Below are 57,671 nucleotides of genomic sequence, written 5' to 3'. Positions count from 1 at the left end.
AAAGAGAGAATCTTTATTTAATCTAGTTAATACAGCAATTAGAGATTCCTTGGACTATGATAATATGCTGCAAAAAATAGTCCATACTATTGGAGAAAATTTTACAGCTAATTATTATTTATTACAGTCTGTAGAAAATAATTTCATACTTAAAAAACAGTTTTTTTATCAGAAAAATAATCCAGAATTATTAAATAATGATTTTGATGCCAACTTATTAATTGAAAGTGTTTTGCAAAATAGACATTACCAAATAAGTCAAACTATTTCTGATCGGACTACTTGCAGTTATTTAGTTGTTCCCTTAATATACCAACAAGATTTATTAGCTATTTTGGCTATTGGCAAATATAGTGATAATACTAATAATTGGTCACCAGAAGATATTGATTTAATTATCAGTATCTCAGAACAAGCAGCTTTAGCTCTTTCCCAAGCTAAACTTTATCAAAGTTTACAAGAAAAACAGGAACAAATTCGCTCAGAATTAGAAGTAGCTCGACAAATTCAATATAATTTATTAAGACAAAGTTTACCAGAAATTTCCGGGGTGAAAATTCAAGCTCGTTGTTATCCTGCGCGGGAAGTAGGAGGTGATTTTTTTGAGGTTTTAGTTGATCCTCAAGGTTATTTATGGTTAGCAGTTGGAGATGTTTCAGGAAAAGGTGTACCCGCAGCTTTATTTATGGCCAGCACTATTTCCTTATTGCGTCGGGAATTATCCCAAGAAACACCATCAGAACCTCATATCATCATGCAAAATCTCAATCACGCTTTGTTAGATGATTTAATGATTAATAATTCCTTTATTACTTTGATTTTATCACGATATCACCCAAAAACCAAAGAACTTATTTATGCTAATGCTGGACATATTTATCCTTTAGTATGGTTAAAAAAATCTATCATGAATGATGATCCTAAATATTTAAAACTAAGAAGTGTTCCTTTGGGAATTTTACCAAAATGGCCAGGAAAATCTGGATCTTTAATCATGTCTTCAGGAAAGACTTTACTACTAGCTAGTGATGGTATTACGGAAGCAACTATATCCTCAAATTTGAAAATGTCAATCAGTAATCACAATAAAGATAAACATTCTGGAACCAATGATTTCATCCTCAAACAAGAAGGGTTATGGTATTTAGTTAAATCTCAACCTAGTCCTTTGATATTGGATAATATTTTGAATTGTATTCAAGCTAATAATCATATTCAAGAAGATGATCAAACTATACTTTCTCTGGAGGTTTTATAGATTATGAAAAGCGAACTTCGTGTTCCTAGTGATTTATGTTTTATGAAGATCGTAGAAAATTGGTTACTAGGATGCTTAGAATTGACATTAGCCAATTCTATAGATTATTTATATCAATCAGCCTGTATTAGATTAGTTTTAATTGAAGCATACTCTAATGCTGTACGTCATGCCCACAAAAATCAAAAGGATATACCAATTTTACTACGTTTAGAAGTGAAAGATCGCAACGTTACCTTAGAAATTTGGGATCATGGAGAAGGTTTTGACTTGTCTAATTATTCTCCTCCCAACCCAGAAGAAAAAAAAGAATGTGGTTATGGTTGGTTAATTATGACTCGTTTAATGGATAAGGTAGAATATCGTTTAAAGTTAAATGGAGGAAACTGTCTCACACTGGAAACAACGTTACCACAATGATTTAGTAGGGAATAGGTTAATCCAACAGTATTACAATTTAGACGATAGTTGTTATATCTTAAAAATAAGCTTATTTGATTGATTTATGAACCTGACTATATTGAGAATAGATATTGATGATCACTCTGTTTCATGATAAAAACAACGATAGAATCAGGTCTATAGGATATAGTATTTTTGAGAAACCAATATTGCTGAGATAAATATATGTTTAAGACAGTTTTGTTTCCAATTGATCAAAGTCGAGAAGCACGGGAAGCTGCTGAAGTAGTTGTAAACATTGTGCAAAAGTATGGTAGTCGGTTAGTATTACTATCTGTGCTTCAAGAACCATCCGATACTCCTAGTAGTTCTCCTATGGGATCACCCCAAGTAGTGGCAAACCTGCTCAAAAATGCTCAAGCATTATTTTCTCAACAAGGTATTCAGTCAGAAGTGATTGAAAAACAAGGTAAACCTGCTTTTACTATTTGTGATGTAGCTGATGAGGTAGGAGCTAGTTTAATTGTTATGGGTTGTCGTGGATTAGGACTAACTGATGAAGGTATAAATGATAGTGTTACCAATCGAGTCATTAATCTTTCGCCCTGTCCAGTATTAATTGTACCCTAAACTACGGATTAATTTCCAGGTTTAGGCTATCAATTTCAGGGTATCTGCTGTAGTACATCCATCCTGTGGTCACGTCCATGTTAAACTAGGTGCTTCTAAGAAGTTAAAATGCCCAAATTGTGGACGTTTTCTTCCTAGAGATTGGAACGGTGCTTTGGGGATTTTCCTCAAAGCATTGCCAGATATTGCCGAGTTAGGGACTAGATATCCTGGCTTGAAGTATCTGAAATAGTCAAAATAGCGCAATATCATTAATACTAACTAATGAGTAATAATTTAGAAGCACAACTTTTACAATTACAACAACAAGGAGAAACAGCGATCGCTGCTGCTGACTCCCTAGAACGCCTAGAAGACCTGAGAATTAACTATTTGGGCAAAAAAGGTGAATTGGGTGCTTTGCTGCGGAATATGGGCAAATTAACGGCGGAAGAACGACCCAAAATTGGTGCGATCGCTAACACTGTTAAGGAAGTATTACAAGAACGTTTAGACAAACAAAAACAAATCCTAGAATCTGCCCAAATACAAGCACAACTAGCAGCAGAAACTATAGATGTGACAATGCCAGGAATTTATCGTCCTCAAGGTCGCATTCATCCACTTAACGGCATAATTGATCAAGCAATGGATATCTTTGTAGGTATGGGTTATACCGTTGCCCAAGGTACAGAGATGGAAACAGATTACTACAATTTTGAGGCATTAAATACACCTCAAGATCATCCAGCACGGGATATGCAGGATACCTTTTATTTACCCGATGGTAACTTATTAAGAACTCATACTTCTGCTGTGCAAATTCGCTATATGGAAAAGGAAGAACCCCCCATTAGAATTATTGCTCCAGGAAGAGTGTATCGCAGAGATGATGTGGATGCAACTCATTCGGCGGTTTTCCATCAAATTGAATTGTTAGCAGTAGATGAAGGATTAACCTTTACAGATTTAAAAGGTACGGTTAAAGTATTCCTACAAGCAATGTTTGGAGACTTACCAATTCGTTTCCGCGCTAGTTATTTCCCTTTTACTGAACCTTCGGCAGAAGTAGACTTACAGTGGAATGGTAAATGGTTAGAAGTGATGGGTTGTGGTATGGTTGACCCAAATGTACTCAAATCTGTAGGTTATGATGCAGAAGTATATAGTGGTTTTGCCGCAGGTTTTGGTGTAGAAAGGTTTGCGATGGTATTACATCAAATGGATGATATTCGTCGTTTATACAATAGTGATTTACGCTTTTTACAGCAGTTTTAAGTTAAGATATTATTAGTGGTTAATTATACTTAATTAACCACTGGTTTATGACATCATACATATCACTCCAGTATAACTACTGACAACATGACCATCTCCACACATTTGATATTTATATGTTACCAAACCTTCTAAACCCAAATACTCAATTAAGGAAATATTTGAAAATAATGACAATGCTTAGGTCTAATTATGCTAAAATCACGCCGATCTAAAGTTAAAACCTTAGTAATATTCATTCTTTCTGCGATCGCTGTAATTGTAGCATCAACAAAATCTAATTGACTATCAGAATATTGAGTTAAAATTTCAGTAGTTCGTTGTAAGTCTTCCTTAGTAATAACCTCAATCATCATATTACTAACAACTAAATCTGCTAAAAATTGCCTCATAATATGATGTCCTAAACGTGAAGCAATTAAATAACTAACCTCTGGTAAAACAGTCATTGGTAAAATTAAAGGTTCTTTTAAATTAACAATAATATCAAGCACTAAATTATGATTTTTGTCCTTGCGGTTAACAGTTGCTAGTAAAAAACTAGTATCTAAAATTTTATCTAAAATTGCACTCATCTAACTAATTTTTTAAACTCCATCCAGAAATATTATTGATTTCTTGAGACAAAATTTCCTCATCTGTTTCTGATAAATCAGTTTCAGTTGATTCAGCTATTCCAGCTATTTTTAGTAAAAAATCTACACCTTCAGGTTGAGAATTAGCCTTAATATTATTAGCATTATAACTTGTTTTAAACTGTAAATAATTAATAAAATTAGGTAATTCAGCTAAAGCCTCAGTAGGTAGTTGTTCAATAGATTGAACTATTTGCTGACGATTAAGAATAGTCATATTAACAATAAAAATAGAATCAACTTAATTGTAACCTATAACAATTCTAGTGATATTTGTCAACTAGTTGGCAAATATGATCATCAAACTGAGGAGTTAGACTAAAAAAGTCAGGTAAATTAATCAATTAAATCTCGATGAGTAAAAGATTTAGCATTTACTCCAGTATAACTACTGACAACATGACCATCTCCACACATTTGATATTTATATGTTACCAAACCTTCCAAACCCACAGGACCACGGGGGGGCATTTGTTGGGTACTAATACCAACTTCCGCGCCAAAACCATAACGGAAACCATCGGCAAAACGAGTGGAACAATTATGATAAACTCCAGCCGCATTAACTAACATCTGAAACGTTTTTACTGCTTCCATATCTTCCGTAATTATTGCTTCTGTATGCCGAGAACCATAATTATTAATATGATGAATAGCATCGTTTAAAGAATCAACAATTTTAATGGAGATAATTAAATCACTATATTCTGTTTGCCAATCTATCTCTGTAGCAGGTTGAATATTTGGTACTATTTGTAAAGTGGCTTCGTCTCCTCGTAATTCCACATTTTTCTCAACTAAAGATGCTGCAACTTTCGGTAAAAATTCTGCTGCTATACTCCTATGAATTAATAAAGTTTCCACCGCGTTACAAGCCGCAGGATATTGAATTTTTGAATCTACAGTAACATTAATTGCTTTATTAATATCTGCCTTTTCATCTACATAAATATGACAAATTCCATCAGCATGGCCTAATACTGGAATGCGAGTATTATCTTGGACAAATTTCACAAATTGATTAGAACCTCTAGGAATAATTAAATCAACATATTTATCTAATTTTAAAAGTTCTAATATTTCTTCTCTAGTAGTTAATAATTGTACAACTTGAGGATTTACAGCAGTTTTTTCTAAACCTTTTTTAATAGCTTTGACTATAGCTGTACAAGAATTTAAGGCTTCTTTTCCACCTTTGAGAATCACACCATTTCCTGATTTAATGGCTAAAGAAACTATTTGAATTGCTGCTTCTGGCCTAGCTTCAAAAATAATCCCTAAAACGCCTAAAGGACAACTAATACGTTTGAGAATTAAACCTGTGTCAATTTCTCGATGAATGGAAATTTGTCCCACAGGATCAGGTAATTTTGCTACATCACGCACACCAGCGATCGCATCTCTTAATTTATGTTCATCTAATTGTAACCTTTTGTAAAGAGGTTTAGCAATACCTGCATTTACCGCTTCTTGACAATCAATAGTATTAGCATTAATAATTTCTTCTTGGGCAGATTCTAAAGCAGCAGCGATCGCTAAAATCGCCTGATTTTTCTCTGTAGTTGACAATAAAGCCAACTTACTAGCCGCTTCACGAGTTTCTTGGGCAATATTTACTAAAGAACTAATCATGGTTAAGAATACTTTACAGTTTGTTAAAAATATATCTAAAAATATATCAGATTAATAACTTTTGCGAAATTCTCATGACAAAACATGAAAGATTAATTATCCATAGATAACATGGCGGAAAAGTCAAAAGTCAAAGTTTAGCAATTACCCATGACCAATTACCTATTACCAATTGTCAATTATTAATTGTCAATTATATCAGGGAGATGCCAATGTCACTACAATCAGGTTTAGATGCCTTTCAGCAAGGACGTTATGAAGATGCGATATATCTGTTAGAACAAGTTGCACAGATGTCCTTAGAACTTAATTCTCCAGATTATCTCACTTCGCAAATGTGGCTAATGAAAGCCTATCAAGCCACTGGGGACATAGACAGCGCCAAAATTATTTGGCAAAAACTCATCAACAGTGATAACCCAGAAGTGCGGAAATGGGCGCAGCAAAACCGTGTTATTGAAAACCAACAATCTAGCAATAACAGCAATAATATAGTTAAAGCTGGCCGGGCTGCCACTGCAGGGGTAAAATTAGCAATGGGTGGAGTGGGAGGAAGTTTAGCCCTAGCATCCACAGTCACCATCAGCTTACTATTTGGTATGGTATTTGTCTTAGGATTGGCCATAGTCCTGATATTAGATAGCAATAATTCAGCTATGAGTTTGGCGATCGCTGTAGCCATTACAATTATCTTTAATACTGCCGCCTTTTTCCTATCACCCTACCTAATGGATTTAACCCAAAGTTGGTTATATCATACCCAATGGGTAGATATTGCTGATCTTGAAAACCTTAGTCCAGAAACCGGCAGAATTATCCGCCAAGTTTGTCAAGAAAAAAATATCACCACTCCCAGGTTAGGTATTATAGATGACCAAAACCCCACCGCTTTTACTTATGGTTCATTACCCAACAGTGCGCGGTTAGTGGTAAGTCAAGGGTTATTTACCTATCTTGATGATGATGAAGTCGCTACAGTTTACGCCCATGAACTTGGCCATATTGTTCATTGGGACTTTGCTGTAATGACCCTAGCATCTACCTTAGTACAAATCTGCTATTTAGTATATGTTACAATCAAAAGATTTACTAGAGGTGGCGGAGACAGCAAAGTTAAGGACGCTTTACAAACAGCTAGTTTAGTGGCCTATATTTTCTATGTTGTGGGTACATATTTATTATTGTACCTATCTCGCACTAGAGAATATTTTGCCGATCACTTTGCGGCTGAAACCACTGGTAACCCTAATGGACTATCTCGCGCCCTTGTCAAAATTGCCTATGGTATCTTAGAAGAAGGTTCAAGATCAGCAGAACCTAGTCGTTTAATAGAGGGTACACGATCCCTGGGTATCTATGATCCTAAAGCCGCCGCTTCCACAGGTACAGCCTATCGTATTTCCTCTGACACCAGCAAAATAGGATCAGTATTCCTTTGGGATATGTTTAACCCTTGGGGTTGGTGGATGGAATTAAACTCTACCCATCCCCTCACAGGTAAACGAGTTCGCGCTTTAAGTACCTACGCTGAACAATTAGGCCTACCAATGGAATTTGATATGGGTAGAGTCATTGGAGAAGGTAAACATTTAGACAAAACCAAACTTTATGGTAACTTCTTTGTAGATGTGATTCTCTATGGTGCAGAAACCATTGGTTTTGTAGGAGGTTTAATTATTGGTTCAATTCTGGCCAGTAGTTCTGGAAACTCAAGTATGATACTCGCTGGAATATTTGTAGGTTTGGGAGTTGGTATTTTAGTTAAAGCCTTTGTGATGTTTCCAGACTACGGTAATGCCATACCTACTGACATTCTCACTCTCATGTCTGATCCCTATGCTAGTCCGTTACGGGGTAAACCTGCAAGATTGGAAGGTGAACTTATTGGTAGAGGAGACGCAGGGTATAAATTTGGTTCTGATTTGAAATTACAAGATCCTAGTGGAATGCTATATCTACATTATGCTTCTCGCTTTGGACCTATCGGTAATTTCTTATTTGGAATGTCCAGAGTACAGAGTTTAATAGGTCAACAAGTGGGAACTATTGGTTGGTTTCGTCGTGGTATTATGCCCTGGATGGATTTGGTACAATTGGAAGGGGAAAATGGTACAATAGTCAATAGTTATCATCGTTTTTGGTCTATTGTTTTAGGTAGCATTTCCATTATTTTTGGAATTGTGTTAACTGTGGTTTTAAGTAAATAGTATTTGTAGGTAAGCTAATGTGCAGTACTCACTGTATAATTAAAAAACCTGAAGTTACAGTAGCACAAGCATCTTGCTTGTATTAATTCAGGACTTACGCAACTGACACATTCTTAGGGTGTGGTTCGACAAGCTCACCAACCACGTCAGACAGTATAAATCCTGCAAATAAACAGATTTTTGATATCTGACGCACCCACTCAACAGATTTTTTGGTGTGACGCTTGCGTAAGTCCTAAGTTTACTAAAGTAAACTTTACTTATTAGCCATGAAATTTATTTCATGGCGGGTTTAGAAGCTATAGCGTAGCCTGGCGTATACCTACGGCAGCTACGCTATAGCTATAGTATTTGTAGCTTAAGTTGACACTTGGAAGCAACGCTAAACCCTTAAACTTCACCACTACCAGTTTTCTGAATTGGAGTATGATATTTATTTTGCGCATTAGCGAAGCGAAGCACTTTCAATGCGTTAGATGCAAATTTTCAAATTTTGAATTTCTCAATTTCATATCTAAGTTCAGCAACAGCTAAAGTCAAGTGATTTTTACCCAGTTGATATCAATACCTACTCACTACGATCCACTAAAAAAGTGCTGTGAGGAGGAATTATCCCTTGTTCATTGATTGTCTTAGCTGCTTCTAGGAGATAATCGTAATAAGTACGAGCAATAATAGATAATTGCTTTCCTGATGGATGTACCATATACCAAGTACGTTTGATCGGAAAATTCTCTACATCTAATATACTAAATTCTGCCGCATCTGTTAATAGTGTATGTTTAGATAATACTGATATTCCTAAACCTCCAGCGATCGCTTGTTTAATTGCTTCATTACTTCCTAATTCCAGCTTAACTTTAACCTTTACACCATATTCATCAAATAAACTTTGCACAGCACTACGAGTACCCGAACCAGGTTCACGCATAATAAAGGGTTCTTCTCCTAATTGTCCTATAGGTATATTTTTTACATTTGCTAAGGGATGATGAAGAGGTGCAAATACCACTAAAGGATTTTCTAAAAAAGGCTCATAGGTCACTTCCATATTATCTGGAATTTGACTCATAATATAGATATCATCCATATTATTCATCATTCTATCCATAATTAACTCATGATTTGTCACTTGTAAAGAAATATCAATTCCTGGATACATTTGACAAAAAGGACCTAATAATCTAGGAATAATATATTTTGCCGTTGTAATTACCGCTAACTTTAATTGACCTTGTTTTAGACCTTTTAAATTAGCTACAGTCATTTCAAATTGAGAAATCGTCTCAAATATTTGTCGACAAGTATTAAATAACTCCCTACCTGCTTCTGTCAAATAAAGACGTTTTCCCACTTGTTCAAATAATGGTAAGCCCACAGATTTGGTCAACTGCTTAATTTGCATAGATATGGTAGGCTGAGTTAAAAATAACTCTTCAGCAGCACGGGTAAAGCTACCATGACGTGCGGCTGCTTCAAACACCTTCAACTGGTGCAATGTCGCTTGGTTCAAGGTGATTCTCCTCTTTATAGTAATTTACAGAACATTTAATTTACTGTGATGTGACGCTTATTTTACCATTATTGGTGATAAAAATATTAGATTGAATTATTGTAACATCAAATTTGCGTAGTGTAGTTATACAACTGTCCTAGAAATATTAATATTGTTGCCAGTAATATGAGGTAGTTCCTTCTTTTTAAATTTGGGATATTCAGATAGTCCTTTAAAGAATCTTTAAAATGCTTCACTTAAATACTCAAAAGTATATTGAGTGATTTTCTGACAAATATCTTTTTCTTTAATCCATATTAATTCAGGTTTTACATGATTATTAAAGAACTTTTTAAGTAGATATTTGTTTTGCTTTAATCTATTTTTATACAAATATTGCCAAGTTGCTAAACCCCAATTATAGGTAAACGTGGTTATAGCAGCGTGTTTAGCCATTAATATTTCTTGGGTTTTGTTTTTAAGGATAAAAGCATTGTTAAAGGGGGAATACACTCATTGTTTCCTTGTGTAATTTTATTAGAAAACGATGCACGGATAAAACAGTTTTTGCAATTATTTTAAGGTAAATATTGCTAATATTAGGCAGTTTTTATAGATATGACTAATTTTGTAGCAAATTTACTCTTGTTTACTCCTAAATATCTTGTGAAGGTTTGTCTATGTGTGTTTAGTTTTGTATATAAGATTGTTAACTAGGAAATAGCTCATATTTTATGTAAACTATGGGTGCGTTACGAAGACAGCTAACGCACTTTACGTATTTTATGTAAATTATTGGTGCGTTACGAAGACAGCTAACGCACCCTACGTATCTATTTTACAGTAGCTAATTCTTTTTTAAAAAATGCTTGTAAAATATTATCGGCTATTTGTTCACTAGTTAAACCTAATGTAGCGTAAGATTGATCTGGAGTAGCATGATCTACTAAAACATCCGGTACACCAAGACGTTTCACTGGTACAACTACATTAGCATCAAGCAACGCTTCCGCCACTGCAGAACCAAAACCTCCCATTAAACAACCTTCTTCTAAAGTCACAACTTTGCCAATTTGTTGGGCTAAAGGTAATATCAACTCAGTATCTAAAGGCTTGACAAATCTCGCATTAATTACACTAGCTTCAATACCATGTTCACTAAGAATTTCTGCGGCTTGCATTCCTGGATATACCATCGTACCATAACCGATAATTAACACATCATCGCCCTGACGCAATATTTCCCCTTTACCAATTTCCAAAGTTTCCCAGCCTTCTTCCATCAAAGGTACTCCATGTCCATTACCACGAGGAAAACGCATCGCTATAGGTCCATCAGTGTATTCGATACCTGTAACTACCATTTGCTGTAATTCAGCTTCATCCTTGGGTGCCATTAATACCATGTTGGGAATACAGCGTAAATAGGCAATATCATACATTCCTTGATGAGTTGGACCATCAGCACCAACAATACCTGCTCTATCCAAGCAGAAAAATACAGGTAAGTTTTGAATACAGACATCATGTACTATTTGATCGTAACCACGTTGTAGAAAAGTAGAATAAATAGCTACAACAGGGCGCATACCTTCACAAGCTAAACCTGCGGACAATGTAACCGCGTGTTGTTCAGCTATGCCCACATCAATATATTGATTCGGCAGTTTAGACTGAAGTTTATCTAAACCTGTACCAGTGGCCATTGCGGCGGTAATACCTATAATTTTGGGGTTCTGCTCCGCTAATTTCACTAAAGTGTGTGAAAAAACTTTGGCATAAGATGGAGGTTTAGGTTTGTTAGAAGGAATGGCTTTACCAGTGGCTAAATTAAAGGGTGTTTGGGCATGATAACCTACTTGGTCTTTTTCTGCCATTTCATAGCCTTTACCCTTAACAGTGGCGACATGAACCAGCACTGGACCAATAATTTGATGTGCCTGTTGGAAAGTAGCAATAAGTTCTTCTAAGTTATGGCCATCCACTGGACCCATGTAGGTAAAACCGAGTTCTTCAAATACAGCGCCAACCTTAGAAACGGCTAAACGCTTCATGCCTTCTTTGATACGTTCCAGTTCATCACCAACAAAGGGGATATGTTTAAATTGTTCTTCAAAATTATCAGAGATAAATTGTACAGGTGGACTGAGACGCATTTTGTTAAGGTAACGGGGAATAGCTCCAACATTAGGAGAAATAGACATTTCATTATCGTTGAGAACTACCAATAGGTTAGTTTTAGGCAAATGTCCAGCATGGTTAATAGCTTCTAAAGCCATACCTCCTGTTAATGCACCATCACCAATAACAGCAACGGTTTTAAACTTTTCACCTTTAGCATCACGGGCTAAAGCCATACCCAGGGCGGCAGATATGCTGGTAGATGCGTGTCCTGCACCAAAATGGTCAAATTTGTTTTCACAGCGTTTAAGATAACCAGCAACTCCATCTTTTTGGCGAAGGGTGTGGAAGTTGTGGTAACGTCCCGTAATTAATTTGTGGGGATATGCTTGATGTCCTACATCCCAAATTACTTTGTCCCGATCTAAGTCCAATGTCTGATAAAGTCCTAGAGTTAATTCTACAACTCCTAAACCTGGTCCCAAATGTCCGCCAGTTGCGGCTACGGTTTCTAGGTGTTTTTCTCGAATTTGTCTAGCAATTTGCTGTAATTGGCGAATTGATAAACCGTGCAACTGGTTGGGATGGGCAATATCACTCAGGTGCATATTATAAGGGATTCCTCTCTAACTTTATTTGTGGCATTATCTAATTTTTACACTTTTTTACACTGATTTGCCCAAGTTAGCTATCAGAAGTCAACAGTCACCTAGTCAGTAGGGGTTTAGCACTGCTAAACCCAAAACTCCGCACTCCCCACTCGGCAATTAAGAGGATAGTAAAGGCATTTGTGGATATTGTTGCCTTCTGAGTAAATACCTGCTCAAAACATAAGCTATATCAGCCCTTGTCATCGGTTCTAAGGGTTTAATATTGCCTTGGCTATCTGTTTTAATAAAATCTTCGGCAATGATAGTAGCAATACCTTTTCTTGCCCATTGTGGTATATTATTAGCATCAGGATAAGATGATAAAATCTCATACACTGTTTTTGAAGGAAATTGAAACACTCCATAAGCCTGAGCAAAAATAGCTAAACCTTCTGCTTTGGTGATTCTTTGGTTAGGAAAAAACATACTGTCTCGATAACCTTTCATCACTCCAGTTTTTAAGACAGTCTGAATATCTTGATATGCCCAATAATTAACAGGTACATCTGCTATAAATATATCTTTCTTGGTTTTATTAATTTGCCTTTTATCTAAGGCGAAAGTTTTAACTAATATCTCCGCTAATTCTCCACGAGTTATCAACATTTCCTCATAAAAATTTCCATCAGGAAAGTTATTCATTAAATTAGCTTCAATCACTGCTTGAATGTAATCTGATTGGTTTACAGGTGTTACTTCTGCTGCCATTGCTGGATAATTTTGCAGAACAACAGTAAATAATGTAATTATACTGATGATTAATTTTTTCATATTCAATATTATTATCTGCTGGCTTAATTGCTCACCTCCACATTCTATCACAATCAAACTTGATCGGCATCACTATTGAGATATATTAGGCAAATAAATCATTAAAAATATCAATAATATCCATCAAAGATCGAAAATATTAATTAATAGATATAAAAGTAAATATATAAATAAATATAAATATTTGGGTTGTGAGTTAGTATCTAATAAAAATGATCTCATCGAGTTCATCAACTTCTGCAAAAATCAGGGATCTTTTTGTTCACTAATGATTTACGATGTCTATAGAGATTAATAATTACTAAGGAAATAAAAAAATGTCCGATCCGGTAACATTGATGAAACAAGAAGTTGGCAAAGCAGCGGCCGCAATGGTACAATCTGGTTCAATTGTCGGATTGGGTACAGGTTCAACCACAGCTTACACTATCCAATATTTAGGTGAAAGACTGCAATCTGGTGAACTCAAGGATATTGTGGGTATTCCCACATCTTTTCAATCAGAAGTTTTAGCTAAAAAATATGGTGTACCTCTGACTACTTTGGATGCTGTAGACCATATTGATATTGCTATAGATGGTGCTGATGAAGTTGATCCTCATAAAAATCTGATTAAAGGTGGTGGTGCTGCCCATACCCGGGAAAAGGTGGTAGACTACTTAGCTGCACAGTTTATTGTTGTGGTTGATAGTGGTAAGCTAGTAGATAGACTGGGCGCTGTTTTTGCTGTACCTGTGGAAGTGATTCCTATGGCACTTACTCCTGTAACTAATGCAATTAAGGAGTTAGGAGGTAAACCAGAATTGCGTATGGGCGTGAAAAAGGCAGGTCCAGTAATTACGGATCAGGGTAATATGGTTTTAGATGTGCGATTTGATAGCATTCCTGACCCTGTAAATTTAGAAAAGATTCTCAATAATATTCCTGGAGTGTTGGAAAATGGCATCTTTGTCAATTGTGCTGATGTGGTTTTAATTGGTGAAGTGATTGATGGTAAACCAGTAGTACGTCGTATGTAGCTATCAGCTTTCAGTAGTCAGTAGTCAGTAAGGGTTTAGCATTGCTAAACCCTGTTAAGAATCAGATTCCCGACTTGTTCAAAAAGTCGTGAATCTGAATTTACCATAAGTGTGATATAATATTCGTGTTTATTTTGTGTTCAAGACACAACCAATAACAGAACTTACACAACTGGCACATTAGTAGCCTGCGTCAGATATCAAGAATCTGTTTATTTACATAACTTATGCTGTCTGACTTGGTTGGTGAGTTTGCCAAACCACACCCTACATCAGATTTTTGGTGTGACACTTGCGTAAGTCCTAAATAACATACATTAAAAATACATTATTACCTAAAATACTATTATGTTATATAGAAGATTTGGCCGTACAGAATTACAAATGCCAGTATTCAGTTGTGGAGGAATGAGATATCAATACAAATGGCAAGATGTTGATTTTAAAGATATTCCTCCTGCACAACAGGAAAATTTAGAAAATACTATTTATCGTGCTATAGAGTTGGGAATTAATCATATTGAAACTGCCCGTTTTTATGGAACTTCAGAAATGCAGTTAGGGCAAATTTTACCAACATTAGCAAGAGAAAAATTAATTGTCCAAACAAAAGTTACACCATTTCCCGATCCTCAAGATTTTCGGAAAACTTTTGAAAAGTCTATGGCTTATCTCAAGTTAGACTATGTTGATCTTTTAAGTTTACATGGTATTAATAATCAAGAAATATGGAATTACAGTGAAAAATGTTGGCAGGTTGCTAAACAATTACAAGATGAAGGAAGAGTCCGCTATATCGGTTTTTCTACCCATGCACCATTAGATGTTATTTTGACAGCAGTTAATAGTAATTTATTCGATTATGTAAATTTACATTGGTACTATATTAATCAGTATAATTGGAATGCTATTGAAGCAGCTAATAAATTAGATATGGGGGTATTTATTATCAGTCCATCTAATAAAGGTGGTTTATTATATCAACCTTCTCAAAAGTTGATTGATATTTGTCAACCTTTAAGTCCAATAGTGTTTAATAATTTGTTTTGTTTAAGTCATCCACAAGTACATACTTTAAGCATTGGCGCTGCTAAACCTACAGATTTTGATGAACATTTAAAGACTTTACAATTATTAGATAGGGCTGAAGAATTTCTCCCTCCAATTATTGCTAAGTGGCAAAAAACTGCGGTGGATATTTTAGGGGAAAATTGGTGTAAAACTTGGGATGAAAATTTGCCTAGTTGGGAGGAAACCCCCGGAAATGTCAATATGAAAACTATTTTATGGTTGTTGAATTTGGCTTTGGCTTATGATATGGTGGATTATGGTAAAATGCGCTATAATCTTCTAGGTAATGGTGATCATTGGTTTCCTGGTAATCGCGCTGATAAGGTGACAGAGTTAAATTTTTCGCAATGTTTGATTCATAGTCCCCATGCTGATAAAATACCAGCAATGTTAGCTCAAGCTCATGAACTTTTAGGAGGAGTTGAGGTAAAAAGGTTATCAGCTAGTTAGCACTGAACAACAAGAACAAAAAACAACAACAAAGACTTGGGTAAATTAACTAAAGTTGCTAGTTATACCAAAAAAGCGATCGCAAGGAGTAAAAGTTACTAAAATTCGCGGACTGTAACTTCAGGTTTTTTAATTATACAGTGAGTGCTGCACATTAGCTTAATAAATGCAAAAAGTTGATTGTTTCTCTCTAAGTATCTTTACTTGCTGCTCTTTTATGGATTTTTAATCATGATGCAAAAATATACTTTATGGACTTTGATGGTGCTTTTTTCGTTGATTTTTCAGCAAAATTTAACTATTGCTGCGGAGAAAAACCAAGTTGTTAATAATTCCCAAAAAATTGCCCAACAAAAAGCTAATTCTCAACCTCATCCAGTGTTTAAATCCATTTTACCTAAGTTAAAACAAACTACTAAAATTAAAATATTTTTACCTACTTATATACCTGAAAGTGATAGACCTAATCCTATTTATGCTATTCTGGAAACTGTTTCTAAAGATAAGTATGAGATATTACTAGGTTTTAGTCCTGACTGTAGTGGTGGTAGTGCTTGTCGTTTAGGTATGATTACGGCTGAAGCTGTGACTGCAAAAACACCCAAATTAACCGGTAAGTCAATATTATTACGCAAAGGAATTACTAGTTACTTTATTGAATCTCGTTGTGGTGCTAATTGTTCTGATGGTACTTTAAGCTGGAGAGAGAAAGGTGTTCAGTATAGTGTAGGTATTAAGGCGGGCGATCGCAATACCTTAATTAAAATTGCTAAATCAGTAGTTACACCATAGTTTAAATTGTTGATAAGCTAATGTACAGCACTCACTGTATAATTAAAAAACCTGAAGTTACAGTAGCACAAGCATCTTGCTTGTATTAATTATTCAAGTTAAAGGAACAACAGCTTATCTGACACTCACTGTATAATTAAAAAACCTGAAGTTACAGTAGCACAAGCATCTTGCTTGTATTAATTATTCAAGTTAAAGGAACAACATAATAACGGAAACTGCTGTAATTTTACAAAAATTAGATATTGGCCATTAAAGTTAGGAATACTTAATATTTCTTAACTTATATCTTACGATAAAATACAATCACTTGAAATTTGAATTAAAAGGAGGATAATAAAAAATTGAAAGCAGGAATGATTCTCCTGTAGTAAAAATGAATTACTCCTGCAAATAACTAAAGTGCGGTTGAAAAACACCGTAAAGGAGGGGTTATGAGTGAAAAAGTAAAATCCGGTTCACGGAATGTGGCTATTGTTGGACCTTATTTAAGTGGAAAAACCACATTATTAGAAAGTTTGTTATTTGTGACTGGGGCAATTTCTCGCAAAGGAAATATTAAAGACGGGAATACTGTAGGAGATAGTGCTAATGAAGCACGTGATAGAAAAATGAGTGTGGAAATATCCGCAGCAAATACTGAATATGAAAATACTCGCTTCACGTTTTTAGATTGTCCTGGTTCGGTAGAATTTGCCCAAGAAACATACAATGGTTTAATGGGAGTAGATGCGGCCATTGTGGTTTGTGAACCTGTTAAAGATAGAGTTTTAACATTAGCACCATTATTAAAATTTCTGGATGATTGGGAAGTTCCCCATATTGTTTTTGTGAATAAAATGGATCGGGCAAATATTCATGTTTTAGAAATATTAAAAGCCCTAAAAGCAGTTTCTAGTCGTCCGTTAGTTTTGCATCAATATCCCATTATGCAAGGGGAAAAATTAACGGGATTTATTGACATGGTAAGCGAAAAGGCGTACCAATATCATGCCGGCGCACCTGCGGATCTTATCCCATTTCCTGAAGAATTAAAAGCGGAAGAACATGGAATTAGGGCAGAAATGTTAGAAACTTTGGCCAATTTTGATGATCATTTGCTAGAAGAACTTTTAGAAGATATTGAACCACCTCAAGAAGAAATTATCCAGGATTTAAAATTTGAATTAGGTGCAGATTTAGTAGTACCTGTTTTCTTTGGTATTGCTGAACAGGATTTTGGTGTTAGACCTTTATTAGAAGCATTATTCAAGGAATCACCTGAACCTGAAACTACTATGAAACGCCGTTTACAAGAAATTAATGATACTCCTGTGGCGCAGGTTATTAAGACTTTCTATACTCCCCAAGGAGGTAAACTTTCTTTAGTAAGAGTATGGCAAGGAATATTAACGGAAGGTGTTGTTTTAAATGGTGTACGTGCTGGAGGAATTTATCGCTTAATGGGGCAACAACAACAGCAAATTAATCAAGCTGTACCTGGAGAAATTGTGGCTATTAGTAGGTTAGAAGGAGTAAAAACGGGAGATACAATTTCTGCTAATAATTCGTCTAGTTCATCAGTTCAACAATTACCAAAAGCACAACAATTAGAAACAGTTTTTGCGTTAGCTATTAAACCAGAAAAACGCAATGATGAGGTAAAATTAAGTACAGCAATTTTGAAGTTGTTAGAGGAGGATCCGGCGTTAAATTGGGAGCAAGATGGGGATACCCATGAGGTGATATTGTGGGGACAAGGGGAAATACATTTACAGGTGGCTTTAGATAGGTTACGTCGCAAGTATAATTTACCAATTTCTACCCATTTACCTCAAGTTCCCTATAAGGAAACTATCCGTAAGTCTGTAAATTCTGTACATGGACGTTATAAGCATCAAAGTGGTGGCCATGGCCAATTTGGTGATGTTTATTTAGATATTCAACCTTTACCTAGAGGCCAAGGTTTCAATTTTAATGAGAAAATTGTCGGTGGTGTGGTTCCTAAACAGTATATTCCCGGCGTGGAAATGGGAGTACGGGAGTTTTTGTTACATGGTCCTTTAGGTTTCCCGATGGTGGATGTGGCTGTAACTTTAACTAATGGTTCTTATCACACTGTGGATAGTTCAGAACAGGCTTTTAAGCAAGCTGCTCGTTTAGCTATGCAGTCTGGTGTGAATCAAGCACAACCTACTCTCTTAGAACCAATTTTAAAGGTAGATGTGAATACTCCTAGTGAGTTCACTTCTAAGGTGTTACAGCTTGTAACGGGTAAAAGAGGGCAAATTTTAGGTTATGAAGGTAGGGAAGACTGGCCCGGTTGGGATAATGTGAGTGCATATTTACCCCAGGCCGAAATGCAGGATTTTATTGTAGAATTGCGATCGCTCACTTTGGGTGTTGGTTCTTTCCATTGGGAAGAAGATCATCTCCAAGAAGTACCGGAAAAACTCGCTGAAAGAATTTTAGTTACTAGTGGTAGTAACAGTAACGGTAACAATAAATAGTTTATTAGGACACTCTTATATGGGTGTCCTAAATTTTATATCGCGCCAATACAAAAATCAATAAAAAGGCAAAAGTGTAACAGTAAGCTGATGTGCAGCACTGACTGTATAAATAAAAAACCTAAAATTACTGTAGTGCAAGCATCTTGCTTCCATCTAATATCCAAATTAAAAGTACAACAGCTTAACAGTAGGTTACTCAAAAAATATCAGAAAATGTATTTTTAGTTATTGAAATTTTGCTTTGTTTATGTTATAGTGTCATAGGATTATCTAAAAAACCTGATTTAACTAAAAATCATGGTGTTCTGATCAGCGCCTTTGGCCGATTGGGGAGGCAACGAACTCATAATTCGTCTTCAGGCTGGTTCGATTCCAGCAGGGCGCATTAATTTTTTGGTGTGGTAGTGATTTATTGATCTCTACTTAATTCTACGTTTTAATGGTGTAATTAAGCTAGTTTATCAGTATAAAAAATATGCCTTGGTTTGTGAAAATAGAAGCGGGAAGGGTGGATAAAGCCACATTTGACCAATATGTACCTGCCCATAAAGCGTATGTACAGGATTTGATTGCTCAAGGACATAAAGCGAAAACAGGTTACTGGGCTGTGAAAGGTGGGGGAATGATGTTATTTGAGGCCACATCAATGGATGAAGCGAAAAAAATTGTAGCGGCAGATCCCTTGATATATAACGGTTGTGTGAATTATGAACTTTTTGAATGGAAAATTGTTGTAGAATGATGCACCATTTTCAAAATTTAGTGTTATGATATGAGAAGACCTGGAACTATGCAACTTCAACGCCCAAACCTTGTCAGGACCGGAAGGTAGCAGCAATAAGGGATGCTTGTGGTAGGCGTAGCCTCCGGGTCGCCCCATTTTAGGCAATTTCATAGGAGCTTTCAGTAGCAATGCCTGGTTTTGGAGATATGGTACAAAAGGCTTTTTACCTGGGTGTGGGAATAGCTACCTACGCAGGAGAAAAAGCAGGGGGAAAATTGACAGAATTGCGATGGCAAGTACAAAAATTAGCAGATGAAATGGTAGCTAAAGGCGAAATGAGTACAGAAGAAGCTCGTCGCTTTGTTGAGGATATGATGAAGCAAGCTCAACAGCAACCAATATCTCAAGAAACAGTAGAAAAAACAACCTCATCTGAACCTCGACGCATAGAAATTTTAGAGGAAGATGAAGGAATAACTGTGAAACAGCCAAAACAAGATAATGTAGATCAGCTACGAGATCAAGTGCGAGAACTACAGGAGCAGTTAAAAAGGCTGCAACGCGAGTCCTAAATGTCAGTTTTTGACTTATGTAAAATGGTGATAAACCACAGTTATAAGTAGTGAAACACTAAACAATAAGCAAATAGTGACGCTATATTATCTATCCTGTATTTTAGCACTGTCTACTAGATAACATTATGCGTCATGTTTATAGTCAACAATGGTGTGAAGTGTATGGAACAATGGCAAAAAGACTTAATAAACATGATGGAAACTGTAGCTGATCAAGTAGAGCAGTTCTTCCTGGGGATGAATGATATGGTAGATGCTTTTTTTGAGATAACAGAGGAAATTACTGAGCAAGTACAGAATACTGTGACAACAGAGATTGATCAGTTTTTAGAGGAGCTTGCTGAACCAATTTTAGAAATTTACTGGGAATTAGAAGATATAGTAGAAGAACTACACCCTGATTTTCCTTATGCTGAGGAAGCTACACCAGAAAAAAATGCTGTTTGTATGGGTTGTGTTCATTATCATGGACAGGTTTATGGTGGTAATTTGTTAGTGTGTGGGATGCACCCCTATGGATGGGATGATGAACACTGTCCTGATAAGGAAGTTGGTTAATAGCTGTTAGGAGTCAGACGCTACACATACCTAACGGTATGGCTTAGGCCAGGCTGCGCTATCATTCCCAGTCAGGCAGGCTATGGGTTTTATATTCAGTTAACTACTGCTATATTATTAATGAATAATTTGATAATTAACTCATGAGTAAATTGACATCTGATTTAGAAGTGAAATATGGAGAAAGGGAAATTGCGGAAGGCAAATTAATTACTTTTCCTAATCCCCGCATTGGCCGACGCTATGATATTAATATTACTTTGCCAGAATTTACTTGTAAATGTCCTTTTTCGGGTTATCCTGACTTCGCGACGATTTATATTAGTTATGTACCAGATGAACGAGTGGTAGAATTAAAGGCTTTGAAATTATATATTAATAGTTACCGCGATCGCTATATTTCCCATGAAGAGTCAGCAAATCAAATTTTAGATGATGTTGTGGCTGCTTGTGATCCTTTAGAAATTACGGTAAAAGCTGATTTTACTCCTCGTGGTAATGTGCATACAGTAGTTGAGGTTAAACATCAGAAATAGGAGTCAGCTTAATCTCAAAAAAAATGAAATAATGAAATTATGTAGCGACTGTCTTGAATGTCAAGCGATCGTTAAGGAAAAAGGCGTTGCTGAATTGGGGTATGATTATGATATTTACTTCGCGCATTAGCGAAGTAAAGCAATTATGTTAGGTACAAAGGCGCAAAATTTCAAATTTTGAACTTGTCAATTTCATACATAAGTTCAGCAACGCCATGGAAAAGTTACAAAAATGAAAATCTTACTCTTGTGTACCTGGAGTGCCTGTGCGTGAAACCTTGATCATACCCTTAATCAGCTACGTAAAGTTACTTTTTCACTATTTGGAGGTTGTTTATTGTGATTGTCTGAATCGGGATAACCAGGATTTTAGGATGTACAGGATTGTTATTTATAGATTATCTGTGAATATTGAATGATCAGATTTTTTGGAAATAAAAATATATTCTATATCCTTGACAAAAACCTTTATTTCCTAAACAACATCCTGAAAATTCTGACATCCTGGATAAGCTGTTGTCCCTTTAACTTGAATAATTAATACAAGCAAGATGCTTGTGCTACTGTAACTTCAGGTTTTTTAATTATACAGTGAGTGCTGCACATTAGCTTATCCTGATTCAGACAAATAATAAAATATATTCTATATCCTTCTATATCCTTGACAAAAACCTTTATTTCCTAAACAACATCCTGAAAATTCTGACATCCTGGATATCCTGATTCAGACAAAATCACATCCTAAAAATCCTTTAATCCTAATTCTGACAAAGATGTACAAACTTCTGTTACAATTTGTAAAGAAACTGAACAAGGAACGAGGGAATGCGTGTTGCAATTGTAGGTGCAGGTTTAGCAGGTTTAGTGACTGCTATAGACTTAGTTGATGCGGGTTGTGAGGTACAAATATTTGAATCTCGTCCGTTTGTGGGTGGTAAAGTTAGTAGTTGGGTAGATGCGGATGGCAACCATATTGAAATGGGCTTGCACGTATTTTTTGGCTGCTACTACAATTTGTTTGCATTGATGGAAAAAGTGGGATCACGAGATAATCTACTTCTCAAAGAGCATATCCACACTTTTATTAATAAAGGTGGCACAACAGGAGCTTTAGACTTCCGCTTTATCACAGGTGCGCCTTTTAACGGGTTAAAGGCATTTCTTACCAGTTCACAACTGTCCTTACAAGATAAAATACAAAATGCGATCGCTCTTGGTACTAGCCCCATTGTACGCGGATTAGTAGACTTTGAAGGAGCAATGAAAAATATCCGCGATTTAGATAATATTAGTTTTGCCGATTGGTTTTACAGTCATGGCGGTAATAAGGGTAGTATTAAACGAATGTGGGACCCTATCGCTTATGCTTTGGGTTTCATAAACTGTGAGAACATTTCCGCTCGTTGTATGCTGACAATTTTCCAATTTTTTGCAGTGAGAACCGAAGCCTCCATACTGCGAATGTTGGCAGGATCACCTGCTGAATACTTACTTAAACCTATGGTGGAGTATTTAGAAGCTAGAGGTACAAAAATATACACCCGTCGCCAAGTAAGAGAAATTCAATTTGCGGAAACTGAGCAAGAAACCCGTGTTACTGGTATAGCAGTAGCCCAAGGTGATACGGAAGAAGTAATTACAGCGGATGCTTATTTATGTGCTTGTGATGTACCGGGAATACAGCGTGTATTACCCCAAGCATGGCGAAAATGGCCAGAATTTGACAATATTTATAAATTAGAAGCTGTTCCTGTAGCCACTGTACAATTAAGATTTGATGGTTGGGTGACAGAATTACAAGATGAACAAAAACGCAAACAATTAAATCACGCGGCAGGTTTAGATAATTTATTATATACTGGAGATGCTGATTTTTCCTGTTTTGCAGATTTGGCATTAACTAGTCCTAAAGACTATTATCGTCCCGGCCAAGGTTCATTATTACAGTTAGTTTTAACACCAGGAGATCCATTTATTAAAGAAAGTAATGAAGCGATCGCTAACCATGTGTTAAAACAAGTTCATGAGTTATTTCCATCATCCAGAGAATTAAACATGACCTGGTATAGTGTGGTTAAATTAGCTCAATCTTTATATAAAGAAGCACCAGGAATGGACGTATATCGCCCTGATCAAAAAACACCAATTCCTAACTTTTTCTTAGCAGGAAGTTACACCCAACAAGACTATATTGATAGTATGGAAGGAGCAACAATTTCTGGAAAACGTGCAGCAAAAGCAATTTTAGAAACTGTGAAGAAATAGGATTTAGTAGGGGTTTAGCAATGCTAAACCCTAAAATGAAAGTAGCACAAGCATCTTGCTTGCATAACTTATCCAAATGAAAGTAGCACAAGCATCTTGCTTGCATAACTTGTCCAAATGAAAGTAGCACAAGCATCTTGCTTGCATAACTTATCCAAATGAAAGTAGCACAAGCATCTTGCTTGCATAACTTATCCAAATGAAAGTAGCACAAGCATCTTGCTTGCATAACTTATCCAAATTAAACAAGCCATACCTTATCCTTAATTCAAACATTAGCAAAAAAAAAACTAAAAAAACATGACATCAAACTGGTTAGAACATAGTGTACAAATTGAAGTAGACGCTCCCATAGATTTAGTATGGGAACTATGGTCAGATTTGGAACAAATGCCAAATTGGATGAAATGGATTGATTCTGTTAAAATATCTGAAGATGATCCGGAAATTTCTCTGTGGACATTAAAAACCGGTAGTTTAGAATTTACCTGGAAATCTCGCAATACAAAAATTATCTCTCATCAAATTATCCAATGGGAATCTGTAGACGGTCTACCAAATCGCGGAGCAATTCGTTTTTATGATCGTCATGCTGGTACAATTGTGAAAATGTCTATTGCTTATGATGTTCCTGGTTTTTTAGGTAAATTAATGGATAATTTATTTTTAGGAAAAGTTGTTGAGTCAACCATTCAAGCAGATTTAGAAAGATTTAAAGCATATACTTTAAAAAAAGTGAGAAGTGATAATTGATAATTGAAAATTCATAAGTATAAGTAATGGTAAATATCCACAATTATGGCTATTATTATTGCTGGAGAACGTAGTGGGGTTGGTAAAACAACAGTTACGCTTTCTTTACTAGCTTCTTTATGTCGTCAAAACGCCAATCTTGCATCAAAAGTACAATCTTTTAAAGTGGGTCCAGATTATATTGATCCTATGTTTCATCAATATGTCACTGGCCTACCTTGTCGTAATTTAGATGCTGTATTAACTTCAGAAAATTACATTAAAAAATGTTTTCAACGTCATATTTCTAATGCAGAATATGGTTTAATTGAAGGCGTAATGGGTTTATTTGATGGTGTAGGTAATGAATATCAATCAAATATATCAAATCAATCCAATAATCAACTAATTACTGATTTTGGTAGTACAGCACATATCGCTAGATTATTAAATATTCCTGTATTATTAGTTATTGATTGTAGTCGTTTATCTGGTTCAGTAGCAGCGATCGCTCACGGTTATTGTAAACTAGATCCGAGAATTAAAATAGCAGGTTTAGTATTAAATCGTGTAGGTAGTGAGCGACATTTATCATTATTACAAAACTCATTAAAACCCCTAGAAATTCCCATTTTAGGAGTTTTAAGACGGGAAGATAATATTACCATACCAGATCGTCATTTAGGGTTAATTCCCACAGGAGAATTATCGGAATTAGATAATATTATTGATCGTTTAGCAACATTAGGAGATCATTGTTTTGATTGGCCAAAATTATTACCTTTATTAAAATCTGGTACTTCTAATAATATTTCTAATAATATTTATAATAGTATTTATCAAAATATTCATCAAAAATTTACCAATATTCAAACAAATATTAAAATTGCAGTAGCAAAAGATCAAGCATTTAACTTTTATTATCAAGATAACTTAGACATTTTAGAACAATTAGGAGCAAAATTAATATATTGGAGTCCATTAAAAGATCACAAACTACCAGAAAATATTCAAGGTATGTATTTTGGTGGTGGTTTTCCTGAAGTATTTGCTGAAAAATTAGCAGAAAATAAAGAAGTTATTCAACAAGTAAAAACTGCCATTTTATCAGGAATACCCACAATAGCAGAATGTGGAGGACTGATGTATTTATGTGAAAATATCATTGATTTTGATGGAAAATCTTGGCCAATGGTAGGAATATTACCCACCTCCGCACAAATGGATAAGAAATTAACTTTAGGATATCGTCGCGCAGTTATCTTAGAAAATACCTGGTTATTAAATACAGGTAATAATGGTAATAATAATAATTATATCTACGGCCATGAATTTCATCGTTCTCACGTTATTAATAATTGTGAAAAACCTTTATTTAATACCTATCGTTATGATAATTCAGAAAATACAGGTTTTGAAGGTTGGAATTTACCCAATGTTCACGCTTCTTATATTCATCAACATTGGGGAGAAAGTTTAGAAATTCCCCAAAGGTTTTTAGAAACTTGTAGATAGAAAATTATTTTTAATATAGCGGTATGCACTTGAATGAGATACAGAATTTAACTAAAAAACCATACACAAAAGGACTTTCAACTCTGTTCCCTGTTTGCTGCTATAAATTATCCATTTATCCATAAAATTCATCATCTAAAATTTCTTCCAAAGTAAAAGGACATAAATGAGGATAAGCTGTTGTGCCTTTAACTTGAATAATTAATACAAGCAAGATGCTTGTGCTACTGTAACTTTAATTCCAGCTTTGTATGGGAATTATCACTTATTCGATAATTCTATCATTTTTCCGATCATTACTCCAAGCCCACCACACACAACCACAATGACATTGATAAAATTCTTGCCATTTACGTTTATTTTCTACTGTCAACACAGGCGATCGCCTATTTAACCATACATTAACTGCTTCTCTACTAGTAGCATGGCATTTAGGACAATGAAATTCATAAGCGTGTATTGCTTGATTTGTCCATTCTGGAGGAGTAGGTGCAAAAGCGTCCATAAGTAATTGTTGATTTCTATGAAGTTCATTTAGTATTATTTATTGTGAACAAGCCATAAGGAAAATTCACGGTGTATTTATTCTACATATTCCAGTAATATTTTACTAATTTTAGGTTTTTTGTACAACCCAACAGTCAGGAGTAGGGATTTAGCAATGCTAAACCCGTAAGATTTAAAAGTCAAAATTTTTACTCTCAAATCCATGATTACTACTTGCCACTATTTGTGTTAGAATTGTGGTTTTATTATGATTCAAGAACTTTCACGTCAACGTCAGAGTGCCACTTTTCCAGAGTCAGCACCGGCAGCTAACCCCGTATTTTTTAGAACTTATAGCCGCCGTACCGCAGCCGGACTCAGAGAAAGTTATGATCAGGTGTGCGATCGCACGATTAAGGGTTTAGTAGAATTAGGAAAATTAACCAAGGAAGAAGCGGCTCTCTTGGATAAAATGCAGCGTCAATTAAAAGCCCTTCCTAGCGGTCGTTGGATGTGGGTAGGAGGCACGGAATGGATGTCTAAACCCAAAAACTTCCCTGGAGGCTATAATTGCACTTCTACCAACTTAGTAGACTGGAAATCCTTTGGTTTAATGATGGACTTGGCCATGATGGGTTGTGGCACTGGTGCAATCATACAACCACAGTATATTAATCAACTTCCCGTCATCCGTAATTATTTGAATATTACCATTCAAGGAGAAATTGGTAGTACACCAACAGAAAAACGCCGGGAATTTACAGATGTGATTGTCAAAGATAACACTGTAAATATTTACGTTGGTGATAGTCGAGAAGGTTGGGTAAAATCCTATCAAACTATTCTGGAATTATCCACTGATGAACGTTTTACCAGTAAAGTGCAGGTAATTGTAGATGTTTCCGATGTCCGTAAATCTGGGGAAGTGCTTAAAGGATTTGGTGGCATTGCTAACCCAGTGAAATTATCGGGACTTTATCAACGTATTGCATCAATATTGAATAAAGCAGTAGGCAGAAAATTAAATTCTGTTGAATGTTGTCTGCTTATTGACGAAGCAGCAGTTACTATAGTTGCAGGTAATGTGCGCCGAAGTGCCGGTATGCGGCAATTCGTATCAGATGATGAGTTAGGAAGTAAAGCTAAGGACAACTTATGGCAGCAAGATGCACAAGGTAACTGGAGTATTGACCCAGAACGTGATGCTTTACGAATGGCGAACCATACAAGAGTATTTCATCATAAACCTACCTTAAACGAATGTATAGAGTCGGTACAAAAGCAGTACTATAGTGGAGAAGGTGCAATTCAATGGGCTGGGGAAGCAGTAGCTAGAGCTAATATAGATTTATTGACAACCCAAGAGTTAAAAATTGACTTTGTACAAGCATATCAGCAAGGTAAGGGTAAAGATTGGATACAAGAACGTTATCCAAAAATAGATAATCAAGAACTAGAGCATCGTTTAAGTAGATATGGTTTAAATCCATGCCACGCAGGGGATACATTGGTATCTACAAATCAAGGATTAGTACCGATTAAAGAATTAGTAGGTAAACCATTTCAAGCCTTAGTTGACTTGCGTGCTGTAGGGCTAGATGGAGTTAGACTGACAGACGCGATCGCTTTTCCCACAGGAGTACAAACAACCTATCTCATTACCCTAGCAAACGGCCAGCAAATGAGATGTACTGCTGACCATCAACACTTTACCAATCATGGATGGGTAGCAACCAAAGACTTAACATCTGATCATCATATCTACATCCAAAAAGGTGCAGGATATTTTGGAGAAGGTACTATTACAGTTGAACAAGCGCAAATGTTGGGATGGTTATACAGTGATGACTCAACCTATCAAGGTTATAAAGAATTAGATGCTGTATTCTACATCAACCAAAATGAGTACAAAACCGCTTTTCCTGTGTTGACTGCTGCTGTGGAATCTTTGACAGGTTATAGTCATAAACCAAACCTAGTTAAAGGTGCTTGTACGTTGCATAATGACTCACCTTTAGTAGATTCACTTTGCAATAAACTAGGTGTAAAATCTAAAGACTATTTACCAGATCAGTTTTTATCTCAATCACAAGAGGTAATTATTGGTTTCTTGCAAGGATTATTTTCTGCAGATGGTTGTGTTAACGTCAAAGGTAGAAATATTGAACTGCGTAACCGCTCACGACAATTACTTGCTCAAATTCAGATCATCCTACTTAATTTAGGAATTAAAAGCAGTCTCCTGATCAAAGAAAAAGCAGGAAGCAGGGGAGTTCCATGCACATTAAAAGATGGAACTGAGAAAGTCAGCCAAAATAGGGATAGTTGCAGACTGATGATCTATTCAGCAGCGGAAGCAACAAAATTTTGGCAATTAATAGGTTTCCCTTTAATACCTGATAAACAGGAATGTTTAGCAACACTAGCTACTAAGGAGTCATCCAGGAAATATAGTGAAGCTATTATTAGTCAAAGATTCACTTCAAAAGTTAAAAGCATTGAAGAATTTGGTGAAGAACCAGTTTATGATCTTCATGTTCCCCTAACCCACTCTTTTATTGCCAATGGTTGTATTACGCACAATTGTGGTGAAATTATAGGTACTAATTTCTTTTGCAATTTAGCGGAAGTTCACTTAAACCAACTCGATCCCGATAACTACAAAGAACAAGAAGAAGCATTTACGGCTAGTGCGCTATCCGTAGCCACATTATTAAATCATCATTTCCTTGAACCCCGCTATCAATATAGTCGGGAACTTGATCCCATTGTGGGAGTTTCCTTTACTGGGCTATTCGACTTCTTCGTTCATGCTTTTGGTGTAAACTGGTTGCATTGGTGGGAACAAGGTAGACCAGAAACCCCAGAAGGTTTAATCTTTAAACGTGCAGAAGCAGAATATCTCAGCCGGTGGAAAGATATAGTCCATCAAACCGTCTGGAATTATTGCGACAAACATGGTCTTAAACGTCCTAATCGTTGTACTACGGTACAACCTTCGGGAACTAAAGCACTTTTAACCGGAGCTTCTCCTGGTTGGCATCCTCCTAAAGCGCAAAGATTCATCCGCCGCATCACTTTCGGTAAAAATGACCCTGTGGCTTTAGCTTGTTTAGAATATGGGTATAGTATTATACCATCTCAATCCGATAAAGATGAAAAGGGTAATTTACTAAATGACCCATTTGATCCCAGATGTACAGAGTGGTTAGTAGAAATACCTGTGGCTGTGTCCTGGGCAGATTTACCTGGTGCTGATGAAATTGATGTATCTAAATTTTCAGTTTTAGCACAGTTAGACTTTGTGATGCAGGTACAAAAATATTACACTGCTCATAATACTTCAGCAACTTTAGAATTACGTTCTGAAGAGATTGAACCTTTAGGTACACGCATTTATGAGGCCATTAAAAATGATGAGGGTTATATCTCTGCGGCTTTATTAGCACGGTTTGATGATATTCAAACATTTCCTAGATTGCCTTTTGAACCTATAGATGCAGAAACCTATAAACTGTTATCTAAACAAGTGAAGGAAAGACGGAAAAATGATGATTTTTGTGGAGTATTAAGCCGTTATGATTTAGGGGAAATGTCAGAAGTCGGACCTAGCGGTTGTGACTCTGATAAGTGTATGTTCCCAGATCAGAAACCAACGTCATAAACCAGTATCATACAAAATGGGCGTTGCTGAACTCAGGTTGAAACTTTGCATCTAACGCCAGTGCTTCGCTTCGCTGATGCGGGAAATAAATTAGGACTTACGCAAGTGTCACAGTAAAAAATCTGTTGAGTGGGTGCGTCAGATATCAACAATTTGGTTATTTACATGATTTATACTGTCGAACCACACCCTACCAATATGCCAGTTGCGTAAGTCCTGTAAATATCATACTCCAATTCAGCAACGCCTAAATTTCTAATTACATAGTATTTAACGATGCTAGGATCAATTAACAGTAACTGAAAAGCTAACAATTACTAACAATTAGCTACTTATGCTTACTGTGAAAAGTCACACAGCACATTCCATCTACATGAGGTACACTATGAACACCGCAAGATGCCTGTGTTACAAGGGTTTTATCATTAACATCTGTACCTCATAATAACGGAAACTGCTGTAGTTACACAGGATGGTTATTTTCAGGAAGTTGAAAATTTACAATCAGTTTCTTGGATATGGACGTAAATTTCTAAGATCAAAAATCCCCAACTTCTCGAAGAAATGGGGAATTTTGGTAAAAACTATTAAATTACACTCCTGCTAATTCAGGAACAGGACGTTTGCTATGACGGATATCATGGATAGCTTTAGCATAGTCAGGAGCGTTAAATACTGCTGAACCAGCAACGATCGCATTAGCGCCAGCTTCTAAAACCTGCCAAGTATTGTTAGCTTTTAGACCACCATCAACTTCAATCCAAGGATCTAAACCACGTTCATCGCACATTTGACGCAATTTACGAATTTTGGGGACAACACCAGGTATAAAACTTTGTCCACCAAAACCAGGGTTAACACTCATAATAAGAATCAAATCGCATAGTTCTAAAACATACTCAATTAATTCTAAAGGTGTACCGGGGTTAAGTACCACACCAGCTTGTTTACCAAGTTCTTTAATTTGCCCTAATGTACGATGTAAATGAGGTGATGCGTTATGCTCGGCATGAACTGAAATAATATCAGCACCAGCCTTAGCAAAACCTTCTACATACTTTTCTGGTTCAACTATCATTAAATGAACATCCAGAGGTTTAGTTGTGACAGGACGAACAGCTTCTACAATTAATGGACCAATGGTAATATTAGGTACAAAACGACCATCCATTACATCAACGTGAATCCAATCAGCACCAGCTTTATCTACAGCGCGTATTTCATCGCCTAAACGGCTAAAATCAGCAGAAAGAATGGAAGGAGAGATTACAATAGGTTTTTGGGACATGAGATTTGGAGATGTTAGATTATCGTTATTGGGTTGTTTGGTTCTTTGTCTGTAAGTATTGTAACAAAATAGTAAGAAAAATTAAAAATTAAAAATTGTCAAAAATTGTCAAAGATTGAAAATTAGCAAAAAATCCATCAATTCTAATCTATATTACTTATGAAACAAAGTTGGATAATTTATGGTTTGAGTATTGCTTGTTTAACTTTACCAGTATTGGCCACTGTAAAAATAGTGGATTTTTTAGGAACTAATGGTATTGATGCTAGAAAGTTACAACAAGCCCCTTATAATTTATCTGGAAAGAAGATTGCCATAGGTCAGGTAGAAATCGGCCGTCCTGGTATGTTTGGTTGGGATAAAAAAGTCTCAACAAATCGCGCTCTTTCTCCTGTGGCTGTATTTGTACGTGATAGAAAAGCTAAATCCAATGCTGGAGTAGAATCCCATGCGTATAATGTAGCTGGGGTCATGGTTAGTCAAGACAAGGCTTTTATAGGTGTTTCCCCAAAAGCGCGGTTATATGCTTCCGCAGTGGGAATGACAAAGAAAATGAATCAAGCAGAGGAATGTTTATCAACGCAGTTTATCGCTTTACAAAATGGTGGAGATTTACGAGCGATTAATTTTAGTTTTGGTGAACCTTTGGAACGTGATACTCGACCAAATGCGGTATTAGATGGTAACGCTTTGTTAACATTGTGTATTGATTGGTCTAGTCGAGTCCATGATGTAGTATATGCGATCGCTGGAAATCAAGGAAAAGGGGGAATTTCCATTCCTACAGACAATTTTAATGGAATTAACGTTGCTTTTTCATCAGCAAGAGAGGGAATATTTGATAAAGTTCATGTTTCTAATTTAGCAGGTCGTGATCAAAATCGTCTTGTTGGTAAAGAATTTAATATTGGTTCAAGAAATAGCATTAGTATAGTTGCTCCTGGTACTAATATTCCCTTATTAAATCCTGATGGTAAAATCAATAAATCCACAGGTACAAGTTTTGCAGCACCTCAAGTAATAGGTGTAGTTGCATTATTACAAGAATTTGGGGATAAACAGTTAAGAATAAAACAAATTAATTGGACAACAGATACTCGTCGTCATCAAGTAATGAAGGTTATTTTATTAAATTCAGCCGAAAAAATTAAGGATAATGGTGATGGTTTAGCATTAGGAATGACCAGAACATTAGTTGATAAGCAAAATCAAAATTGGTTTAATTCTGATGCTTACAAAGATCCTAAAATTCCCCTAGATGAACAAATGGGATCTGGACATTTAAACGCTTTTCGTGCTTATCAACAATTGAGCGCTGGACAATTTTATCCTAATAAGCCAGTGGGTAATATTGGTTGGAACTTTGGCAAAATTACAACCGATAAAGAGATAGAATATACTTTAGAAAAACCTTTAAAGAGTAAAAGTTTTGTAAGTATTACATTAAATTGGGATAGATTGGTAGAATTAGAAGATAAAAATAATAATGGAAAATATGATATAGATGAGAAATTTAGCGATCGCGGCTTAAATAATCTGGATTTATATTTAGTAAAAGACAACAGTAGTAATTCGGAAATTACCGTTTGTAACTCCGTGAGTGAAGTTGACAATGTAGAACACATTTTTTGTCCTATTCCTGAAGATGGAAAATATAAAATCAAAGTGAAATTTACCAAACAAATTAATGAAAATGTTCAAGATTATGCGTTAGCTTGGTGGACAGTTAGTAAATAGCAAAAATCAGAAATTTTCTTTATATGTAGTTTTTATGTATTACTAGTTGAAGTGCCGAATGTGGGATATACAGCACATTCTATCTACATGAGGTGCACTGTGAACAGGCAAGATGCCTGTGTTACAAGGGTTTTATCATTAACATCTGTACCTCATAATAACGGAAACTGCTGTAAATTATCTGTCAGTAACCTTAACGGCCATGAAATTCATTTCATGGCTAATAACCAAAGTTTACTAAAGCAAACTAGAAATGTTTTCAGTTTTTTTAGTCATCTTTAGATGACTTCAGCTATTATGTAAAAACTCTCTCACCTTGGCTAAATAAGTTTCAGCATCTTCCAACATCGGAAAATGCGCCGTATTCGGAATAATTTGTAACTCCACTTGATCGCTTAAAGCTGCCGCTTTCTTACCTAAATCTGCCGGAATAATAATATCATATTCTCCTGCAATCAACAAAGTAGGTATAGTTAACTTAGAAAATTCACCTGGCATTATTTCCGCCTGCTCCTGACTCACAGAAGTATAAATAGTACCTAAAGCAGCATCATAATGGGCATTAATAAAATCCTCCAGAAAAGCCTGACGTTCATGTTTAGGAATAGAACGATGTAAAAATCTAGCCATAAACATACTATCAGCCAAAGGAATTTTGCTTAACCATTGGGGACGAAATTTAACAACATAACCTCCGAATTTGTGAAAAGCAGAAAAAGCCTTTTCATCATATTCAAAAATACCGCTACAAGTTAAAATTCCCTTTTCTACTTTTTGTGGATAACGATTAAAAAACAAAGTAGCAATGGAAGCACCCATAGAATGGGCATTAATATAAACTTTATCTAGATTTAACTGATTTAATAAAACCGCCAAATCTTCAGCATATTCTGTTAAATCATAACTTAAATTATGATTATTCTGGGGTTGACATTGAGAGCGCCCAAATCCGCGTAAATCATATAATAAACAATCAAAATTATCCAATAAAGCCTGGGCTGTACTTTGCCAATATCTACCAGAACCTGCCCAACCATGCAGAAAAACCATCACAGGTTTAATAATATCGGATGGTTTCTTTATCCATTCATAATAATGATCAACACCACGAACATTTATATAACTCATAATTTGTAGGAAGCAGGTAAGAGGGAACAGGTGACAGATGACAGTAATAAAAACAGTAATAAAATAATATACTAGATATTTTATCTTACCAATCACCAATCACCAATTACCAATTATGCTGACTCTGGTTTTGGTAACGAAGATGGATGTACCAGTAACTCCGCAGTAGAACGTTTTTCTACCATTTCCTTGGTAACAGTACAACGAGTCACATCTTTACGAGATGGTAACTCATACATCACATCTAACATCAACTCTTCCACAATACCACGTAATGCTCTTGCTCCTGTTTTGCGTCGGTATGCTTCTTGAGCGATCGCTCTTAACGCTTCTGTTTTAAAATCTAATTGGACATTATCCATTTTTAACAACTTCTGGTACTGCTTCACTAATGCACTGCGCGGCTCAGTTAAAATCGCCATCAATGCTTCCTCATCCAAAGGATCAACCACAGCAACCATCGGTATACGTCCAATAAATTCAGGAATCATACCAAATTTGACTAAATCATCTGGTTGCAAGTAGCGAAGCGTATCAGCAGCCCGTTTTTCCTTACTTTGTCCTTCTCCTGGTTGTACAAAACCAATAGATTTCTTACCAACGCGCTGATCTACAACTTTTTCTAAACCAACAAAAGCACCACCACAAATAAACAAGATATTACTAGTATCTATTTGAATACAATCTTGATATGGATGTTTTCTTCCGCCTTGAGGTGGAACATTAGCAATTGTTCCCTCCAGCATTTTTAATAACGCTTGTTGTACACCTTCACCAGATACATCCCTAGTAATGGATGGGTTTTCACTCTTACGAGCTATTTTATCAATTTCATCAATGTAGATAATTCCTCTTTGGGCTTCATCTACATCTAAATCAGCCACTTGTAATAATCTTAGCAGAATATTCTCCACATCCTCCCCTACATACCCCGCTTCCGTCAGGGTTGTAGCATCCGCTACAGCAAAAGGAACATCCAGAATTTTCGCTAAAGTTTGTGCTAACAAAGTCTTACCGCATCCAGTTGGACCAATTAGGAGAATATTAGACTTTTGCAGTTCCACGGCATCGTCCGCCACAGGTTTACCATTAGTATTACCTTTAGACTGAAGTATGGCTAAACGTTTGTAATGGTTGTAAACCGCTACCGACAGAACCTTCTTAGCCTCATCCTGTCCAATAACATGATCATCTAAATATTTCTTAATTTCCCTGGGTTTAGGAATTTGATTAAAAGAAATATTACCAGAGCGGCTGTGACGTTTTTGAGATGCTTCAGACTTTTGAGGAGCTTGTGAACCCCCATTAGCTTCTAGCAACTCTTCATCAAGAATTTCATTACACAAGTCAACGCATTCATCGCAGATGTAGACTCCCGGACCTGCGATCAATTTACGTACCTGCTCTTGAGACTTGCCACAAAATGAACATTTTAAATGGGAGTCGTACTTAGACATAGCAGCCTCTTATTTCAAAATTGTGACGTTTTCCCCTGCTGTGGGAAGGTTTTGACGAGAAATCACCTGATCAATTAAACCATAGGTTTTCGCTTCTTCGGCGGACATAAAAAAGTCCCGCTCGGTATCCGCTTCAATTTTTTCCAAGGGTTGACCAGTATGTTTAGATAGTAACTGATTTAACTCACTCTTAATGTAAAGAATTTCCCGGGCTTGAATTTCAATGTCAATAGCTTGGCCTTGAGCACCACCCAGTGGTTGATGAATCATAATGCGAGAGTCAGGTAAAGACATCCGTTTTCCCGGAGTTCCCGAAGTTAACAAAAATGCTCCCATACTAGCAGCTAATCCAAAACAGATTGTTACTACATCAGGGCGTATTTGTTGAATTGTATCATAAATGGCCATCCCCGCATAGACAGAACCACCAGGAGAATTAATGTAAAGTTGAATATCCTTTTCTGCGTCCTCTGAATCTAGGAACAGTAATTGGGCGACAATGGAGTTAGCAACATCATCATCTATGGGTGTTCCCAGGAAAATGATTCTTTCCCGCAGCAGTCGAGAATAGATATCAAAAGCTCTTTCGCCCATACCCGATTGTTCTACAACCATTGGTACAATGTTTTTTGGGCTATGCACGTGGGAATTAACGTGAAGATGACTCAGGCTGTGAACAGGATAATTTCCCGATTGTGATACAAGCATATAAGAATATTTAACGATAAAAGGGGATACAATTCATAGCTTAGTCACTCTTACGGAGTGTTTCGCTATCGCTGATTTTTTGGGAAGTAAATTTTTAGTCACTTTTTGCAGAAAATTAGGTTTTCTCAAATTATGACTATGCCATAATTTTATTATGGCCTATATTAGCTACTTCTGTTGTGATTAAGGTCAGAGAGTGCCAGGTGCAGAGGAGCAGAGAAAAAATTCTGTATTCTGACTCCTAGAACTCCTAGAACTCCTGACTCCTGACTCCTATTCCTCAGTTTCCGCTTCCGCTTCCTTCTGTGTCAAAGAACCTTCTGCTACTAATTCTACTGTTGAATGTTCTAGTAACCAGTCAATAATTTTCTTTGTCAGTAGTTCTTCTTCCACTAACGCACTTAATCTATTGACATCCAGTTTTTCTTCTGAATACTGTTCTATCAATTCTTTCACTCTAGCTTTAATTTCTGCCTCTTCTACTGCGATCGCTTCTTTTTTACCAATTTCTCGCAATGCTAAAGAACGTTTCAGTCTTTCCACCGCTTCAGGACGAGATTTATCTCGCAACTGTGGAATGATTTCTTGTGTAAACAGCTTTCTTACATCTAGCCCTTGTTGTGCTAGTTTCATAGCTGTTTGCTGCAACATCGCATCCACTTCTTGCTCAATCAAAGTCTTAGGTAGATCAATCTCTACATGATTAATCAACTCTTTTAACAACGCTTCCTGTTTATTCTCTAAAGTTTGATCATCCGCTTCCTTTTGATAACGTTCGTTTAACGATGCCCGTAATTCTTCCAAAGTATCGAAATCACTAACTTCCTGAGCAAAATCGTCATCTAATTCTGGAGGTTCTTTCGCTTTGATCTCTTTTAGTGTAATAGTAAACAGTGCTGGTTTTCCAGATAAGTCTTCATTGCTATAACCTTCAGGAAACTGCGCTGATACTTCCTTAGTTTCGCCTGGGTTCATTCCCACTATCCCACTAATAAACCCAGGAATAAACTTATCTTCTTGTAACTCTACCTGAAAGTCTTCTCCAGATCCTCCCTCAATAGGAGTTGGTTCTGTATTGGGATCATCCCCTTCACCTTTCGCTATCACACCTTTAAAATCTATCACGGCTACATCATCCAACTGTGCCGCACGTCCTTCTACTGGTACTAAATCAGCTAGTCTTAATTGTTCCTGCTTGAGAACATTGTCTACCTTCTCAGGATTAAATTTCACTTCTTCAGCTTTAATCTGTAATTCAGTATACTTATTTAAAGTTACCTGTGGTTCTACATCTATTACAGCCGCAAAAGTTAAACTCTCTCCAGGTACATACTGATTAATCAAGTCATCAAATGATGATTTTAACTCAGGTTCCCCAATAGCCGCTATAGACTCTTGTTCAACAGCTTTTTTAACACCTTCTTCAATTAGTTCTTGTAATGCGGTTGCTTTAATACGAATGCTACCTACTTGTTGTAATAAGATATTTCTGGGGGCTTTACCTTTACGAAACCCAGGAACATTGACTGTTTTCGCCAAGTTTTTAATAACTTGCTCATACTTTTGTTTGGTAATTTCTGGTGTAATTTCTATTTCCAGTCCAATTTGACTGGCGGGAAGTTTTTCCTGGGTTACTTTCATTTATTTGCTCCTTATGCTCATCTTATGATATTCTCTCCACATAGAAGTTGTAAATTCACAATATTTGTGGCAATATCATTATAGTTGCTAATTATATGGATAAATATCCAATCTAACTGACTTAAGAAGATTTACCTTCATGGCTGAACTATACAACCGTGATCCTCTCAGCAAATGCTTTAAGGACTGTTTCTGCATCTGTCTATTCTCTCAATCATGACCCATATCTGAATAGGATGAGCCGATTTATCACTGATGTGATTTGCTTACATTACCACCTCAGCACAACTTTACACCATCACAATCATTTTAGATATGGGACACTTTGGAAAATATCCCTTGATTCAGAAATACAGATTACCATTAATAGTAAAGTTTGTCTATGAAAATCAATTAGGTCTACAACATAGTAACATTAGTGTTATGCATTAAAACTCTCAATTAACCTCCACCAAAGCCCCAAAATTAACAAGAATTTTCATGCAGTATATCCAAAAAGTCTTATTGACCAGAACAAACCCATGAAATTCTTTGTTTACTTTTTTCTGACTTTGCTGTATAATGGTGCATTATCTTCTTTATAACTTTGTAATCACCAAATATTGTGAAATATTCTCTTTGTCAATAACTAAGTTATGCAAGAGTTAAGTGTAATATAAATAACTACTTAACTCACAAATAACTGAAAATTGACGTAAGTTCCCCAGTAAGGAGAAATTCTAAGATTATAAGTTAAGACTATAATTTCTAGCATTTATACAATTTTTCAGTATAATCACTGAAAAACGTATAAATTCTGTATGGTAAAAATGATGGAAAATTAAGGAAATCACAAGAAACTAAACAAGAAACTAAATTTTAATAATCTATGTCAGAAATATGTCATAAATATATCATCAAAAAATTATTAATTACTGCAATTTACTGAAAATAAGGAGTGTGAAAAGTTGTCTAAGTCTTATAGTGTAGCTATTTTGGGATCTACAGGTGCTGTAGGAACGGAGTTATTAGAATTACTGGAAACTAGAAATTTTCCCCTAGCTGAGTTAAAATTATTAGCTTCTGAACGCAGCGCAGGAAAAATGCTCAAGTTTAAGGGGGAAGATATTCCCATACAGGTTGTCAGCGATCGCTGTTTAGCAAATACTGATATAGTCCTGGCCAGTGCTGGTGGCAGTATATCCAAAAAATGGGCAAATGTAGCAGTATCACAAGGTGCTGTAATGATTGATAACTCTAGCGCGTTTCGCATGAATGCAGAAGTACCGTTAGTAGTACCAGAAGTCAACCCCCAAGCAGCAAGTAAACATCAAGGGATTATCGCTAATCCCAACTGTACAACCATTTTAATGTCTTTAGCAGTATGGCCATTACATCAAGTACAACCAGTGAAAAGAATTGTCGCAGCAACCTATCAGTCAGCTAGTGGTGCTGGAGCAAAAGCAATGGCAGAAGTGAAGGTACAAAGTGCAGCTATACTAGCAGGAGAAGAACCAGTAGCAGAAGTATTACCTTATCCATTAGCCTTTAATTTATTTCCTCATAACTCCCCATTGACAGACTGGGGTTATTGCGAAGAAGAAATGAAAATGGTCAATGAAACTCGGAAAATATTCGATAATCAAGATATTAGAATTACAGCTACTTGTGTGAGAGTACCCGTACTTCGCGCTCATTCAGAAGCCATAAATCTAGAATTTGCTAACCCTTTTGATCCAGATCAAGCAAGAGATATATTAAGTAAAGCACCAGGAGTAAAATTAGTTGAAGATTGGACAAAAAATTACTTTCCCATGCCTATGGACGCAAGCGGAAAAGATGAGGTATTAGTAGGAAGAATTAGACAAGATATCTCTCATAAATGTGGTTTAGATTTATGGTTATGTGGTGATCAAATTCGTAAAGGTGCAGCTTTAAACGCAGTACAAATTGCGGAATTGTTAATAGAAAAAAACTGGTTTTAAGGTAGCTGTCAGTAGTGAGCTTTTTTAGTTTTTTGATTTTAAGCTCAAAGCTAATTACAAAAAGATAAATGAGGAGTACAAAAAGGGTGGGAGAATTTGGTAACGTTATTACAGCAATGATCACGCCATTTACCTCAGATGGTAAAGTTAATTATGATGTGGCTGCAAAATTAGCCGACCATCTCATTAATAATGGTAGTGATAGCTTGGTGATCTGTGGTACAACAGGAGAATCACCAACATTAACCTGGGATGAAGAATACCAGTTATTTGTAGAACTATTACAAACCGTAGGAAATAAAGCAAAAATAATCGCTGGTTGTGGCTCAAATTCTACTAAAGAAGCGATCGCAGCCACCGAAAAAGCCGCTAAAATAGGAGTGCATGGCTCATTACAAGTTGTACCCTACTACAACAAACCACCTCAAGAGGGATTATATCAACATTTTCGCGCGATCGCTCATGCCTGTCCAGATTTACCAATGTTGTTATATAATATCCCCGGGCGCACAGGACAAAATCTAAGTTCCGAAACCGTCGCTCGGTTAGCAACAATTGATAATATTATCGCTATTAAAGAAGCAAGCGGTAGCTTAGACCAAGCTAGTGACATTCGGCGCTTGACATCACCAGAATTTCAGATTTACGCTGGAGATGATTCTTTAACTCTACCATTATTGTCCATCGGCGCAAAAGGAGTCGTTAGTGTTGCCTCCCATCTGGTTGGTAATCAAATCCAACAAATGATACAATCCTTTAAGATAGGCAAAACAGAGTTAGCTACTGAAATCCATTTGCAATTATTCCCCCTGTTTAAAGCCTTGTTTTTAACCACAAACCCCATTCCCATTAAGGAATGTCTGAAAATTCAAGGTTGGAATGTTGGTTCGGTTCGTCCTCCCTTGTGTACAGCAGATGGGAATTTATCCCAACAGTTAATAACTGTAATGGAGAAATTACAGTTAATCAGTGATAGCACTCAGTAAGATGTGTTAGATATTATAAGTTATCATTACTTGCTCTAATACAACCTACTTAATCAAACAAGGCGAAAATAAACGTTCAATATTAAAAGCACAAATGCCTTATAAATTGGAACTTTTCAATGTTTTCAATGTTTGCTTTATTTGCGCCATCATTGACTAGCTGCCAATTTGTAGCAATTGTCTAAAATGTGCTATAGCTGTGAAAATTATAACATAAAGCGAAATTACACAAACTTTCACAAGGTTTTACAAAATTTCAAGACGTATGCTACAAATGAACAACAATATAAAAATTAATTCAGTATCTAGTCCCCACAGTAGCACAGAACAGGAAATCGCTACGGACTGCATAAACCCTGAATTTAACAAGAAATCTGGTGTTGTATTTTATACAAAAACTCAACTATCCATTGATTAACAACTAACAACCATATCTAGGAGAAAATGACTAACAACGACGCTAAAAACCCACTGAAAATTATCCCTTTGGGAGGGTTACACGAAATAGGAAAAAATACCTGTGTCTTCGAGTATGATAATGAAATCGTGCTGTTGGATGCTGGGTTAGCTTTTCCTACCGAAGCTATGCACGGTGTAAATATTGTATTGCCTGATACTACTTATCTCAGGGAAAATAAGCATAAGATTAAAGGTATGATAGTCACTCATGGTCATGAAGATCATATTGGTGGTATCGCTTTTCACCTCAAACAGTTTGATATCCCGGTAATTTATGGACCGAGACTGGCTATGGCTATGTTAGAGGGGAAACTAGAAGAAGCAGGAGTACGCGATCGCACGGAATTAAGATCAGTATTACCCCGTGATGTGGTCAGAATTGGTAAGTCTTTCTTTGTGGAATATATCAGAAATACTCACTCCATCGCTGATAGTTTTACGGTAGCTATTCATACGCCATTAGGAGTGGTAATTCACACGGGAGATTTTAAATTTGATCATACCCCCGTAGATGGGGAAAAGTTTGATTTACAACGGTTAGCAGAACATGGTGAAAAAGGTGTACTTTGTCTTTTAAGTGATTCCACTAACGCAGAAGTCCCTGGTTTTACACCTTCGGAACGGTCAGTATATCCTAACTTAGATCGGGTATTTTCCCAAGCAACGGGAAGATTATTTGTTACTACTTTTGCGTCTAGTGTGCATCGTATTAGTATGGTGTTGGAACTAGCTAAAAAGCATAATCGCGTGGTGACGATAATCGGTCGTTCTATGTTGAATCTAATTGCTCACTCTCGTAACCTGGGTTATATTAAGTGTGAGGATAGTTTGTTTCAACCTCTACACACAGTTCGCGGAATGCCTGATGAGAATGTGCTAATTTTAACTACGGGTTCTCAAGGTGAGTCAATGGCAGCTATGACACGCATAGCTAATAAAGAGCATCCCCACATTAAAATTCGAGAAGGCGATACTGTTATCTTTTCAGCGAACCCTATTCCCGGTAATACTATAGCAGTGGTTAATACCATTGATAAGTTAATGATGCAAGGAGCAAAAGTGGTTTATGGCCGGGAGAAAGGCGTTCACGTTTCTGGCCATGGCTGTCAAGAAGATCAAAAACTTATGATAGCTTTGACTCGTCCTAAGTTCTTTGTACCATTTCATGGCGAACATCGGATGTTAGTTAAACATTCGGAAACAGCACAAAGTATGGGTATTCCTAAAGAGAATATGATCATTATCCAGAATGGTGATGTCATAGAATTAACAGAAGATGCTATCCAGGTAGCAGGTAAAGTACCATCAGGAATTGAGTTGGTAGATACTTCTAGTTCTGGTATGGTTAGTTCTAAAGTCCTGCAAGAAAGACAAAGCATGGCTTCGGAGGGAATTGTTACCATTGCTACCGCTATTGACTGGAATGGTAAACTCATGGCTAAACCAGAAATACATCTGCGAGGTGTAGTAACTAGCATTCAGCGATCGCTGTTACAGAAATGGGTACAACAGCGTATTGAGGAAATATTAGGGGTACGTTGGGGCGAATTTGCAAGAGGTAATGGCGCGAATGATATTGATTGGGGCGGTTTGCAAGAGACTTTAGAAATGGAAGTGGCGCGATCGCTCAGAAAAGAATTACAATGTCAACCATCTGTAACCTTGTTAATGCAAGTTCCCGAAGAAGGCTCTGCTTCAGCAAGTTCTGTCAAAGTAGCAGATGGTAGAAGAAGAAGAACTCGTTCTACAGCACAAGTAGCTTCTTAGCATTCAGCAGTTAGGCTTGTAAATATCAGAGTAATGCGGGCATATTGCCCGCTTTTTTTTGCTTAGAGATACATTGCATTACAAGAGTCAGATCCTCGACTTATTAGATAATTCGGGGATCTTTTTGTTCATATTTAAAAGTGCTATGGTTCTTATCTACGGAAATCTTAACTATTTTTTAAGATACGGTCAAAAATACGTAATTTTAATGATACAATAAATAAAGTTTGAATATTTTTGAGTTGTGTCTTGATTAATAGTTACGTTCAATAATAGTGATATTAATGCATCTTCTGATTTTGGTGTGAGTATGTCAAATAATAGCGTTTCATCAATAGCTATTAACATTCAAAACTATACCTAAACCAAAGCACTTATTCAGCAAGCTATAAATATGCTTACTGAACAAAAGGTTTTACATAAACCAACTACGAATCACAGTACCCCTAATTTCTTGGTTTAACCAAGGAGTATTATCATTCAAAGCACCAAGGTTTTTTCGGTTAACTATCCAAGGTTTTTCGGGGTTAAATAGTGTTAATTCTGCCTTCTCTCCTATTTTAATAGGGTTGATACTTTGTTGGAGACAAGCCGCTGGTTTACTGCTTAAACTACCCCATAATTCTAAAGCTGTAAATTCCCCTGTACTAACCAGGTGATGCCATAATAAAGGTAATGCTATTTGTAACCCTATCGCCCCTGGTGGCGCTTCCGCAAATGCCTGCATTTTCTCTTCATAGGTATAAGCTGCATGATCTATAGCGATCGCATCTATTACCCCATTCCTCACACCATCTCGCAAACATAACATATCTTGATTATTCCCCAACGGTGGCTGCAAATGCAAGGATGTGTCATAACTCTTAATACATTTCGTATCCAGTAATAAGTGCATCCACGTGGTACTCGCTGTGACTGGCAAACCTTTAGCCTTAGCTGTAGCAATTAAGTCCACACTCCGCGCAGTGGAAACTCGCATGATATGAACAGCAGTCCCTACTTCTCCTACTATTTCTAATAAAGCAGCTAAAGCTGTGGTTTCTGCACTTGCAGGAATAGAGGGTAATCCTATACGTAACGCATCCGTACCTTCACGTATAATACCGTTTCCAGCTAGTGAGCGATCGCATGGCCAAAATGCTATAGGTTTTTTCAAAGGTTGTAGATATTCTAACACTCTCTTAACCAAATTTAGATTTGTCCAAGGTTCACTATCCGTAAAACCTACCACCCCCGCATTCACTAAGTCCTTAAACTCAGTTAACTGTTTACCAGCTAAGTCTAGTGTCATCGCACCCCAAAAGCCCAGATTAGAACATGGGTAATGTTGCAATCTCTTTTGTTGCAATTGTGCCACTAACCCTGGATGATCAATTACAGGTAAAGTATCTGGTAATACGTTAACTCTAGTAAATCCACCCATGACCGCACTTTGTAAAAAACAGGCTAAAGTTTCTCGTTCCTCAAAACCCGGCTCTCCGCAATGACTATATAAATCAACTAGTCCCGGTCCAATAACCAGATCCTTACACTCATAAATTCTAGCATGAATATCAATATCTGTAATTTCTGGAGCTATGTTTTGGATATAACCATCAATAATTAGTATATCTACTATCCGATCTTGATGAGTAATGGGATCTAATAATCTTACTTGTTTTAATAATTCTCTGGCCATAATAACTTTTACTGCGGTTTTACCGTTGTTTATTTTACTTACTGATCAGCAAATTTGCTAGTTTTGATTAAGTTTGGATGATCAAAAAAATTATAAAATAGGCATTTTCTACCTCGCGTCATAATAGGAATTGTTAGTTTGATAATCAATTTACCTTTCCACCATGAGTAGTTATAACATTGATTTGCAAGACGGAATTTTAAGAGTTAAGTTTGGTGAACCAGCACAAAATGATCAAATTGTCAAGGATGCCGCAGCACGTTTAGAAGAACTCTATCAAGCAGGTCAACTACACGGAGAATTATTGAAGATTAATGGACCTACATCTATTCCTGTAGCCTTTGTCATAGCACATAAATTAGCACATTTGTACGGTGCTATAGGCTTATTTGACCCTAAGTTGGATAAATATGTTATCTCTATTACTCACAACCCAGATTATAAATTAGGCGATTTGATTGATTGAGATATAAATATATAAATAGTATCAGGATCATATTCTATTGATTATCTCCAGGCAATTATCCCAGAACTATTAACCAAGGTTAGATAGTATACAAGCGATCGCTCACTTACATCAGTTGTAGGTTAATTCAGATATCAACAAACTCTTTATCGGACCTAACCTACAACTACTAAATTCCACTAATATCATCCTCTATGTACCGTCTTTACCCACTTCAACCGCTTAGGTCTAATTGACATTCTCGCAGTGGTACTACTCATCACCACCAACCAATGTAACATATATATACTACCACGGACGGTTTGCAACAACAATACTAAATAATTAGATTTTTCCAAACAAGTCCTTTGTAAACCCGCAAACATCCCCACCACTGACATAGTTAATGATAAACCCGTTATTGGTGCTAACATAGGTGAACGATGGCCAATTATCGCCATCAGGATATCTGGAATAGATGCCGTCGGTAGAATATACATAATCAACACAAAAATCAGCAAATCTAAAGTTTTACCCCCTCCCATAGCATTCTTGAAAATGAGATCCCCATAGTCTAAATAACGCTGATATCCACCCTCAGCCCAGCGATTACGCTGATGCCAAAGTGCTAAAGCACTTGTTACCCCTTCCTCTTGCACCGGAGGATAGAACACACATTCAATATCCCATTTATCTAAATGTAAACGAATCGTTAAATCTAAATCATCCGTAATAGTCTCCTCATTCCAACCACCACAACTATCTAACGCCTCACGACGCACAAATTGACCATTTCCCCGTAACTCACCAACACCACCAATAGTAGTACGCTGTTCTTGAAACCACATATCTAAGGCCATTTCCGCCATTTGTCCCTTAGTCCAAAAGTTTTCAGACGCATTAGCGATCGCTTTTCTTAATTGTACCGCTCCCACCTTTTCCCTTTGAAATAAAGGTACTACCTTTGTTAATAAATCTCGACTCACTTGAGCATCTGCATCAAACACAGCAATAATATCACCCTTCGTCAAAGATAATACCTGATTTAGTGCCCCTGACTTTCCTCCACTAGCTTGTGCATCACGATGGAATACATTTAACTGTGGATACTCTTCTTGTAAAGATTTTAATAAATTAGGTGTATGATCAGTACTATTATCATCTATAATCCAAACCTCATAATTACCAGCATATTCTAAACTACAAAGATTATTTACTAATCTATTAATTACCGCTTCCTCATTTTTAGCAGCCACTAACACAGAAACCAACGGTAAATTTCCCTCCATTACCTGTGGATATTTGCGATGTTTAGCAAAAATAATCCTAAAAGCATGAATACCTAGAAAACCTGTTAATGTCAAAATTAACATCGAACCCCAAGAAATTAAATGTAAAGCTATAGTAATAATCCACACTATAGTTAATACTAGAGCAGCCTTGATTCTACGTCCCTGAAAACGGGAAGCGTTTAAAAATATAGGAACTTTCTTATTCTCTAATTCATTATCTGATTGATCAGATAACACGGTGTTTAGAGGATGAGAATTTTCCTGATCAGAATCCTTTTCAGGCCAGGAATTTGCTGGCATAGGTTACTTTATTTACCACAATATTTAACTACAATGCTTACCAATATACATTAAGTAGGGTATTTTACAAAATATTTCAGGTTTCAGTAGTCAGGAGTCAACAGGTTCGCTTAATCAATTATTCTTCATGCTTCACTCCTTGATTACTTTAACTATGTAATAAATACGACATACAATTTCCCATTAAAAAATATACCACTAACATTGCTGCGGCCGCAAGGGCAACCAATGTTCCCGCCAACACTAAAGAAAACTCTTTGTGCTGATATGCTTTCTCCATTAGGTGGAGCGACCAAGCTACAAGCGCAACATCAAATAATAAAATAGGAATCAACATATTTCTTAATATTTCTTAATACTAGTCCCCTAATATTAACATTGTTTTCTGGAAGTGTGACTCATTGGAGAAATTCCGACAGATGTACTTGATCGCTGTAGCTAAAATCATGCAGCAAAACGCACGGGAACCTGACGTTCTTGCAGGTAGGTTTTAATTTCTGCCACACTTAATTGTCCATAATGTAACAAAGATGCTAGTAATGCCGCTTCGGCCTTACCATTAGTTAACGCCTCATGAATATGTTGACAGTTTCCTGCACCACCAGAAGCAATAACTGGAACTTCCACAGCATCAGCGATCGCCCTTGTTAACTCCAAATCATAACCAGCTTGTGTACCATCAGCATCCATACTCGTCACTAACAACTCTCCTGCACCCCTTTTCGTTACCTCCTCAGCCCAAAATAGAGCATCTATACCCGTATTCTCTCGACCACCGCGTACATAAACATCCCAACCAGGATTTTTTGGATCAACTCTGCGTCTAGCATCAATAGCCACCACAATACATTGATTTCCAAAGCGATCGCTCGCTTCACTGATTAAATCTGGATTTCTCACCGCTGCAGAATTAATACTAACCTTATCCGCACCCGCTCGTAACAAATCTTTAACATTTTCTAAGGTTTGCACTCCACCTCCCACAGTCAATGGAATGAAAACCTGCTCCGCCGTCCTGTACACTACATCAATAATCGTATTCCGGTCTTCATGAGTAGCTGTAATATCCAGAAACACTAACTCATCCGCACCGGCTTCATTATAAACTTTAGCCAGTTCTACGGGATCACCAGCATCTTTAAGATCAATAAAATTAACTCCCTTCACAACACGACCAGCTTTCACATCTAAGCAAGGTAAGATTCTTTTGGCTAACATATACTTTCCACTCCTAGTAATTGCTCGGAATTTAATTTTAAGCGTATTGGGGTAATTTAGGTTATAACAAACAGGAAATACTAAACCCGAAATAACCAGCAAATAAGTCTTAAATTATATTAAATTAACCAAAATCAACAAAACTATGATCTAATAATCATCCTTCTATTATGATCAATTTACAAAACATTAATCTCGATACTTTATCTCTTTGCTTCACACAAGCCAAAACCCATGCCGCTTTTGGGACTGTTATTCAACGTATTCCTAGCTTATCTCAAGCTGATCCCCTCGCATTCGCTATACATATCTGTTATCAGTCACCATCAAACTTACAATCACACTATTGTTTAGGTGATACTAATATTCAATTTCCTTTAATGAGTGTCATTAAACCTTTCTCTTTCTTATACCTCTTAGAATGTTTAGGATCAGAAAAAGTATTAAACTTGGTGGGAATTGAACCTTCCTCTAGTCCTTTTAACTCTTTACAACAACTACAAGACGATCACGGTTATCCCCGCAACCCCATGATAAACAGTGGCGCTATTACTGTAGCTGATAACTTACCAGGAGAAAATCCTACAATTCGTACCCACCTATTTTGTCAATGGTTAAATAAATTAGCACACTCTCAATTATTTTTAGATGAAACTCTATTAGCCGATGTTCGTGCTACTCGTTCCCAGATAAATATAGCGATCGCTCAATATCTCTATTACACTCAACATATCACCAATCTGGAAATAGCCCTTGATACCTATGAACAAATATGTTGTCTCTCTACAACAGTACAAGATTTGGCTAAGTTAGGTTATGTATTATCCCATCACAACAACTATATACATCCTCAACATCGTCAACTTGTTAATTCTGTCATGCTAACCTGTGGTTTATACGAAGATTCCCCTCAATATACCGCTAAAATAGGCCTACCCATGAAATCAGGTATTAGTGGCACTTTACTAACTATCATACCCCATCAAGGAGCGATCGCTTCCTACAGTCCACCATTAGATCCTACTGGTAACTCCATCGCTGGTTTAGCTTTTATCCAACTATTAACCAATAAGTAACTTGATATTAAGTGTTAAAAAATTTTCGCGCCCCATTTTTTACAACTCTTGACAAATATCGAAAAATCTGAGATAATGGTTTCTGATGAGGAAGAACTATCTTCTCCGCAGTAACGCTCTTACTTTACTCCATACATAAATATATCAATAATCAACAATATAGATTAGTATAATATAATTATAGCGTTTACTTTCTAACTAATCAAAAAAATATCTGCGTTTATCTGCGTTTAGTCTAAAACATTAGAGATCAGTTGCATGGGAATTTCTATAAATATAGATGTAGAGAAATTTCTATTGAAAATCTCTACAAACTTATTAAGAACAATAAATTAAGTTTCTACCAATAGCTATTTAGCATTAGTGGAAGTAGTATCAGAAGTTCCAATTTCAGAAACTTCAACTTGAGGAGTTTCCACTTGAGGACTTTCAGGTTCAGAAACTTTGACTTCAGGAGTTGGAGAAACTTCAACTTGAGGAGTTTCCACTTGAGGACTTTCAGGTTCAGAAACTTTGACCTCAGGAGTTGCTGGTTTTTCTACCTTAGCTTCTGGAACAGGAGTTTCTTCCACAGTTGGTACTACGGGAGTCTGCACTTGATAACCTGCATCCACAATACCCCTAACATCATCAGCAGTTACATCACCTCTAACAATTTTAGATAGAGTATCTTGACCGTTTGGTTCATAATTAATTACTCTTGTGGTACTATTAAACGCATTTTTTACAGGCTGTCCACTGTTATCCAGAAATTCTAACTTAACCCAATTTTTACCCGGTTTAAAACCCTTCAAATAAACGGGTTGCCAACGGTCTAAAATAAAGCTCTCATCATTAATAGTGCAACGAATCCGCCAATTACTCATGTTATCACTATTGTTATCTCCAACAACACTTTGTAAAGGAGCATTAGTCAGATAAAAATCCAACATGATCGGTTCTGCACCATAAGTCCCATTAGGACGACTATAGGTAAGCAAAGGTAACTCAGCACTAGGGTTATTTTCCTCGGTTTTTGTAAAAATATGAAAGGTAGTTTGGGCATAAGCACCTTCATTTTTAAAACTTTCATGCCAAGGACGGGACGCAAACACCCTTAATGTATGAGTACCAGGGGTTAAGTCAGATAAAATTATGGGATTATTCCCATCATAAACATCATAAACTGCTCTATAAGGCTCATTATCCAAAATTAAATGTAAATGAGGTCCAAGTTGTAATTTACTATCTTTAAACAGGGGTAAATCGTGAACTTCTAGTTTGACATTCACTTTATTATCCGTGAACACTTCCTCCGGTTGCGGACTCACTATAGATACTTGTGGTTGATAAATTTCTAAGCTAGAACGCAATGTTTGAATCACTTCTGGAGGTGCTACTTCTGTAAAGGTTTTGGGAACTGTAGTTACCACTTCATTCGATGTTACAGGCATCGCCGGTGCACTAGATATTTCTTGTCCACTAACTTTATCCCCACAACCGCTCAAACAAATTACAATCAATATTGATGACAACAACTTAATAATTGAAACTCTTGAAAATATTTTGTCAAATAGCCTTTTCAATTTAAAGCTCATTACCTTTTTCCTTGTAATAATTTTTAATAATTATAAACAATGATCATCACTTAAATTACATCTTTTTGAGGACAGGCCAAGGGGTAAACCTACGACTTTAGAGCTAAATTCTGCCATTTTTTGTCCATTAACAGTCAATTTAGGTAACTTTTATCACCAAATTCAGCTAGATTTTTTAGCAATAAACCGGGATTTTTGGGCAAAAAACCCATAAATGACAATACTTTGAGCAAGTTTACGTATTAAATATAAATTTTAAGAATTGTTATTATTTGTAAATTAAATAAACAAACCCTTGACTTTTTGCAGATCATTAGAAAATTGCACCTAAATTAGAGGAAAAATTTGGCTAATTTTAATTATTGTTAAAAAGTCGCCAACAAAGTGCAGGTAGAGACTCTATAATTCAACAGAAACAACTTTTCCACACAGCAACCAAATCGTGAAACCAAAGACACAGGAAGTCACGATTGTGTATACTGGGTGGTATCCATGATTCCCCATTCCCTAGAGAGGAGGTCGAATGACGATTAGTCCTCCGGAGCGAGAGGAAAAAAAGGCAAAAGTGATCGTTGACAATGATCCAGTTCCTACCTCTTTCGAGAGATGGGCCAAACCTGGACATTTTGAGAGATCATTAGCCAAAGGTCCAAAAACCACCACCTGGATTTGGAATCTTCATGCACTCGCCCACGATTTCGATACACATACAAGCGATTTAGAAGACATCTCCCGCAAAATCTTCGCAGCGCACTTCGGCCACCTGGCAGTAGTAGCAATCTGGTTGAGCGGAATGTTATTTCATGGCGCTAAATTCTCCAACTACGAAGCATGGTTAACAGACCCATTAGGGGTTAAACCTAGCGCACAAGTAGTTTGGCCTATTGTCGGACAAGACATCTTAAACGGTGACATGGGCGGTGGCTTCCACGGCATTCAAATCACCTCTGGCTTGTTCCAAGTATGGCGTGGCTGGGGTATCACTAGCTCCTTCCAGCTGTATGTAACTGCGATTGGTGGCTTGGTATTAGCAGGCTTATTCCTATTCGCGGGTTGGTTCCATTACCATAAACGCGCTCCCAAACTGGAATGGTTCCAGAATGCGGAGTCAATGATGAATCATCACCTGTCAGTACTGTTAGGTTGTGGTTCTTTGGGATGGACAGGTCACTTAATCCACGTATCAGCACCTATCAACAAGTTGTTAGATGCTGGTGTAGCAGCTAAAGATATTCCTTTACCCCATGAATTGTTGTTTAACACAGCAAAAATGGCAGAGTTATATCCTGGATTCGCAAGTGGATTAACACCTTTCTTCACCTTAAATTGGGGAGCTTATGCAGATTTCCTCACATTTAAAGGCGGATTAAACCCAGTAACGGGTGGCTTGTGGATGACTGATATTTCTCATCACCACTTAGCGATCGCTGTACTGTTCATTGTTGCTGGCCATATGTACCGCACTAACTGGGGTATTGGTCACAGCATGAAAGAAATTCTGGAAAATCATAAAGGACCATTCACTGGTGAAGGCCACAAAGGTCTTTATGAAGTTCTCACTACCTCTTGGCACGCTCAACTGGCTGTGAACTTAGCAATGTTGGGTTCATTGACAATCATCATCGCTCATCATATGTATGCGATGCCTCCCTATCCTTACTTGGCAACTGATTACGCTACACAGTTGTGCTTGTTCACTCATCATATTTGGATAGGCGGATTCTTGATTGTTGGTGGCGCGGCTCACGGAGCAATCTTCATGGTGCGTGACTACGATCCAGTTGTGAACCAAAACAACGTATTGGATCGCATGATTCGTCATCGTGATGCTATCATTTCTCATTTAAACTGGGTTTGTATTTTCTTAGGCTTCCATAGCTTCGGTTTATACATACACAACGACACAATGCGTGCTTTGGGTCGTCCCCAAGATATGTTCTCTGATACAGCAATTCAGTTACAACCTGTATTTGCTCAGTGGGTGCAAGGACTGCATCAACTAGCACCAGGAACAACTGCACCTAACGCCTTAGAAGCAGTAAGTCATGTGTTCGGGGGCGCGGTGTTAGCTGTAGGTGGTAAAGTGGCTGCGGCTGCTATTCCTTTAGGAACAGCAGATTTCATGGTTCACCATATCCATGCTTTTACTATTCACGTAACTGTACTGATCCTGTTAAAAGGCGTACTGTACGCTCGTAGCTCACGTCTGATTCCAGATAAAGCTAACTTAGGTTTCCGCTTCCCCTGCGATGGTCCAGGTCGCGGTGGTACTTGCCAAGTTTCTGGTTGGGACCATGTGTTCTTAGGACTATTCTGGATGTACAACTCCCTATCAATTGTAATTTTCCACTTTAGTTGGAAAATGCAATCTGACGTATGGGGAACTGTAGATACAGATGGTACAGTTAGCCACATCGCTGGTGATAATTTTGCTCAAAGCGCTCTAACCATCAACGGTTGGTTACGCGATTTCTTGTGGGCGCAAGCTACACAAGTAATTAACTCCTACGGCAGTGAATTGTCAGCTTACGGATTAATGTTCTTAGGCGCACACTTCGTATGGGCATTCAGTCTCATGTTCCTGTTCAGTGGTCGTGGCTACTGGCAAGAATTGATTGAATCAATCGTTTGGGCACATAATAAACTCAAGGTAGCTCCTACTATTCAGCCTCGCGCATTGAGCATCACTCAAGGCCGTGCTGTAGGTGTGGCTCACTACCTACTCGGAGGAATTGCCACAACTTGGGCATTCTTCCACGCACACATACTTTCAGTAGGGTAAAACCTCAGCAGTATTTTGGATTTTAGAGGAGATTTTAAATTTGAAATTAAATCTAAAATCCGAAATGTAATGGACACCAGATGGCTAAAGGTCAGAGGAACTATCAAAACCTATGGCAACAAAATTCCCAAAATTTAGCCAGGATCTCGCACAGGACCCGACTACTCGTCGGATTTGGTATGCGATCGCAACAGGCAACGACTTTGAAAGCCATGATGGCATGACTGAAGAAAATCTTTACCAAAAGATTTTCGCCACTCACTTCGGCCACTTAGCAATCATCTTCCTGTGGGCATCCAGCCTCCTGTTCCACGTAGCCTGGCAAGGTAACTTTGAAGAGTGGATCAAAGATCCTCTTCACGTCCGTCCCATTGCCCACGCAATTTGGGATCCTCACTTCGGTGCAGCAGCAACTGAAGCTTTCACTCAAGCTGGCGCAAGCAATCCTGTAAACATTGCTTATTCCGGTGTTTATCACTGGTGGTACACCATCGGGATGCGGACAAACAATGAACTGTACACCGGTTCTGTTGGCTTGCTCCTCCTATCCGCACTCTTACTATTTGCTGGTTGGTTACACTTACAACCTAAGTTCCGTCCTAGCTTATCTTGGTTTAAGAGCGCTGAACCCAGATTGAATCACCACTTAGCTGGTTTATTCGGTGTTAGCTCCTTAGCTTGGACAGGTCACTTGGTTCACGTTGCCATCCCTGAAGCTCGTGGTATTCATGTAGGTTGGGATAACTTCTTAACAGTGGCTCCCCACCCCGCAGGTTTAACCCCCTTCTTCACCGGTAACTGGGGTGTGTACGCTCAAAACCCTGACACTGCTGGGCATTTATTTGGTACTTCCACAGGTGCAGGTACAGCGATTCTTACCTTCTTAGGTGGTTTCCATCCTCAAACCGAAGCTCTGTGGTTAACTGATATTGCTCACCACCATCTAGCGATCGCTGTATTATTCATCGTCGCTGGTCATATGTACCGCACTAACTTCGGTATTGGTCACAACATTAAAGAAATGTTGAACTCCAAGTCCGGTTTAGTTCCCGGTAGCAAGAGCGAAGGTCAGTTTAACTTACCCCACCAAGGTTTATACGACACCATCAATAATTCCTTACACTTCCAATTGTCTTTGGCGTTGGCTGCTTTAGGAACTATTACCTCCATGGTGGCGCAACATATGTACTCTCTGCCTTCCTATGCGTTCATCGCTAAGGACTACACCACACAGGCAGCATTGTATACCCACCACCAGTACATCGCCGGTTTCTTAATGGTTGGTGCTTTCGCCCACGCCGCGATCTTCTGGGTTCGTGATTACGATCCTCAAGCTAACAAAGGTAACGTGCTTGACCGGATGTTACAGCACAAAGAAGCGATTATTTCTCACCTTAGCTGGGTATCTCTCTTCTTAGGCTTCCACACTCTAGGTTTATACGTTCACAACGATGTAGTAGTTGCTTTCGGTACTCCTGAAAAGCAAATCCTCATCGAACCAGTATTTGCTCAATTTATCCAAGCTGCTCAAGGTAAAGCTCTATACGGTTTGAATGTACTGTTGTCTAACCCCGACAGTATCGCCTACACTGCTTACCCCAACGCTGGTAACGTTTGGCTACCTGGTTGGTTAGATGCCATTAACTCTGGTACTAACTCCCTCTTCTTAACCATTGGACCTGGCGATTTCTTGGTTCACCATGCTTTCGCTTTAGCTATCCACACCACAACCTTGGTACTTGTTAAAGGTGCTTTGGATGCTCGTGGTTCTAAACTGATGCCCGATAAAAAGGACTTCGGTTATGCGTTCCCCTGCGACGGTCCAGGCCGTGGCGGTACTTGCGATATCTCTGCTTGGGATTCTTTCTACTTGTCTATGTTCTGGATGTTAAACACCATCGGCTGGGTAACATTCTACTGGCACTGGAAACACCTAGGTATTTGGCAAGGTAACGTAGCTCAGTTCAATGAAAACTCTACCTACTTGATGGGCTGGTTCCGTGATTATCTCTGGGCTAACTCTGCTCAGTTAATTAACGGTTACAATGCTTATGGCATGAATAACTTGTCCGTTTGGGCTTGGATGTTCTTATTCGGACATTTAATCTGGGCAACTGGTTTCATGTTCCTCATCTCTTGGAGAGGTTACTGGCAAGAGTTAATTGAAACCTTGGTTTGGGCGCACGAGCGGACTCCTCTAGCTAACTTAGTTCGCTGGAAAGATAAGCCCGTTGCTCTCTCCATTGTTCAAGCTCGTGTGGTTGGTTTAGCTCACTTCACTGTGGGTTACATTGTTACCTACGCGGCGTTCCTCATTGCTTCTACTTCTGGTAAGTTCGGTTAATTCTGACTCCCAGTTGTAGGTAAGTAACAAAAAATCCCCTGCCGTAAGGTGGGGGGTTTTTCATAAACAGGCATCTTGCGTACTCAAGTTTTTACCGCTAATAATAATTTTATTAATACTGCGAGAAATCAAGGTAAGTTGTTGGTTAGATAGTATTTAATTTTAATTAGTTACTCTCAACTATCGTTATCTGTTCTAACCACGAATAAAAAAGTAAGTAGTCATAGCAAAACCAACAAAAATCACAAATCTTTTCACTAACCCAGGTTCTAATTTTGTAGAATAAGAAGCAGATAAATAAGCACCAAGAGAGCTACCTATAGCCATTAATAAAGTTTGTGGCCAGACTATCACACCAGCAAACATAAAAGGAATAATAGCAATACCATTAATACAACCACCTAAAAAAGATTTAAAACCATTCATAGTATGAATATTCTTAATTCCTAAAAAACTTAAACTTGCTAACATTAAAATTCCTACCCCCGCACCAAAAAAACCACCATAAATAGATATACCTAATTGAGAAATTATCACCATCAATAACGGCGGTTCATCTAAATTCGTTTTTAGGCTTTTATTTTGTAACCACTTTTTTAAAGGTTCACTAAAGGTAAATAATAATGTGGCCGATAACAATAAATAAGGTATGAGTTTTTTAAAAAAATTAACCGAGGTATATAACAAAATTACAGAACCAATAATCCCCCCAATTAAACTAGTAATACATAATAATAAAAGTTGTTTTTTGGGAATATTCAGATTATGACGATATCCCCCTACACTAGCTATAGTGGCTATCCATAAAGCGGTATTATTCGTAGCATTAGCCGCAATAGGAGGAATACCCGTAAATATTAAAGTAGGAAATGTAATAAAACTTCCTCCTCCAGCTACAGCATTTAGCCCTCCAGCAATAAAAGCAGCAATAAACAGAAAAAAACTATTGAGAAGGGTTAAATTGTACAACATTTTCTAAATTGATAATTGATAATTGATAATTGATAATTGATAATTGGCAATTAAGCTAAAAGTGGGAATAAATTGAGGTATGAAAATCACAACTTCCACTTTTAAAACTCTTACTCTTTGCGTCTGTGCGCCTCTGCGTGAGATAAATTCATAAATTTCTCCCGCTTTAAACTTTTCTAATTTTCCAGAAATAACTGGATAACCAATTGATGAAAATATGGGCAATTATCGGTACTAATAAATTACCTGTGAAAATAGCACTATAACCAAAAATTACACCAATAATTGTTGCCCAAATTACATAAGGCCATTGTTCTGGTCCACTTAAGTGTAATATCCCGAAACACAAGCTTGATACAATTACAGCTAGATCAGTCCCTCCTAATGCCGGTAACATTACTCCTCTAAATAATAATTCTTCGCTTAATCCTGGTAATAGTCCTAACCAAATTAAATCAGGTAATACTAAAGGCTTGAGAATTATTTCTAAGTAATAATCTGCACTTCTGCGGTAAGCAGGTACAAAATAATAAGACAAGCTACTTATTAATGTAATTATTAATCCTAAAGCAATTCCTATCAGTAAATGTTCTGGTTTCCAGTACCATTTGAAGAGAATGACGTTACCAAAACGTAACCATATTTTAGCAATTACCCAAAGGATAACTGCTGTTACTCCCATAGCTATCAGAACTTGGGTGCGTGTAAGGTGAGGAATTTCAGGTTTTTGGTTTTTTTGTTCAAACACGGGAATTTTAGATAATTGGTAATCGCTCATTGGTAATTATTAGGACTTACGCATTGACAGAATAAAAAAATAGTGCATTGATAAATAAGGGTCGTCTAGTAATCGGTATGGGAGAATGAGAGAAATTACTAAACTCTCGACAGCACAATGCAACATAGACATCTACA

47 protein-coding genes, 1 tRNA gene and 1 other RNA gene (1 of these 49 running past the window's edge) are annotated in these 57,671 nt (G+C 37.0%); 28 read left to right on the top strand and 21 right to left on the bottom strand.

The annotated features are described in order from the left end of the window. The 5 genes from H6F32_RS11165 to pheS form a co-directional block, all read left to right on the top strand. Positions 1–1,258: the 3' portion of a SpoIIE family protein phosphatase gene (locus H6F32_RS11165; protein WP_190369406.1), read on the top strand. It extends 425 nt beyond the left edge of the window; the window shows 1,258 of its 1,683 coding nt (coding positions 426–1,683); its start codon lies beyond the left edge, outside the window; the stop codon is at positions 1,256–1,258. 3 nt (positions 1,259–1,261) lie between these two features. Continuing rightward, positions 1,262–1,678, top strand: a complete 417-nt coding sequence (locus H6F32_RS11160; RefSeq protein ID WP_190369405.1) for an ATP-binding protein — start codon at positions 1,262–1,264, stop codon at positions 1,676–1,678. A 207-nt stretch (positions 1,679–1,885) separates the two neighbouring features. Next, positions 1,886–2,290, top strand: coding sequence for a universal stress protein (locus H6F32_RS11155; RefSeq protein WP_190369404.1), 405 nt, complete (start codon positions 1,886–1,888; stop codon positions 2,288–2,290). Between the two features lie 28 nt (positions 2,291–2,318). Next, positions 2,319–2,522 (top strand): zinc ribbon domain-containing protein, encoded by a 204-nt coding sequence (locus tag H6F32_RS11150; RefSeq protein ID WP_190369429.1) that lies wholly within the window; start codon positions 2,319–2,321, stop codon positions 2,520–2,522. A 32-nt stretch (positions 2,523–2,554) separates the two neighbouring features. Next, positions 2,555–3,547 carry a phenylalanine--tRNA ligase subunit alpha gene (gene pheS, locus H6F32_RS11145; RefSeq protein ID WP_190369403.1) on the top strand — a complete coding sequence of 331 codons (993 nt, stop codon included), beginning with the start codon at positions 2,555–2,557 and terminating at the stop codon, positions 3,545–3,547. A gap of 149 nt (positions 3,548–3,696) precedes the next feature. On the opposite strand, the gene H6F32_RS11140 is transcribed toward pheS, so the two are convergent. The 3 genes from H6F32_RS11140 to H6F32_RS11130 form a co-directional block, all read right to left on the bottom strand. Beyond that, positions 3,697–4,122: a type II toxin-antitoxin system VapC family toxin gene (locus H6F32_RS11140; protein WP_190369402.1), complete on the bottom strand. Its 426-nt coding sequence runs from the start codon at positions 4,120–4,122 to the stop codon at positions 3,697–3,699. 4 nt (positions 4,123–4,126) lie between these two features. After that, positions 4,127–4,399 carry a hypothetical protein gene (locus H6F32_RS11135; RefSeq protein ID WP_199294544.1) on the bottom strand — a complete coding sequence of 91 codons (273 nt, stop codon included), beginning with the start codon at positions 4,397–4,399 and terminating at the stop codon, positions 4,127–4,129. 119 nt (positions 4,400–4,518) lie between these two features. After that, the gene (locus H6F32_RS11130; protein ID WP_190369401.1) at positions 4,519–5,814 is read right to left on the bottom strand and encodes a glutamate-5-semialdehyde dehydrogenase; all 1,296 of its coding nucleotides are present in this window, start codon (positions 5,812–5,814) and stop codon (positions 4,519–4,521) included. 212 nt (positions 5,815–6,026) lie between these two features. Here H6F32_RS11130 and H6F32_RS11125 point away from each other — a divergent pair, with 212 nt between their 5' ends. Further along, the gene (locus H6F32_RS11125; protein ID WP_190369400.1) at positions 6,027–8,021 is read left to right on the top strand and encodes a zinc metalloprotease HtpX; all 1,995 of its coding nucleotides are present in this window, start codon (positions 6,027–6,029) and stop codon (positions 8,019–8,021) included. 568 nt (positions 8,022–8,589) lie between these two features. On the opposite strand, the gene H6F32_RS11120 is transcribed toward H6F32_RS11125, so the two are convergent. The 4 genes from H6F32_RS11120 to H6F32_RS11105 all read right to left on the bottom strand — a co-directional run bounded on the left by H6F32_RS11120 (position 8,590) and on the right by H6F32_RS11105 (position 13,058). Next, complete coding sequence (locus H6F32_RS11120) at positions 8,590–9,534, bottom strand: LysR family transcriptional regulator (RefSeq protein WP_190369399.1); 945 nt, start codon at positions 9,532–9,534, stop codon at positions 8,590–8,592. A 225-nt stretch (positions 9,535–9,759) separates the two neighbouring features. After that, positions 9,760–10,029: a helix-turn-helix domain-containing protein gene (locus tag H6F32_RS11115; protein WP_313926627.1), complete on the bottom strand. Its 270-nt coding sequence runs from the start codon at positions 10,027–10,029 to the stop codon at positions 9,760–9,762. 320 nt (positions 10,030–10,349) lie between these two features. Next, the gene (gene dxs / locus H6F32_RS11110) at positions 10,350–12,245 is read right to left on the bottom strand and encodes a 1-deoxy-D-xylulose-5-phosphate synthase (protein WP_190369398.1); all 1,896 of its coding nucleotides are present in this window, start codon (positions 12,243–12,245) and stop codon (positions 10,350–10,352) included. Between the two features lie 159 nt (positions 12,246–12,404). Next, the gene (locus tag H6F32_RS11105) at positions 12,405–13,058 is read right to left on the bottom strand and encodes an S-layer homology domain-containing protein (protein WP_190369397.1); all 654 of its coding nucleotides are present in this window, start codon (positions 13,056–13,058) and stop codon (positions 12,405–12,407) included. A 317-nt stretch (positions 13,059–13,375) separates the two neighbouring features. Here H6F32_RS11105 and rpiA point away from each other — a divergent pair, with 317 nt between their 5' ends. The 13 genes from rpiA to H6F32_RS11040 all read left to right on the top strand — a co-directional run bounded on the left by rpiA (position 13,376) and on the right by H6F32_RS11040 (position 25,787). Continuing rightward, positions 13,376–14,077: a ribose-5-phosphate isomerase RpiA gene (gene rpiA, locus H6F32_RS11100; RefSeq protein WP_190369396.1), complete on the top strand. Its 702-nt coding sequence runs from the start codon at positions 13,376–13,378 to the stop codon at positions 14,075–14,077. 348 nt (positions 14,078–14,425) lie between these two features. Further along, positions 14,426–15,598 carry an aldo/keto reductase gene (locus tag H6F32_RS11095; protein WP_190369395.1) on the top strand — a complete coding sequence of 391 codons (1,173 nt, stop codon included), beginning with the start codon at positions 14,426–14,428 and terminating at the stop codon, positions 15,596–15,598. A 231-nt stretch (positions 15,599–15,829) separates the two neighbouring features. Beyond that, the gene (locus H6F32_RS11090; protein ID WP_190369394.1) at positions 15,830–16,390 is read left to right on the top strand and encodes a hypothetical protein; all 561 of its coding nucleotides are present in this window, start codon (positions 15,830–15,832) and stop codon (positions 16,388–16,390) included. Between the two features lie 434 nt (positions 16,391–16,824). Next, positions 16,825–18,879: an elongation factor G gene (locus H6F32_RS11085; protein WP_190369393.1), complete on the top strand. Its 2,055-nt coding sequence runs from the start codon at positions 16,825–16,827 to the stop codon at positions 18,877–18,879. Between the two features lie 315 nt (positions 18,880–19,194). Next, positions 19,195–19,267 (top strand) — tRNA-Ile (locus H6F32_RS11080). Positions 19,268–19,357: 90 nt separating this feature from the next. Continuing rightward, on the top strand, positions 19,358–19,624 hold the full coding sequence (locus tag H6F32_RS11075) for a YciI family protein (protein ID WP_190369392.1): 267 nt from the start codon (positions 19,358–19,360) through the stop codon (positions 19,622–19,624). A 37-nt stretch (positions 19,625–19,661) separates the two neighbouring features. Further along, an RNA gene (ffs, locus tag H6F32_RS11070) (signal recognition particle sRNA small type) lies at positions 19,662–19,758 on the top strand. Between the two features lie 36 nt (positions 19,759–19,794). Then, positions 19,795–20,178 carry a phasin family protein gene (locus H6F32_RS11065; RefSeq protein ID WP_190369391.1) on the top strand — a complete coding sequence of 128 codons (384 nt, stop codon included), beginning with the start codon at positions 19,795–19,797 and terminating at the stop codon, positions 20,176–20,178. Positions 20,179–20,343: 165 nt separating this feature from the next. Continuing rightward, a complete protein-coding gene (locus tag H6F32_RS11060) occupies positions 20,344–20,739 on the top strand; it encodes a hypothetical protein (protein WP_190369427.1) in 396 nt (131 codons plus the stop codon). A gap of 143 nt (positions 20,740–20,882) precedes the next feature. Then, positions 20,883–21,275, top strand: coding sequence for a preQ(1) synthase (gene queF / locus H6F32_RS11055; protein WP_190369390.1), 393 nt, complete (start codon positions 20,883–20,885; stop codon positions 21,273–21,275). A gap of 825 nt (positions 21,276–22,100) precedes the next feature. Then, positions 22,101–23,540, top strand: coding sequence for a 9,9'-di-cis-zeta-carotene desaturase (zds, locus tag H6F32_RS11050; protein ID WP_190369389.1), 1,440 nt, complete (start codon positions 22,101–22,103; stop codon positions 23,538–23,540). A 300-nt stretch (positions 23,541–23,840) separates the two neighbouring features. Further along, positions 23,841–24,293 (top strand): SRPBCC family protein, encoded by a 453-nt coding sequence (locus H6F32_RS11045; RefSeq protein ID WP_190369388.1) that lies wholly within the window; start codon positions 23,841–23,843, stop codon positions 24,291–24,293. A 45-nt stretch (positions 24,294–24,338) separates the two neighbouring features. Further along, positions 24,339–25,787 carry a cobyrinate a,c-diamide synthase gene (locus H6F32_RS11040; RefSeq protein WP_190369387.1) on the top strand — a complete coding sequence of 483 codons (1,449 nt, stop codon included), beginning with the start codon at positions 24,339–24,341 and terminating at the stop codon, positions 25,785–25,787. 115 nt (positions 25,788–25,902) lie between these two features. Here the strand turns inward: H6F32_RS11040 and H6F32_RS20535 are convergent, their stop codons facing one another. Both H6F32_RS20535 and H6F32_RS11035 read right to left on the bottom strand, forming a co-directional pair. Next, the gene (locus H6F32_RS20535; RefSeq protein WP_242031104.1) at positions 25,903–26,001 is read right to left on the bottom strand and encodes a DUF29 domain-containing protein; all 99 of its coding nucleotides are present in this window, start codon (positions 25,999–26,001) and stop codon (positions 25,903–25,905) included. A gap of 51 nt (positions 26,002–26,052) precedes the next feature. Then, positions 26,053–26,292: a hypothetical protein gene (locus tag H6F32_RS11035; protein ID WP_190369386.1), complete on the bottom strand. Its 240-nt coding sequence runs from the start codon at positions 26,290–26,292 to the stop codon at positions 26,053–26,055. A 249-nt stretch (positions 26,293–26,541) separates the two neighbouring features. Here H6F32_RS11035 and nrdJ point away from each other — a divergent pair, with 249 nt between their 5' ends. Then, entirely contained in the window at positions 26,542–29,937 is a 3,396-nt protein-coding gene (nrdJ, locus tag H6F32_RS11030; RefSeq protein WP_190369385.1) for a ribonucleoside-triphosphate reductase, adenosylcobalamin-dependent, read from the top strand. A 592-nt stretch (positions 29,938–30,529) separates the two neighbouring features. Here nrdJ and rpe read toward each other — a convergent pair. After that, a complete protein-coding gene (gene rpe / locus H6F32_RS11025; protein ID WP_190369384.1) occupies positions 30,530–31,225 on the bottom strand; it encodes a ribulose-phosphate 3-epimerase in 696 nt (231 codons plus the stop codon). A 159-nt stretch (positions 31,226–31,384) separates the two neighbouring features. Between rpe and H6F32_RS11020 the strand changes: the two genes are divergently transcribed. Beyond that, complete coding sequence (locus H6F32_RS11020; RefSeq protein ID WP_190369383.1) at positions 31,385–32,962, top strand: S8 family serine peptidase; 1,578 nt, start codon at positions 31,385–31,387, stop codon at positions 32,960–32,962. Between the two features lie 288 nt (positions 32,963–33,250). Here H6F32_RS11020 and H6F32_RS11015 read toward each other — a convergent pair whose 3' ends face one another. The 4 genes from H6F32_RS11015 to tig form a co-directional block, all read right to left on the bottom strand. Further along, entirely contained in the window at positions 33,251–34,090 is an 840-nt protein-coding gene (locus H6F32_RS11015; protein ID WP_190369382.1) for an alpha/beta fold hydrolase, read from the bottom strand. Positions 34,091–34,203: 113 nt separating this feature from the next. After that, positions 34,204–35,547 (bottom strand): ATP-dependent protease ATP-binding subunit ClpX, encoded by a 1,344-nt coding sequence (gene clpX, locus H6F32_RS11010; protein WP_190369381.1) that lies wholly within the window; start codon positions 35,545–35,547, stop codon positions 34,204–34,206. A 9-nt stretch (positions 35,548–35,556) separates the two neighbouring features. Continuing rightward, positions 35,557–36,255 (bottom strand): ATP-dependent Clp endopeptidase proteolytic subunit ClpP, encoded by a 699-nt coding sequence (gene clpP / locus H6F32_RS11005; protein WP_190369380.1) that lies wholly within the window; start codon positions 36,253–36,255, stop codon positions 35,557–35,559. Positions 36,256–36,528: 273 nt separating this feature from the next. Next, positions 36,529–37,896 (bottom strand): trigger factor, encoded by a 1,368-nt coding sequence (tig, locus tag H6F32_RS11000; protein WP_190369379.1) that lies wholly within the window; start codon positions 37,894–37,896, stop codon positions 36,529–36,531. A gap of 947 nt (positions 37,897–38,843) precedes the next feature. Between tig and H6F32_RS10995 the strand changes: the two genes are divergently transcribed. From H6F32_RS10995 to H6F32_RS10985, 3 genes are all read left to right on the top strand, one after another. Continuing rightward, positions 38,844–39,860 carry an aspartate-semialdehyde dehydrogenase gene (locus tag H6F32_RS10995; RefSeq protein WP_190369378.1) on the top strand — a complete coding sequence of 339 codons (1,017 nt, stop codon included), beginning with the start codon at positions 38,844–38,846 and terminating at the stop codon, positions 39,858–39,860. An 86-nt stretch (positions 39,861–39,946) separates the two neighbouring features. Next, positions 39,947–40,846, top strand: coding sequence for a 4-hydroxy-tetrahydrodipicolinate synthase (gene dapA / locus H6F32_RS10990; RefSeq protein ID WP_190369377.1), 900 nt, complete (start codon positions 39,947–39,949; stop codon positions 40,844–40,846). Between the two features lie 444 nt (positions 40,847–41,290). Next, positions 41,291–43,072, top strand: a complete 1,782-nt coding sequence (locus H6F32_RS10985) for a ribonuclease J (protein ID WP_190369376.1) — start codon at positions 41,291–41,293, stop codon at positions 43,070–43,072. A 415-nt stretch (positions 43,073–43,487) separates the two neighbouring features. Here the strand turns inward: H6F32_RS10985 and H6F32_RS10980 are convergent, their stop codons facing one another. Next, a complete protein-coding gene (locus tag H6F32_RS10980; protein ID WP_190369375.1) occupies positions 43,488–44,750 on the bottom strand; it encodes a dihydroorotase in 1,263 nt (420 codons plus the stop codon). Positions 44,751–44,913: 163 nt separating this feature from the next. On the opposite strand from H6F32_RS10980, the gene H6F32_RS10975 reads away from it, so the two are divergent. Beyond that, complete coding sequence (locus tag H6F32_RS10975) at positions 44,914–45,216, top strand: CRISPR-associated protein Csx3 (RefSeq protein WP_190369374.1); 303 nt, start codon at positions 44,914–44,916, stop codon at positions 45,214–45,216. A 185-nt stretch (positions 45,217–45,401) separates the two neighbouring features. Here the strand turns inward: H6F32_RS10975 and H6F32_RS10970 are convergent, their stop codons facing one another. From H6F32_RS10970 to hisF, 3 genes are all read right to left on the bottom strand, one after another. After that, positions 45,402–46,787: a glycosyltransferase family 2 protein gene (locus H6F32_RS10970; protein ID WP_190369373.1), complete on the bottom strand. Its 1,386-nt coding sequence runs from the start codon at positions 46,785–46,787 to the stop codon at positions 45,402–45,404. A gap of 148 nt (positions 46,788–46,935) precedes the next feature. Next, entirely contained in the window at positions 46,936–47,124 is a 189-nt protein-coding gene (locus tag H6F32_RS10965) for a hypothetical protein (RefSeq protein WP_190369372.1), read from the bottom strand. A 107-nt stretch (positions 47,125–47,231) separates the two neighbouring features. Beyond that, on the bottom strand, positions 47,232–48,005 hold the full coding sequence (gene hisF / locus H6F32_RS10960; protein WP_190369371.1) for an imidazole glycerol phosphate synthase subunit HisF: 774 nt from the start codon (positions 48,003–48,005) through the stop codon (positions 47,232–47,234). A gap of 170 nt (positions 48,006–48,175) precedes the next feature. Here hisF and H6F32_RS10955 point away from each other — a divergent pair, with 170 nt between their 5' ends. Next, positions 48,176–49,081, top strand: coding sequence for a glutaminase (locus H6F32_RS10955; protein ID WP_190369370.1), 906 nt, complete (start codon positions 48,176–48,178; stop codon positions 49,079–49,081). Between the two features lie 350 nt (positions 49,082–49,431). Here H6F32_RS10955 and H6F32_RS10950 read toward each other — a convergent pair whose 3' ends face one another. Continuing rightward, entirely contained in the window at positions 49,432–50,514 is a 1,083-nt protein-coding gene (locus tag H6F32_RS10950) for a hypothetical protein (protein ID WP_190369369.1), read from the bottom strand. A gap of 667 nt (positions 50,515–51,181) precedes the next feature. Between H6F32_RS10950 and psaA the strand changes: the two genes are divergently transcribed. Further along, on the top strand, positions 51,182–53,440 hold the full coding sequence (psaA, locus tag H6F32_RS10945; RefSeq protein ID WP_190369368.1) for a photosystem I core protein PsaA: 2,259 nt from the start codon (positions 51,182–51,184) through the stop codon (positions 53,438–53,440). A 112-nt stretch (positions 53,441–53,552) separates the two neighbouring features. Continuing rightward, entirely contained in the window at positions 53,553–55,784 is a 2,232-nt protein-coding gene (gene psaB / locus H6F32_RS10940; RefSeq protein ID WP_190369367.1) for a photosystem I core protein PsaB, read from the top strand. Between the two features lie 195 nt (positions 55,785–55,979). Here psaB and H6F32_RS10935 read toward each other — a convergent pair whose 3' ends face one another. Together H6F32_RS10935 and H6F32_RS10930 are read right to left on the bottom strand one after the other, a co-directional pair. Then, positions 55,980–56,756, bottom strand: a complete 777-nt coding sequence (locus H6F32_RS10935) for a sulfite exporter TauE/SafE family protein (protein ID WP_190369366.1) — start codon at positions 56,754–56,756, stop codon at positions 55,980–55,982. A 166-nt stretch (positions 56,757–56,922) separates the two neighbouring features. After that, positions 56,923–57,504, bottom strand: a complete 582-nt coding sequence (locus tag H6F32_RS10930) for a CPBP family intramembrane glutamic endopeptidase (protein WP_190369426.1) — start codon at positions 57,502–57,504, stop codon at positions 56,923–56,925. Between the last annotated feature and the right edge of the window lie 167 nt (positions 57,505–57,671).

The sequence above is a fragment of the Anabaena sp. FACHB-1237 genome (assembly GCF_014696225.1).
Lineage (GTDB): Bacteria > Cyanobacteriota > Cyanobacteriia > Cyanobacteriales > Nostocaceae > FACHB-1237.
This window is presented reverse-complemented; position numbering and strand designations above follow the sequence as displayed.

Excerpts from the sequence above, each read along its gene's own strand:
- H6F32_RS11160 (WP_190369405.1), top strand. The coding sequence starts at position 1,262 with ATGAAAAGCGAACTTCGTGTTCCTAGTGATTTATGTTTTATGAAGATC.
- H6F32_RS11155 (WP_190369404.1), top strand. The coding sequence starts at position 1,886 with ATGTTTAAGACAGTTTTGTTTCCAATTGATCAAAGTCGAGAAGCACGG.
- pheS (WP_190369403.1), top strand. The coding sequence starts at position 2,555 with ATGAGTAATAATTTAGAAGCACAACTTTTACAATTACAACAACAAGGA.
- H6F32_RS11140 (WP_190369402.1), bottom strand. The coding sequence starts at position 4,122 with ATGAGTGCAATTTTAGATAAAATTTTAGATACTAGTTTTTTACTAGCA.
- H6F32_RS11135 (WP_199294544.1), bottom strand. The coding sequence starts at position 4,399 with ATGACTATTCTTAATCGTCAGCAAATAGTTCAATCTATTGAACAACTA.
- H6F32_RS11130 (WP_190369401.1), bottom strand. The coding sequence starts at position 5,814 with ATGATTAGTTCTTTAGTAAATATTGCCCAAGAAACTCGTGAAGCGGCT.
- H6F32_RS11125 (WP_190369400.1), top strand. The coding sequence starts at position 6,027 with ATGTCACTACAATCAGGTTTAGATGCCTTTCAGCAAGGACGTTATGAA.
- dxs (WP_190369398.1), bottom strand. The coding sequence starts at position 12,245 with ATGCACCTGAGTGATATTGCCCATCCCAACCAGTTGCACGGTTTATCA.
- H6F32_RS11105 (WP_190369397.1), bottom strand. The coding sequence starts at position 13,058 with ATGAAAAAATTAATCATCAGTATAATTACATTATTTACTGTTGTTCTG.
- rpiA (WP_190369396.1), top strand. The coding sequence starts at position 13,376 with ATGTCCGATCCGGTAACATTGATGAAACAAGAAGTTGGCAAAGCAGCG.
- H6F32_RS11095 (WP_190369395.1), top strand. The coding sequence starts at position 14,426 with ATGTTATATAGAAGATTTGGCCGTACAGAATTACAAATGCCAGTATTC.
- H6F32_RS11090 (WP_190369394.1), top strand. The coding sequence starts at position 15,830 with ATGATGCAAAAATATACTTTATGGACTTTGATGGTGCTTTTTTCGTTG.
- H6F32_RS11085 (WP_190369393.1), top strand. The coding sequence starts at position 16,825 with ATGAGTGAAAAAGTAAAATCCGGTTCACGGAATGTGGCTATTGTTGGA.
- H6F32_RS11075 (WP_190369392.1), top strand. The coding sequence starts at position 19,358 with ATGCCTTGGTTTGTGAAAATAGAAGCGGGAAGGGTGGATAAAGCCACA.
- H6F32_RS11065 (WP_190369391.1), top strand. The coding sequence starts at position 19,795 with ATGCCTGGTTTTGGAGATATGGTACAAAAGGCTTTTTACCTGGGTGTG.
- H6F32_RS11060 (WP_190369427.1), top strand. The coding sequence starts at position 20,344 with ATGGAACAATGGCAAAAAGACTTAATAAACATGATGGAAACTGTAGCT.
- queF (WP_190369390.1), top strand. The coding sequence starts at position 20,883 with ATGAGTAAATTGACATCTGATTTAGAAGTGAAATATGGAGAAAGGGAA.
- zds (WP_190369389.1), top strand. The coding sequence starts at position 22,101 with ATGCGTGTTGCAATTGTAGGTGCAGGTTTAGCAGGTTTAGTGACTGCT.
- H6F32_RS11045 (WP_190369388.1), top strand. The coding sequence starts at position 23,841 with ATGACATCAAACTGGTTAGAACATAGTGTACAAATTGAAGTAGACGCT.
- H6F32_RS11040 (WP_190369387.1), top strand. The coding sequence starts at position 24,339 with ATGGCTATTATTATTGCTGGAGAACGTAGTGGGGTTGGTAAAACAACA.
- H6F32_RS11035 (WP_190369386.1), bottom strand. The coding sequence starts at position 26,292 with ATGGACGCTTTTGCACCTACTCCTCCAGAATGGACAAATCAAGCAATA.
- nrdJ (WP_190369385.1), top strand. The coding sequence starts at position 26,542 with ATGATTCAAGAACTTTCACGTCAACGTCAGAGTGCCACTTTTCCAGAG.
- rpe (WP_190369384.1), bottom strand. The coding sequence starts at position 31,225 with ATGTCCCAAAAACCTATTGTAATCTCTCCTTCCATTCTTTCTGCTGAT.
- H6F32_RS11020 (WP_190369383.1), top strand. The coding sequence starts at position 31,385 with ATGAAACAAAGTTGGATAATTTATGGTTTGAGTATTGCTTGTTTAACT.
- H6F32_RS11015 (WP_190369382.1), bottom strand. The coding sequence starts at position 34,090 with ATGAGTTATATAAATGTTCGTGGTGTTGATCATTATTATGAATGGATA.
- clpX (WP_190369381.1), bottom strand. The coding sequence starts at position 35,547 with ATGTCTAAGTACGACTCCCATTTAAAATGTTCATTTTGTGGCAAGTCT.
- clpP (WP_190369380.1), bottom strand. The coding sequence starts at position 36,255 with ATGCTTGTATCACAATCGGGAAATTATCCTGTTCACAGCCTGAGTCAT.
- tig (WP_190369379.1), bottom strand. The coding sequence starts at position 37,896 with ATGAAAGTAACCCAGGAAAAACTTCCCGCCAGTCAAATTGGACTGGAA.
- H6F32_RS10985 (WP_190369376.1), top strand. The coding sequence starts at position 41,291 with ATGACTAACAACGACGCTAAAAACCCACTGAAAATTATCCCTTTGGGA.
- H6F32_RS10980 (WP_190369375.1), bottom strand. The coding sequence starts at position 44,750 with ATGGCCAGAGAATTATTAAAACAAGTAAGATTATTAGATCCCATTACT.
- H6F32_RS10975 (WP_190369374.1), top strand. The coding sequence starts at position 44,914 with ATGAGTAGTTATAACATTGATTTGCAAGACGGAATTTTAAGAGTTAAG.
- H6F32_RS10970 (WP_190369373.1), bottom strand. The coding sequence starts at position 46,787 with ATGCCAGCAAATTCCTGGCCTGAAAAGGATTCTGATCAGGAAAATTCT.
- H6F32_RS10965 (WP_190369372.1), bottom strand. The coding sequence starts at position 47,124 with ATGTTGATTCCTATTTTATTATTTGATGTTGCGCTTGTAGCTTGGTCG.
- hisF (WP_190369371.1), bottom strand. The coding sequence starts at position 48,005 with ATGTTAGCCAAAAGAATCTTACCTTGCTTAGATGTGAAAGCTGGTCGT.
- H6F32_RS10955 (WP_190369370.1), top strand. The coding sequence starts at position 48,176 with ATGATCAATTTACAAAACATTAATCTCGATACTTTATCTCTTTGCTTC.
- H6F32_RS10950 (WP_190369369.1), bottom strand. The coding sequence starts at position 50,514 with ATGCCTGTAACATCGAATGAAGTGGTAACTACAGTTCCCAAAACCTTT.
- psaA (WP_190369368.1), top strand. The coding sequence starts at position 51,182 with ATGACGATTAGTCCTCCGGAGCGAGAGGAAAAAAAGGCAAAAGTGATC.
- psaB (WP_190369367.1), top strand. The coding sequence starts at position 53,553 with ATGGCAACAAAATTCCCAAAATTTAGCCAGGATCTCGCACAGGACCCG.
- H6F32_RS10935 (WP_190369366.1), bottom strand. The coding sequence starts at position 56,756 with ATGTTGTACAATTTAACCCTTCTCAATAGTTTTTTTCTGTTTATTGCT.